General features: G+C 64.4%; 56 protein-coding genes and 1 pseudogene (2 of these 57 running past the window's edge). 19 read left to right on the forward strand and 38 right to left on the reverse strand.

Annotated features, from left to right (window positions below):
- Positions 1-421 carry the 3' portion of a PFL family protein gene (locus tag CAPP_RS06110; protein ID WP_076598581.1) on the forward strand. Its footprint begins 950 nt before the window's first position, so 421 of the gene's 1,371 nt are visible here — the last part of the coding sequence; its start codon lies off the left edge, out of view; its stop codon occupies positions 419-421.
- Positions 422-442: 21 nt separating this feature from the next.
- On the opposite strand, the gene CAPP_RS06115 is transcribed toward CAPP_RS06110, so the two are convergent.
- Positions 443-691, reverse strand: a complete 249-nt coding sequence (locus CAPP_RS06115; protein ID WP_076598647.1) for a hypothetical protein — start codon at positions 689-691, stop codon at positions 443-445.
- Between the two features lie 131 nt (positions 692-822).
- On the opposite strand from CAPP_RS06115, the gene CAPP_RS06120 reads away from it, so the two are divergent.
- Complete coding sequence (locus CAPP_RS06120) at positions 823-1,005, forward strand: hypothetical protein (protein WP_076598582.1); 183 nt, start codon at positions 823-825, stop codon at positions 1,003-1,005.
- Here the strand turns inward: CAPP_RS06120 and CAPP_RS06125 are convergent.
- The 9 genes from CAPP_RS06125 to CAPP_RS06165 all read right to left on the reverse strand — a co-directional run bounded on the left by CAPP_RS06125 (position 1,002) and on the right by CAPP_RS06165 (position 9,667).
- On the reverse strand, positions 1,002-1,541 hold the full coding sequence (locus tag CAPP_RS06125; RefSeq protein ID WP_076598583.1) for a DUF421 domain-containing protein: 540 nt from the start codon (positions 1,539-1,541) through the stop codon (positions 1,002-1,004). The two genes, CAPP_RS06120 and CAPP_RS06125, sit on opposite strands and share 4 nt — an antisense overlap.
- On the reverse strand, positions 1,541-3,169 hold the full coding sequence (locus CAPP_RS06130) for an ABC-F family ATP-binding cassette domain-containing protein (protein ID WP_076598584.1): 1,629 nt from the start codon (positions 3,167-3,169) through the stop codon (positions 1,541-1,543). The genes CAPP_RS06125 and CAPP_RS06130 overlap by 1 nt, the downstream gene beginning before the upstream one ends.
- Before the next feature lie 37 nt (positions 3,170-3,206).
- The gene (locus CAPP_RS06135) at positions 3,207-3,611 is read right to left on the reverse strand and encodes a metal-sulfur cluster assembly factor (RefSeq protein ID WP_076598585.1); all 405 of its coding nucleotides are present in this window, start codon (positions 3,609-3,611) and stop codon (positions 3,207-3,209) included.
- 7 nt (positions 3,612-3,618) lie between these two features.
- The gene (gene sufU, locus CAPP_RS06140; RefSeq protein ID WP_076598586.1) at positions 3,619-4,086 is read right to left on the reverse strand and encodes a Fe-S cluster assembly sulfur transfer protein SufU; all 468 of its coding nucleotides are present in this window, start codon (positions 4,084-4,086) and stop codon (positions 3,619-3,621) included.
- 71 nt (positions 4,087-4,157) lie between these two features.
- Positions 4,158-5,420: a cysteine desulfurase gene (locus tag CAPP_RS06145; RefSeq protein ID WP_076598587.1), complete on the reverse strand. Its 1,263-nt coding sequence runs from the start codon at positions 5,418-5,420 to the stop codon at positions 4,158-4,160.
- 85 nt (positions 5,421-5,505) lie between these two features.
- Positions 5,506-6,261, reverse strand: a complete 756-nt coding sequence (sufC, locus tag CAPP_RS06150) for a Fe-S cluster assembly ATPase SufC (RefSeq protein WP_076598588.1) — start codon at positions 6,259-6,261, stop codon at positions 5,506-5,508.
- Between the two features lie 49 nt (positions 6,262-6,310).
- Positions 6,311-7,492, reverse strand: a complete 1,182-nt coding sequence (gene sufD, locus CAPP_RS06155) for a Fe-S cluster assembly protein SufD (RefSeq protein WP_076598589.1) — start codon at positions 7,490-7,492, stop codon at positions 6,311-6,313.
- A gap of 2 nt (positions 7,493-7,494) precedes the next feature.
- A complete protein-coding gene (sufB, locus tag CAPP_RS06160) occupies positions 7,495-8,940 on the reverse strand; it encodes a Fe-S cluster assembly protein SufB (protein WP_076598590.1) in 1,446 nt (481 codons plus the stop codon).
- On the reverse strand, positions 8,933-9,667 hold the full coding sequence (locus tag CAPP_RS06165) for a helix-turn-helix transcriptional regulator (protein WP_076598591.1): 735 nt from the start codon (positions 9,665-9,667) through the stop codon (positions 8,933-8,935). The genes sufB and CAPP_RS06165 overlap by 8 nt, the downstream gene beginning before the upstream one ends.
- A 356-nt stretch (positions 9,668-10,023) precedes the next feature.
- On the opposite strand from CAPP_RS06165, the gene mptB reads away from it, so the two are divergent.
- The 5 genes from mptB to CAPP_RS06190 all read left to right on the forward strand — a co-directional run bounded on the left by mptB (position 10,024) and on the right by CAPP_RS06190 (position 15,470).
- A complete protein-coding gene (gene mptB, locus CAPP_RS06170; RefSeq protein WP_234958730.1) occupies positions 10,024-11,628 on the forward strand; it encodes a polyprenol phosphomannose-dependent alpha 1,6 mannosyltransferase MptB in 1,605 nt (534 codons plus the stop codon).
- A gap of 5 nt (positions 11,629-11,633) precedes the next feature.
- Complete coding sequence (locus tag CAPP_RS06175) at positions 11,634-12,587, forward strand: ABC transporter ATP-binding protein (RefSeq protein ID WP_076598592.1); 954 nt, start codon at positions 11,634-11,636, stop codon at positions 12,585-12,587.
- Positions 12,588-12,592: 5 nt separating this feature from the next.
- Positions 12,593-13,396: an ABC transporter permease gene (locus CAPP_RS06180; protein ID WP_076598649.1), complete on the forward strand. Its 804-nt coding sequence runs from the start codon at positions 12,593-12,595 to the stop codon at positions 13,394-13,396.
- 96 nt (positions 13,397-13,492) lie between these two features.
- The gene (locus CAPP_RS06185) at positions 13,493-14,443 is read left to right on the forward strand and encodes a COX15/CtaA family protein (RefSeq protein WP_076598650.1); all 951 of its coding nucleotides are present in this window, start codon (positions 13,493-13,495) and stop codon (positions 14,441-14,443) included.
- 61 nt (positions 14,444-14,504) lie between these two features.
- Positions 14,505-15,470 (forward strand): quinone oxidoreductase family protein, encoded by a 966-nt coding sequence (locus tag CAPP_RS06190; RefSeq protein ID WP_076598593.1) that lies wholly within the window; start codon positions 14,505-14,507, stop codon positions 15,468-15,470.
- 31 nt (positions 15,471-15,501) lie between these two features.
- On the opposite strand, the gene CAPP_RS06195 is transcribed toward CAPP_RS06190, so the two are convergent.
- Positions 15,502-16,431, reverse strand: coding sequence for a heme o synthase (locus CAPP_RS06195; protein WP_076598651.1), 930 nt, complete (start codon positions 16,429-16,431; stop codon positions 15,502-15,504).
- A gap of 422 nt (positions 16,432-16,853) precedes the next feature.
- Here CAPP_RS06195 and CAPP_RS11240 point away from each other — a divergent pair.
- The 9 genes and pseudogenes from CAPP_RS11240 to istB all read left to right on the forward strand — a co-directional run.
- Positions 16,854-17,234: pseudogene (locus CAPP_RS11240) on the forward strand (CapA family protein); the annotation flags it as partial.
- Between the two features lie 64 nt (positions 17,235-17,298).
- Positions 17,299-17,637: a hypothetical protein gene (locus tag CAPP_RS06205; protein WP_234958719.1), complete on the forward strand. Its 339-nt coding sequence runs from the start codon at positions 17,299-17,301 to the stop codon at positions 17,635-17,637.
- 140 nt (positions 17,638-17,777) lie between these two features.
- A complete protein-coding gene (tkt, locus tag CAPP_RS06210; protein ID WP_076598652.1) occupies positions 17,778-19,910 on the forward strand; it encodes a transketolase in 2,133 nt (710 codons plus the stop codon).
- 48 nt (positions 19,911-19,958) lie between these two features.
- Entirely contained in the window at positions 19,959-21,044 is a 1,086-nt protein-coding gene (tal, locus tag CAPP_RS06215; RefSeq protein ID WP_076598595.1) for a transaldolase, read from the forward strand.
- 128 nt (positions 21,045-21,172) lie between these two features.
- Positions 21,173-22,714: a glucose-6-phosphate dehydrogenase gene (gene zwf, locus CAPP_RS06220; RefSeq protein WP_076598596.1), complete on the forward strand. Its 1,542-nt coding sequence runs from the start codon at positions 21,173-21,175 to the stop codon at positions 22,712-22,714.
- Positions 22,715-22,765: 51 nt separating this feature from the next.
- Entirely contained in the window at positions 22,766-23,701 is a 936-nt protein-coding gene (locus tag CAPP_RS06225) for a glucose-6-phosphate dehydrogenase assembly protein OpcA (RefSeq protein WP_076598597.1), read from the forward strand.
- 37 nt (positions 23,702-23,738) lie between these two features.
- Positions 23,739-24,467: a 6-phosphogluconolactonase gene (gene pgl, locus CAPP_RS06230; RefSeq protein WP_076598598.1), complete on the forward strand. Its 729-nt coding sequence runs from the start codon at positions 23,739-23,741 to the stop codon at positions 24,465-24,467.
- Positions 24,468-24,800: 333 nt separating this feature from the next.
- Complete coding sequence (gene istA, locus CAPP_RS06235) at positions 24,801-26,006, forward strand: IS21 family transposase (protein ID WP_290172685.1); 1,206 nt, start codon at positions 24,801-24,803, stop codon at positions 26,004-26,006.
- Positions 26,007-26,032: 26 nt separating this feature from the next.
- Positions 26,033-26,815 carry an IS21-like element helper ATPase IstB gene (gene istB, locus CAPP_RS06240; protein ID WP_290172690.1) on the forward strand — a complete coding sequence of 261 codons (783 nt, stop codon included), beginning with the start codon at positions 26,033-26,035 and terminating at the stop codon, positions 26,813-26,815.
- A 208-nt stretch (positions 26,816-27,023) separates the two neighbouring features.
- Here the strand turns inward: istB and CAPP_RS06245 are convergent, their stop codons facing one another.
- The 19 genes from CAPP_RS06245 to CAPP_RS06335 form a co-directional block, all read right to left on the reverse strand.
- Complete coding sequence (locus tag CAPP_RS06245; RefSeq protein ID WP_076599447.1) at positions 27,024-28,094, reverse strand: HNH endonuclease signature motif containing protein; 1,071 nt, start codon at positions 28,092-28,094, stop codon at positions 27,024-27,026.
- Positions 28,095-28,278: 184 nt separating this feature from the next.
- Entirely contained in the window at positions 28,279-28,515 is a 237-nt protein-coding gene (secG, locus tag CAPP_RS06250) for a preprotein translocase subunit SecG (protein WP_076599434.1), read from the reverse strand.
- A gap of 109 nt (positions 28,516-28,624) precedes the next feature.
- Positions 28,625-29,410, reverse strand: coding sequence for a triose-phosphate isomerase (gene tpiA / locus CAPP_RS06255; protein WP_076599433.1), 786 nt, complete (start codon positions 29,408-29,410; stop codon positions 28,625-28,627).
- A 20-nt stretch (positions 29,411-29,430) separates the two neighbouring features.
- Positions 29,431-30,651 carry a phosphoglycerate kinase gene (locus CAPP_RS06260; RefSeq protein ID WP_076599432.1) on the reverse strand — a complete coding sequence of 407 codons (1,221 nt, stop codon included), beginning with the start codon at positions 30,649-30,651 and terminating at the stop codon, positions 29,431-29,433.
- A 95-nt stretch (positions 30,652-30,746) separates the two neighbouring features.
- A complete protein-coding gene (gene gap / locus CAPP_RS06265; RefSeq protein ID WP_076599431.1) occupies positions 30,747-31,757 on the reverse strand; it encodes a type I glyceraldehyde-3-phosphate dehydrogenase in 1,011 nt (336 codons plus the stop codon).
- Between the two features lie 275 nt (positions 31,758-32,032).
- The gene (whiA, locus tag CAPP_RS06270; protein ID WP_076599430.1) at positions 32,033-33,001 is read right to left on the reverse strand and encodes a DNA-binding protein WhiA; all 969 of its coding nucleotides are present in this window, start codon (positions 32,999-33,001) and stop codon (positions 32,033-32,035) included.
- Positions 33,002-33,067: 66 nt separating this feature from the next.
- Entirely contained in the window at positions 33,068-34,066 is a 999-nt protein-coding gene (locus tag CAPP_RS06275) for a gluconeogenesis factor YvcK family protein (protein ID WP_076599429.1), read from the reverse strand.
- 14 nt (positions 34,067-34,080) lie between these two features.
- Complete coding sequence (gene rapZ / locus CAPP_RS06280; protein WP_076599446.1) at positions 34,081-34,956, reverse strand: RNase adapter RapZ; 876 nt, start codon at positions 34,954-34,956, stop codon at positions 34,081-34,083.
- A 35-nt stretch (positions 34,957-34,991) separates the two neighbouring features.
- The gene (gene uvrC, locus CAPP_RS06285; RefSeq protein ID WP_076599428.1) at positions 34,992-37,079 is read right to left on the reverse strand and encodes an excinuclease ABC subunit UvrC; all 2,088 of its coding nucleotides are present in this window, start codon (positions 37,077-37,079) and stop codon (positions 34,992-34,994) included.
- A gap of 10 nt (positions 37,080-37,089) precedes the next feature.
- Complete coding sequence (locus tag CAPP_RS06290) at positions 37,090-37,662, reverse strand: PH domain-containing protein (RefSeq protein ID WP_076599427.1); 573 nt, start codon at positions 37,660-37,662, stop codon at positions 37,090-37,092.
- A 102-nt stretch (positions 37,663-37,764) separates the two neighbouring features.
- Entirely contained in the window at positions 37,765-38,283 is a 519-nt protein-coding gene (gene ribH, locus CAPP_RS06295) for a 6,7-dimethyl-8-ribityllumazine synthase (protein WP_076599426.1), read from the reverse strand.
- Positions 38,284-38,339: 56 nt separating this feature from the next.
- Positions 38,340-39,587 (reverse strand): bifunctional 3,4-dihydroxy-2-butanone-4-phosphate synthase/GTP cyclohydrolase II, encoded by a 1,248-nt coding sequence (locus CAPP_RS06300; protein WP_076599425.1) that lies wholly within the window; start codon positions 39,585-39,587, stop codon positions 38,340-38,342.
- A gap of 5 nt (positions 39,588-39,592) precedes the next feature.
- Positions 39,593-40,201, reverse strand: coding sequence for a riboflavin synthase (locus CAPP_RS06305; RefSeq protein ID WP_076599424.1), 609 nt, complete (start codon positions 40,199-40,201; stop codon positions 39,593-39,595).
- A gap of 33 nt (positions 40,202-40,234) precedes the next feature.
- Positions 40,235-41,248 carry a bifunctional diaminohydroxyphosphoribosylaminopyrimidine deaminase/5-amino-6-(5-phosphoribosylamino)uracil reductase RibD gene (ribD, locus tag CAPP_RS06310; protein WP_076599423.1) on the reverse strand — a complete coding sequence of 338 codons (1,014 nt, stop codon included), beginning with the start codon at positions 41,246-41,248 and terminating at the stop codon, positions 40,235-40,237.
- 14 nt (positions 41,249-41,262) lie between these two features.
- On the reverse strand, positions 41,263-41,925 hold the full coding sequence (gene rpe / locus CAPP_RS06315) for a ribulose-phosphate 3-epimerase (protein ID WP_076599422.1): 663 nt from the start codon (positions 41,923-41,925) through the stop codon (positions 41,263-41,265).
- A gap of 27 nt (positions 41,926-41,952) precedes the next feature.
- Positions 41,953-43,452 (reverse strand): RsmB/NOP family class I SAM-dependent RNA methyltransferase, encoded by a 1,500-nt coding sequence (locus CAPP_RS06320; RefSeq protein ID WP_076599421.1) that lies wholly within the window; start codon positions 43,450-43,452, stop codon positions 41,953-41,955.
- Entirely contained in the window at positions 43,449-44,375 is a 927-nt protein-coding gene (fmt, locus tag CAPP_RS06325; RefSeq protein ID WP_076599420.1) for a methionyl-tRNA formyltransferase, read from the reverse strand. Before fmt ends, CAPP_RS06320 begins: the two co-directional genes overlap by 4 nt.
- A 20-nt stretch (positions 44,376-44,395) precedes the next feature.
- A complete protein-coding gene (gene def / locus CAPP_RS06330; protein ID WP_076599419.1) occupies positions 44,396-44,896 on the reverse strand; it encodes a peptide deformylase in 501 nt (166 codons plus the stop codon).
- Between the two features lie 28 nt (positions 44,897-44,924).
- Positions 44,925-46,952 carry a primosomal protein N' gene (locus tag CAPP_RS06335; protein WP_076599418.1) on the reverse strand — a complete coding sequence of 676 codons (2,028 nt, stop codon included), beginning with the start codon at positions 46,950-46,952 and terminating at the stop codon, positions 44,925-44,927.
- Between the two features lie 160 nt (positions 46,953-47,112).
- On the opposite strand from CAPP_RS06335, the gene CAPP_RS06340 reads away from it, so the two are divergent.
- The 3 genes from CAPP_RS06340 to CAPP_RS06350 all read left to right on the forward strand — a co-directional run bounded on the left by CAPP_RS06340 (position 47,113) and on the right by CAPP_RS06350 (position 49,513).
- Positions 47,113-48,051 carry a polysaccharide deacetylase family protein gene (locus tag CAPP_RS06340; RefSeq protein WP_084560602.1) on the forward strand — a complete coding sequence of 313 codons (939 nt, stop codon included), beginning with the start codon at positions 47,113-47,115 and terminating at the stop codon, positions 48,049-48,051.
- Between the two features lie 106 nt (positions 48,052-48,157).
- Complete coding sequence (locus tag CAPP_RS06345; protein ID WP_076599417.1) at positions 48,158-48,544, forward strand: hypothetical protein; 387 nt, start codon at positions 48,158-48,160, stop codon at positions 48,542-48,544.
- Positions 48,545-49,513, forward strand: coding sequence for a hypothetical protein (locus tag CAPP_RS06350; protein WP_076599416.1), 969 nt, complete (start codon positions 48,545-48,547; stop codon positions 49,511-49,513).
- Here CAPP_RS06350 and metK read toward each other — a convergent pair.
- From metK to pyrF, 8 genes are all read right to left on the reverse strand, one after another.
- Entirely contained in the window at positions 49,510-50,724 is a 1,215-nt protein-coding gene (gene metK, locus CAPP_RS06355; protein WP_076599415.1) for a methionine adenosyltransferase, read from the reverse strand. The two genes, CAPP_RS06350 and metK, sit on opposite strands and share 4 nt — an antisense overlap.
- Before the next feature lie 102 nt (positions 50,725-50,826).
- Positions 50,827-52,077: a bifunctional phosphopantothenoylcysteine decarboxylase/phosphopantothenate--cysteine ligase CoaBC gene (gene coaBC, locus CAPP_RS06360; protein WP_076599414.1), complete on the reverse strand. Its 1,251-nt coding sequence runs from the start codon at positions 52,075-52,077 to the stop codon at positions 50,827-50,829.
- Between the two features lie 24 nt (positions 52,078-52,101).
- Positions 52,102-53,556 carry a hypothetical protein gene (locus CAPP_RS06365; protein WP_143313888.1) on the reverse strand — a complete coding sequence of 485 codons (1,455 nt, stop codon included), beginning with the start codon at positions 53,554-53,556 and terminating at the stop codon, positions 52,102-52,104.
- 285 nt (positions 53,557-53,841) lie between these two features.
- Entirely contained in the window at positions 53,842-54,639 is a 798-nt protein-coding gene (locus CAPP_RS06370; protein WP_076599412.1) for a DUF3558 family protein, read from the reverse strand.
- Positions 54,640-54,814: 175 nt separating this feature from the next.
- Positions 54,815-55,126, reverse strand: a complete 312-nt coding sequence (rpoZ, locus tag CAPP_RS06375) for a DNA-directed RNA polymerase subunit omega (RefSeq protein ID WP_076599411.1) — start codon at positions 55,124-55,126, stop codon at positions 54,815-54,817.
- Between the two features lie 6 nt (positions 55,127-55,132).
- The gene (gene gmk / locus CAPP_RS06380; RefSeq protein WP_076599410.1) at positions 55,133-55,723 is read right to left on the reverse strand and encodes a guanylate kinase; all 591 of its coding nucleotides are present in this window, start codon (positions 55,721-55,723) and stop codon (positions 55,133-55,135) included.
- Positions 55,724-55,726: 3 nt separating this feature from the next.
- Entirely contained in the window at positions 55,727-56,047 is a 321-nt protein-coding gene (gene mihF / locus CAPP_RS06385; protein ID WP_076599409.1) for an integration host factor, actinobacterial type, read from the reverse strand.
- Positions 56,048-56,271: 224 nt separating this feature from the next.
- A protein-coding gene (gene pyrF, locus CAPP_RS06390) for an orotidine-5'-phosphate decarboxylase (protein WP_076599408.1) crosses the window boundary here: on the reverse strand, positions 56,272-56,610 show its 3' end. Its footprint extends 534 nt past the window's final position; only the last 339 of its 873 coding nucleotides appear in the window; its start codon lies beyond the right edge, outside the window; the stop codon is at positions 56,272-56,274.

The raw sequence follows: 56,610 nt of genomic DNA on the forward strand, positions 1-56,610 counted from the left end.
CGTCAAGAAAGGCGGCATGATGGCCTGCTCCCGCGTCGGCGGTCTCTCCGGTTCTTTCATCCCTGTCTCCGAAGACCAGGGGATGATCGACGCCGTCCGTTCCGGCGCCATTTCACTGGACAAGCTCGAAGCGATGACGTCGATCTGCTCCGTCGGCTTCGACATGATTGCTATCCCCGGCGACACTTCTGCCGCGTCCATCGCGGGCATGATCGCCGACGAAGCCGCCATCGGTGTGATGAACCACAAGACCACCGCCGCCCGCCTCATTCCTGTGCCGGGCACAAAGCCCGGCGATGAGGTGAACTTCGGTGGTCTTCTCGGATACGCCCCGGTCATCCCGGTCAGCGAAGTGTCTAACGGGCCATTCATCGAGCGGGGCGGGTTCATTCCCGCGCCGGTGCACGGATTCCGCAATTAGCGCGGCGCGGGGAGAACCTAACTAGTTCTTCTTGCCGTCGCGCTTCTTGCCGACGGTGAAGTAGCTCGCCCAGCCAATCGTGTTCACCGCGCCGATGAAGGTGGTCCAGAACCACTTCGGGCCGCGCAGGTTCTTTGAGTCAGTGCGGGCGAGGTCCCACAGCGCAAAGCCCTTGGCGGCGGTGTCGACCGCGCCGAAGATGCCGGCGGCGGTCTTCTCTTCCTTGCTCAGGGACTTCCAGGCTTCCAAAACAGAGTCAATCGGATTCATGCGTCCAATCATATTCGGCTCTTTCGTGGGCTGTCGTTCCACCCCGAATACGCAGCTTTTGACCGCCGTGGATCTAGATTGCATTTTCAGCGGATTGACTGCGCATTTCCCCAGGCGGGGAGGTTGGCGGCGTGATCGAGATCCACTCGTCGACAAGCATGCTCTTAGGCGAGCTCGACGATTTCCATGTACTCGTCGCTCCAGAGGTCTTCGTCGCCCTCGGGCATGATGATCACGCGCTCGGGCTCGGCGCCTCGAGCGCTCCGAGCTCGGCCGCGTCGACCTCGAGGAGAATTCGGGCGCCAGCGGGTTAAGCTTCTGGGTTCCGCTTCACGGAATCGAAAAGTTCATTCCGTTTCGGCGGGGCGGTATCTTCCGCGGCTCCGATCACGGAGATCGTGCCGTCAGTCTCCAAGATGACCGCCGTTACATCGTTCATGCTCGCCGAACCGCTGCCGCGCACTGCTTGCAGCACCTCGCGCCTAGTCACCCGCTCGTTCTTCATCGTCTCATCGTTGAATCCACCGGAGTAGAAAAGCAGCGCTGGGTCGGACTTCACTAACTTCTCGAAGGACTCAGAGCGCAAGGCCAGTTTAGAAATAAGGTATTGTCCGCCCAGAAGCACGACAATCGCGGTGACGGCTTGAGCCAATTTCACATCGTTGCTGGTCAGGGTCGAAGCGAAAATAGATCCGATGGCGATGGTGATCACGAAATCGAAGATGTTGAACTTCGACAGTGAGCGCTTCCCGCTGATTCGCAGCATTGCGATCAGTGCGATATAGATCAGCACACCCTTCGCTGCGGTGACACCGACGGTGGACCAGTCGTTGTAAAAAATGTTCTCCATTAGGCCAGCTCCACAATCTCCATATACTCGTCGCTCCAGAGGTCTTCGTCGCCCTCGGGCATGATGATCACGCGCTCGGGCTCGAGCGCCCTCACCGCGCCCGGGTCGTGGGTGACCAGCACCACGGCGCCGGTGTACGTCTTCAACGCGTCGAGCACCTGCTCGCGGGACTGGGGGTCGAGGTTGTTGGTGGGCTCGTCGAGAAGCAGCACATTAGCGCGGGAGGACACGAGCGTGGCGAGCGCGAGGCGTGTCTTCTCACCACCGGAGAGTGTGCCTGCCGGTTGCTCGAGCTTGTCGCCGGAGAACATGAACGCGCCGAGCAGTCCGCGAAGGTCCTGCTGGCCGGCGTCGGGGCAGGCTTCGATGGTGTTCTCCCACACGGTCTTGTCGCCGTCGATGGTGTCGTGCTCCTGGGCGAAATAGCCGAGCTTGAGGCCATGCCCGGTGACCAGGCCGCCTTCACCGTCGGTGCGCTCCACGCCAGCGAGAAGCTTGAGCAGCGTTGTCTTGCCCGCGCCGTTGGTGCCCAGCACGACCACGCGCGAACCTTTGTCGATCGCGAGATCCACGCCCGCGAAGACCTCCAGCGAGCCGTACATCTTCGTCAGACCTTTGCCGAACAGCGGGGTCTTTCCGCACGGCGCGGGCTCCGGGAAGCTAATCGACGCCACCTTGTCCGCCACCCGCACCTCGTCCAGCTCGTTCATCATGCGGTCGGCGCGGGCGAGCATTTGCTTGGCAGCCGCCGCCTTGGTGGCTTTGGCGCCGAGTTTGGCAGCCTGCTTCTGCAGCGCGGACGCTTTCTTCTCCGCGTTGGCGCGCTCGCGGCGTCGGCGCGCTTCGTCTTCGGCGCGGGCGTCCTTGTACTTGGAAAAGCCCATGTTGTAGACGTCAGCTTCGGCGCGGACGGCGTCGAGGAACCAGACCTTGTTGCACACGGCGTCGAGGAGTTCGACGTCGTGGGAAATCATGATGAGCCCACCCTCATGTTTGGACAAGAAATCGCGCAGCCAGGTGATGGAGTCGGCGTCGAGGTGGTTGGTGGGCTCATCTAGCAGCAATGTCGTCGACGACTTGCCTGCGCCGTCGTTGGCAGCGAACAGGATCTGCGCGAGCTCGACACGGCGACGCTGGCCGCCGGAGAGAGTCTTGAGCTGCTGGTCGAGGATGCGCTCCGGCAGTCCGAGGTTGTCGCAGATCTGCGCGGCCTCGGCGTCGGCCTCGTAGCCGCCGAGCGCCTGGAAGCGCTCTTCGAAGCGGGAGTATTTGGCGATTGCGGCGTCGCGCTTGGCGCCGTCTTCTGCCTCCATGATTTCCTGCTGGCGCTCCATGGAGGAACGCAGCTGGTCCAGGCCACGCGCGGAGAGCACACGATCGCGCGCGGTTTGCAAAATATTGCCCTCACGGGAATCCTGCGGCAGGTACCCGATCTCGCCGGAGCGCGTCACCGAGCCGCCGTACGGCTCCGTCTCCCCCGACAGGATGCGCATCGTCGTGGTCTTGCCGGCACCGTTGCGGCCGACGAGCCCGATGCGGTCGCCGGCCTGCACGCGCAGGTGCTGGCCGGGCGCGTGCAAGAGGGTTCGGGCGCCGACGCGGACTTCGAGGTCGTTGGTGACAATCACAACGGGTCAGTGTACCGCCGCGGTCAAACCGGATTTCTTAGACCGCGAAGCCGAGGGCGCGAAGCTGCTCGCGGCCTTCCTCGGTGATCATGTGCGGGCCCCACGGCGGCATCCAGACCCAGTTCAGGGTGATGGCGTCGACGGTGCCGGATCCGACGGCGGCCTGCTCGGCCTGCTCCTCGATCACGTCGGTGAGCGGACATGCCGGGGAGGTCAGCGTCATGTTGATCACGGCGCGCTTCTTGTCGGCTTCCTCTTCGATCCAGATGTCGTAGACGAGGCCGAGATCGACGACATTGATGCCCAGCTCGGGGTCGATCACGTCGTGCAGGTACTCGGCGACGTCGGCGGCGAGCTGGATCTGTTCTTCGGTCTGCTCGGGGCGATCGCCCGGTCCGTCGAAACTGGAGCTGGAGGTGTCTGCTTCGTTCGGGGTGGTCATTTCTTGGTCACTCCTTGTTGTCGTTGTTTTCAAGCGCGGTAATAGCATCGCTCGTCGCGGCTTGGAACGCCTTCCAGCCGAGCAACGCGCACTTGACGCGCGCAGGGAATTTGGCCACGCCGGAAAAGGCGATTCCGTCGCCGATCAGCCCCGAGTCGCCTTCTTTCTCACCCTTGGAGGTGATCATCTCTTCAAACGCGTCGAGCTTCGTCATCGCCTCAGCGACGGGACGGCCAATCACTTCCTCCGTGAGCACGCTTGTCGACGCCTGCGAGATCGAGCACCCCTCGGCCTCATACGAGATGTCCTCGACGGTCTCGCCGTCTTCGGACAGGTGCACCCGGAGGGTGAGCTCGTCGCCGCACGACGGGTTGACGTGGTGCACCTCGGCCTCGTACGGGTCGCGCAGGCCCGCGTTCTGCGGGTTCTTGTAGTGGTCGAGGATGACCTCTTGGTACATCGACTCTAGGTTCATGCTCTTCTTTCTACCTTGGCTTTCTACCGTGTGACGGTTCTAGGTGTGCGCTCTACCCACATGCAACGGCGTTAGGCGCCGAAGAATTCCTGGGCGGCACGGATGCCGTCGATAAGCGCGTCGATCTCTTCCTTTGTGTTGTACAGGTAGAAGCTCGCGCGGGCGGTGGATTGTGCGTCGAGACCGCGGTGAGCGGGCCACGCGCAGTGGTGGCCAACACGGATGCAGATACCCTTGGAGTCGAGCACCTGGCCCAAATCGTGCGGGTGGATGCCGTCGACGACGAAAGAAATCGCGCCGCCGCGGTTCTCCGCGGTGGTCGGACCGGCAATCCGCAGGCCGTCGATCTCCTGCATGCGCTCGAGGGCGTAGGCGGTGAGCTCGTGTTCGTGGGCCGCGATCTTGTCCATGCCGATCTCGCCCAGGAACTCGACAGCCGCGCCGAGACCGACGACCTGGCTGGTCATCTGGGTGCCTGCCTCGAAGCGCTGGGGAGCAGCGGCGAAGGTCGTACCCTCCATCTTCACCACCTCGATCATGGAACCACCGGTGAGGAAGGGCGGGAGGGCGTCGAGAAGCGTGCCCTTGCCGTACACGACGCCGACGCCGGACGGGCCGCACATCTTGTGGCTGGAGAAGCCGGCGAAGTCGACGTCCAGCGCATGGAAATCCACAGGCTGGTGCGGCACCGACTGGCACGCGTCGAGAACGGTGAGCGCACCGACTGCTTTCGCGCGGCGGACGATCTCGGCGACATCGGCGACCGCGCCCGTCACATTCGACTGGTGTGTGAAGGCGACGACCTTGACGGTGTCGTCGAGCTCGAGCGAATCGAGGTCGATGCGGCCGTCGTCGGTCATCGAGTACCACTTCAAGGTCGCGCCGGTGCGGCGGGCGAGCTCCTGCCACGGAACGAGGTTCGCGTGGTGTTCCAGCTCCGTGACGACGATGGTGTCGCCTTCGCGGACCTGGAGGTCTCCGGCGCGGTCGTCGCCAAGCGTGTAGGCGACGAGGTTCAGCGCTTCCGTCGCATTCTTCGTGAACGCGATCTCATGCCCCTCAGCTCCCACGAAACGCGCGATGGACTCGCGCGCGGACTCGTATGCGTCGGTGGCTTCCTCGGCCAACTGGTACGCGCCGCGGTGCACGGGAGCGAAGGTGTTCAGCACGAACTCCTCCTCCGCGCGCCACACGCGCTCCGGGCGTTGCGAGGTCGCGCCGGAGTCGAGGTACACCACAGGCGTGCCGTCGCGCACGGTGCGGGAAAGGATCGGAAACTCCCCGCGGATCGCATCAAGGTTCAAGGTTCCGTCGGTGTTCACGTACTGGGTCATGAGCTCGGTTCTGTCTAGATGTCGGCTAAATGGGAGGGAAAGAAAAACGGCCAGCGTATAACTGAGGCTGGCCGTTTGAGAGGGTTTAAACGAAAGCGTCGTAGCCCTCAGCCTCGAGCTTCTCAGCCAGCTCGAAGCCGCCGGAGTGCTTGATCACGCCGTCAGCGAAGATGTGCACGTGATCCGGCCTCACGTAGTTCAGGATGCGCTGGTAGTGGGTGATCATGAGGATGCCGCCGTCGGTCTCGTCCTGGTAACGGTTGATGCCCTCGGAGACGATGCGCAGCGCGTCAACGTCGAGGCCGGAGTCGGTCTCGTCCATGACTGCGAACTTCGGCTTCATGAGCGAGAGCTGCATGACCTCGTGGCGCTTCTTTTCGCCGCCGGAGAAGCCTTCGTTGACCGCGCGCTCGCTGAACGACGGGTCGATCTTCAGGTCGTCGCGCGACTGGTTCAGCTCCTGAACCCACTCGCGCAGCTTCGGTGCCTCGCCGCGCACGGCGGTGACGGCCGAGCGCATGAAGTTGGAGGAGGACACGCCCGGGACCTCGACCGGGTACTGCATGGCTAAGAAGAGGCCCGCGCGTGCGCGCTCGTCGACTTCCAGCTCGAGGATGTTCTCGCCGTCGAGCAGCACCTCGCCCTCGGTCACCTCGTAGGACGGGTGCCCGGACAGGGTGTAGGCCAGCGTGGACTTGCCGGAGCCGTTCGGGCCCATGATGGCGTGGGTCTCGCCGGAGTTGATGGTCAGGTTGACGCCCTTGAGGATCGGGGTCGGATCCTGGCCTTCCTCGAGCGGGAGGACCGAGGCGTGGAGGTTCTTGATTTCCAGGGTTGACATAGAACTCTTTTCTCTTTCGTCTTAAAAGGGTGTTGCCTTGGCCAGGGCCTTACAGGTCGACCTGCTCGAGCTCGCCGGACACACGGTTAATCAGCTCGTCGCGCACGGATTCGACCGGGATGCGGTTGAGCACCTCGTTGAAGAATCCACGGACGATGAGGCGGCGTGCCTCGCCGTCGGGGATGCCGCGGGACTTGAGGTAGAACAGCTGCTCCTCGTCGAAGCGGCCGACGGTGGCGGCGTGGCCGGCACCCGGGATATCGCCGGTCTCGATCTCGAGGTTCGGGATGGCGTCGGCGCGTGCGCCGTCGGTCAGGACGATATTGCGGTTTGCCTCGTAGGTCTCCGTGCCGGATGCGTTGGAACGGATCAGCACGTCGCCGACCCAGCAGGTGCGTGCGTCGGGAAGCTTGGAGTCCTTGTCGCCCTGAAGTGCACCCTTGTAGAGCACGTTGGAGCGGCAGTACGGGTGGTTGTGGTCCACCAGCAGGCGGTTCTCGATGTACTGGCCGTCGTCGGCGTAGTAGACACCGGTCAGCTCGACGTCGCCGCCGGAACCGGCGTACTTCACGCGCGGGGTGTTGCGGACGACCTCGCCGCCGAAGGTGGCCACGGTGTGGCGCAGGACGGCGTCGCGACCGACGACAATGCTCTGGGCACCGACGTGAACGGCGTCATTCTCCCACTCCTCGTCGACGATGACGTTGACGTGGGCATTGTCACCGATGACGAAGTTCACGTTGTCGGCGTGGGTGCCGGAGCCCTCGTACTGCACGATGACGGTGGCGCGGGCGCTCTCCCCTGCCTCGACGTGCACGCCTGCGAAGGTGGTGTTGTCCAGGCCTGCACCGGTGGTGGTGATCACGACCGGCTCAGCCAGATCCGCGTTGGCCGGGATGGACACCACGGTCGCGTGCGGCATGGAGGTCCACGCCTGCGCGGCGATACGGTCGGTGGGGGCGGTGACGGCCTTCAGGCGTTCGTCGTCACGCGAAACTTCCTCGACGGTGACCTCGCTCGGCGCCTTGACATCGATCTTCGCCTCGGTCTGCTCGGCGAACTTGCCGTTGTGCAGCCCCCGAAGGCGACGCAGGGAGACGAAGCGCCACACCTCGTCGCGGCCCTGCGGCGCCTCGAAGTCGTTGACGTCGTAGGAGGCGAACAAGTCGCCCTTGTTGTCGTGGAAGGTCGCGTTGCCCACGCGCTCCTTTTTCACAGCGGTCTCGGTCATATTTAGCCCACCGATCCTTCCATCTGCAGTTCAATGAGGCGGTTGAGCTCGAGCGCGTACTCCATCGGGAGCTCCTTCGCGATCGGCTCGATGAAGCCGCGGACGATCATCGCCATCGCGTCTTCCTCGGAAATGCCGCGGGACATGAGGTAGAACAGCTGCTCCTCGCTCACCTTCGACACCTTCGCCTCGTGGCCCAGGGTCACGTGGTCGTTGCGGATGTCGTTGTACGGGTAGGTGTCCGTGCGCGAGATGTCGTCCACCAAGAGTGCGTCGCACTCGATGTTGGAGGTGGAGTTCTTCGCATTCGCGTTGATCTGCACAAGGCCGCGGTAGGCGGCGCGGCCGCCGTTGCGGGAGACCGACTTGGACACGATATTGGAGGAGGTGTTCGGCGCCATGTGGACGACCTTCGCACCGGTGTCCTGGGTCTGGCCCTCGCCGCAGAACTGAGCGGACAGGACTTCGCCGCGGGCGTTCGGGCCCGTCATCCAGACAGCCGGGTACTTCATGTTCACCTTGGAGCCGATGTTGCCGTCGACCCACTCCATCGTTGCGCCTTCCTCGGCGCGGGCACGCTGGGTGACCAGGTTGTACACATTGTTGGACCAGTTCTGAATCGTGGTGTAGCGGCAGCGCGCGTTCTTCTTCACGATGATCTCGACCACAGCTGCGTGCAGCGAGTCGGACTGGTAGATCGGCGCGGTGCAGCCCTCGACGTAGTGAACGTAGGCGTCCTCGTCGACGACGATCAGGGTGCGCTCGAACTGGCCCATGTTCTCGGTGTTGATGCGGAAGTAGGCCTGCAGCGGGATCTCCACGTGGACGCCCTTAGGCACGTAGATGAAGGAGCCGCCAGACCAGACAGCCGCGTTCAGCGCGGAGAACTTGTTGTCGCCGGCCGGGACGACAGAACCGAAGTATTCCTTGAACAGCTCCGGGTATTCGCGCAGACCCGTGTCGGTATCGACGAAGATAACGCCCTGCTCTTCAAGGTCCTCGCGGATCTTGTGGTAGACGACCTCGGATTCGTACTGGGCGGCAACACCGGCGACGAGGCGTTGCTTCTCAGCCTCCGGGATGCCCAGCTTGTCGTAGGTGTTCTTGATATCTTCCGGCAGGTCTTCCCAGCTCGTCGCCTGCTGCTCAGTGGAGCGGACGAAGTACTTGATCTGGTCGAAGTCGATGCCGGAGAGATCGGGACCCCAGTTCGGCAGGGGCTTCTTGTCGTAGATGTCCAGCGCCTTCAGGCGCTGCTCGAGCATCCACTCCGGCTCATTCTTGGCCGCAGAGATCTCGCGCACGACATCTTCGTTGAGACCGCGGCGGGCAACGGAACCTGCCTCGTCGGAATCGTGCCAGCCGTAGTTGTACGGCCCCATCGACTCAATGATCTCGTCGTCGTTCATCGGCTTTTCCAGGCCGGGTGCGGGAGTCGTACTAGTCATCGTCTCCGCTCCTTTCGCATTGTGTTTCCTCCAGCTTGGTGCTCCTTGCGAGACTGATATGCGCGGTGCACACCCCGTCACCGTTCGCGATCAGCGCCAACGGTGCGACGGTGGAACCTACCAGTTCCGCAATTAACTCGTGCTCTGCCTCACAGATTTCCGGGTATTCGACCGCGACGGCGTGTACCGGACAGTGGTGCTGGCACAGTTGCAGACCCGAGCCTACGTGGTTCGTTTCAGCGGCGTAGCCGTGGGCTGCGAATGCGTCCGCGACCTCGGCTGCGGCGTGCGCCACACCTTCCGCATCGCGGACTTTTCGCTTATCGACGCTCCCCGCCACTCCCAACAACCGCTCCGCCCGCTTGCGCGCGAGCTTCCTCACGGCTTCGCGACCGCCGAGCGCTTTGACTTCGGCGAAAGCTGCGAGCGCGAGCTCGTCGTAGCCGCTGCCGAAGTGGTCCCGGCCGCTGTCGGTGAGGCGGTAGTGCTGAGCGGGACGCCCACGCACCGGTTTCCCCGCCGGCGATTGCGCCGGGGCTTCGCATGCCTCCACCAGGTCTGAGTCGAGCAACTTGTCTATGTGCCGGCGTACGCCGGCAGGTGAGAGACCGACTTGCTCGGCGAGCTCGGCAGCGGTGGCGGGCCCGGACCGGAGCATGCAGTCCATGATGCGCGTGCGGGTCTGACCGTCGGTCGACCGTTGCGCGCCCATCTGTGCACGTGCCATTGCCGGAACTGGCCCCTTTCTACTGTGACTATGTCTGCCGATTTCGCGTTGCTTTCGGTATCTCTCTACCTTTAGACAACACTAGTGTGCGTTAAATTCCGTTTCTCTTCAAGGTCCGGGTGTGACCGGCGTTTCACCCCTAGCCGTGTGTGAGGGGCGCACGGCGGCGGTGCACCAGAATACGGCGGTCGGTTTAGTACACTACGGCTGTGAATTCGGCGCCCCGCGCGCACCGGTCCAGCGAATCTAACGGATCGAGTACAGCGCAACAGCAAGAAACGGCGGGTGATGCGGGCCACGGCGGCCCGACCCGCCGAGCTTTCGGGCGCCGCGGACACTCCCCAGTTCTGTCGATCGTGCGGGAGCTGCCCCGGCTCGGACGGCCCGGTTCCCGCTCGGCGGAGCTCCACACTGGGCCCCTTGGCGGGTCCGCGCCTTCGGCGCCAGCGTCGCTGTGGGAGCGCAACCGATTCGAGCTCCTCCGCGTCATCGGACTGGTGGGCACCCTCCTCATTGGCCTCGGCGGCCTCGGCGGCGGCGCATTGCCAGTGGTGGACGCTTCCGCTGCCTCATTCGGTTCGATGCCGCTCGGGGCGTTAATGGGGAGGATGATGCTGGCGTCGTCAAGCCTTGTGCTTGTGGGTGTTGCCGTGCTCGTTTTCGCCTGGCTGCTGATGGGCCCGTTCGTCGGCGTTGGCGACGGCTCCCCGCGCGTCGATGTGGCTGTGCTGCTGCGCACCTTCGGCGCGTGGATTGTGCCGCTCATTTTCACCGCGCCACTGTTCACCCAGGATATTTACTCGTACCTGGCGCAGGGCGCGATCGTGGCCGACGGGATGGACCCGTACGCCGCAGGCCCGGTTGAACTGCTCGGGCACGAGCATCCGCTGGCGCGCAGTGTGCCGTTCATCTGGGCGGAATCGCCATCGCCGTACGGCCCGGTGGCGCTCGGCATTTCCTCGGTGGTTGCGCAGCTGACCGGATCGTCGATCTTCTGGGGCGTTGTCTGCCACCGAATGCTGTCGCTGCTCGGTGTCGCTGCTGCGGCGTGGGCGATCGTGGCGCTCGCACGGCGTTGCGGCGTCAGCCCTGCTGCCGCCGTGTGGCTCGGCGTACTGAATCCGCTCGTGGTTTTGCACCTGATCGGGGGAATCCACAACGAGGCGATCATGATGGGCTTTTTGCTCGTCGGCCTCGAGCTAGGGCTGCGCGGTATCGATTGCCTCGGCGGGACTGCCGCGCGGGGGTGGGCACTGCTCGTCGTCTCTGGGGTGCTCATCAGCTGCGCCGGCATGGTCAAGGTGACGGGTTTTCTCGCCCTGGGCTTTATCGGCATGGCGCTGGCGCGGCGCTGGGGCGGAGCGCTCGGAATCGCCGGCGCTGTGGTCGTGCAAAGCGCAGTCATGGCGGCCTCCGTGGCAACCGCGACCGCGGTCACCGGAATCGGCCTCGGCTGGGTCACCGGCCAAGGCGGCGCGGCGACGATCCGCAGCTGGCTGTCCGTCACCACCGATATCGGAGTAATCTCCGCGGTCACCGGTCAACTGCTCGGTCTCGGCGACCACTCGGAAGCGGCATTAGTGATCACCCGCACCGTGGGATTGATCATCGCCGCAGGCTTCATCCTCCGCATGCTGTGGGCGACGTTCAAGGGCACGATTCACCCCGTTGGGGGGCTCGGCGTGGCCACGCTCGTGCTAGTGCTCCTCTTCCCGGTCGTGCACCCGTGGTACCCGCTGTGGGGCATCATGCCGCTGGCCGGGTGGGCCAACCGGACCTTCTTCCGCGCAGGTACTGCCGCTTACAGCGCGCTGTTCAGCTTCGTCGTGCTCCCCCGCGGGCTCGCGCTGCCCGCGGACGCGGTGGCGACGATCTACGTCAACGCACTCCTTGCGGTTCTCCTCATCGCGACCGCCGCGTGGGCGTGGTTAAGGCTCCGTGGACAAAAAGTTCTACACTAAGCCCGATGAAACCAGCACCAGATTCCGGCGGCGCGGCTGTTGAAGCGGCTCCCGACGCGGCTCTCGAGGTCCGCGACGTGGTCAAGACGTTCGGCTCCGTCACCGCCGTCGACCACTTGAGCTTCACGGCGCGCCGCGGCGAGGTGCTGGCGTTGCTCGGACCAAACGGCGCAGGCAAGACCACCACGATCGAAATGTGCGAAGGCTTCACCGCGCCCACGAGCGGATCGATCTCGGTGTTGGGAATGGACCCGCAGCAGCACGGGGAAAAGGTGCGGGAGCGCATCGGCATCATGCTGCAGGGCGGCGGCTCCTATTCCGGCATCCGCGTCAGGGAGATGCTGGAGCTCACCGCCTCGTATAACGCGGACCCGCTCGATCCGGCGTGGCTCATGGACATTCTCGGCCTGAACAAGGTCGCCGCAACGACGTACCGGCGACTTTCCGGCGGCCAGCAGCAGCGGCTCTCGCTCGCATTGGCGCTCATCGGCCGCCCCGAGCTCGTCTTTCTTGACGAGCCGACTGCAGGCATGGACGCGCAATCGCGCCGCGCGGTGTGGGATCTCATCAGCGCGCTGCGCCGCGACGGGGTCACGGTCATCCTCACCACGCACCTCATGGACGAGGCGGAACGGCTCGCGGACCACGTCGCCATCATCGACCGCGGCGCGCTCGTCGCGCACGGCACACCGCAAGAACTCATCGACGCCGGAGCCAATCCCGCCCTGCGCATCCGCACAGACGGCCCGCTCGACCTTTCGGGAATCACGCAAGAAGTAACGCTTATCGACGACTCCCCCCACACCTACCTCCTCCCCTCCTCCGGCGACCCGCAGGTCATCTCCGCCGTCGCCACTGCGGCCGCGCAGCAGAATGTCCTGATCAAGGAACTCGGTGTGCGCCACCGCACCCTCGAGGACGTCTTCCTCGATCTCACCGGCCGCGAACTGAGGGCGTGATCTCCATGACTGATACGCAACGACCTGCTTCTGAGCACTTCCCTTCCGAGCGTTTCGCGCCGGGCACGTTCGCCCCGGCTCCGCAGCGCGCGAGCGCCACCCGCATGATCGCCTCGCAGGGCAAGATCGAAGCGATCCTTCTTCTGCGCCACGGCGAGCAGATTCTGGTGAACCTGCTCATTCCCGCCGCCATCATGATCGGCGCGGCCGTTGTCCCGGTGCTGGGAGACCAGACGAGCCTCAACCAGATCGTCACCATGGTCTTTTCCATCGCCGCCGCGTCGGCCGGGTTCACAGCGCAGGCGATTTCGCTAGCTTTTGATCGCCGATACGGTGCTTTGAAGCGCACTGGCGCGTCCGGCGTTCCCGCGTGGACGATCATCGCGGGCAAGGTGCTCGGCGTGCTGGCCACCGTGCTCGTGCAGATCGTCGTCCTCGGCGGCATCGCGCTCGCTCTGGGCTGGCGCATTTCCCCTGTCGGCGCCGTCCTCGGTTTCTTGACCTTGCTCGCCGGCGTCACGACGTTCACTGCGCTGGGCTTGCTGCTCGGTGGCACACAGTCGTCCGAAATCGTTCTCGCCGGCGCAAATTTCATTTGGCTGGTCATGCTGGCTGTGCTCGGCTGGGTGGTCTACTCCGGCAACCTCGGAACCCCCGGCGTGTGGGACCTCGTCCCCACTGTCGCGCTCGCCGACGCGATGGACGGCGCCCTGTCCGCAACCATCCACCCGTGGGCGTGGCTGGCCCTGATCGGGTGGGCCATTATCGCCGTCGCGGGAACTATCCGCTGGTTCAGATTCGACGGATAATAGGACAGTCTTGTCCAGATTCACTTCCGACCACGTGAAAGGCACACTCCGACCGTGAGTACCACCGCCACGACCTCGACCCCGCCCGCTGAGCGCATGAGCTTCTGGGACCGCCTGAAGAGCACCCCCACTGTGAAGGCACAACGCATTTTCGCCCTCATCGTGCTCGTCGCACAGGCAGGCATCACCTTCACCGGTTCGCTCGTGCGCGTCACCGGCTCCGGCCTCGGCTGTGACACGTGGCCGTTGTGCCACGAAGGCTCCCTCTTCCCGGTGCCGGGCGCGAACCCGTGGGTGCACCAGGTCATCGAATTCGGCAACAGAACCCTGACCTTCGTCGTGGCAGCAGCGACGATCGTGCTGTTCATCGCCGTACTGAGGGCTAACCGCCGCAAGGAAATCATCGTGCTGTCCGTCGTCTCCGGCGTCGGCGTGCTGGTGCAGGCCATCATCGGAGGCATCTCCGTGCTTCTCGACCTGCGCTGGTGGTCCGTGGCCATCCACTTCCTGCCGTCGATGATCCTCGTCTTCGTCGCCGCCGTGCTGTACATGCGTGTCGCTGAGCCCGACGACATCGCGCCTGAGCGCCGCTACTCCCCGACCGCGCGCTGGCTCGTTGTCGCCGCAGCCGTCGCCCTGTGCGTCGTGCTTGTCACCGGCACCATGGTCACCGGGTCCGGGCCGCACTCCGGCGACGCCGCCGCCGGCATGGAAGGTCGCCTCGAGCTGCCCACACGCACCCTCGCCTATGTGCACGCCGCGTCGATGTACATTTATCTCGCCTTCACCATGTTCGCCGTATACATCCTGCGCCGCGACAACGCCCCGAAAGACGCCTACAAGAGCTCCCTGGTGCTCATCGCCATGATCGTGGTGCAGTGGGCAATTGGTGTCGGCCAGTTCTATCTCGGCGTGCCGCGCTGGACCGTGCCCATGCACATCGTCATGTCCGGCGTCGTCGTCGCATTCACCGCATTCCTCTTCGCCCACGGCAACCGGCGTCTTCCGCTGCTGGAGGCGGGGCAGTACAACACGAGCTCGTCGTAGAGCTTGCGCGCCGAAGAAAAACCCGGCGCAGCTCGCCTGACCACGCGTAACCTGGATACGTATGAAAGCTATCCAGATCACCGAAACCGGCGGCCCGGACGTACTCGCGCTCGCCGACGTCCCCGCTCCCTCGCCCAACCCCGGCCAAGTTCTGGTGAAGGTGGCCTACGCGGGTGTCAATTACATCGACACCTATTACCGCGAGGGCATCTATCATTCTGAGCTGCCCTTCGTCCCGGGGCTGGAAGGCTGCGGCGAAGTCGTCGAGGACCCCGCCGGAGAGATCGCACCGGGCACCGTTGTCGCATGGGATTCCGCGCCCGGCTCGTACGCGGAATACGTCTGCGTGGAGCGCGGCCGCCTCGTCGCCGTGCCCGACTCCATCGAGCCCCGCGTCGCCGCGACAATGCTGCTTCAGGGCATCACCGCCCATTACCTGCTCTACGGAGTGCGCGACACGCAGCAGGGCGATTCACTCCTGATCACCGCAGGCGCCGGCGGCGTGGGCCTCCTGTTGACCCAGCTCGCGGCCGCGCAGGGGGCGACCGTCTTCTCCGTCGTCTCCACCGACGAGAAAGAGAAGCTCGCCTACGATGCCGGCGCCACTGAGGTGTTCCGCTACAGCGACGACCTCGCCGAGATGGTGCGCCGCCGCAACGGCGGCCGCGGAGTGGACGTGGTCTACGACGGCGTCGGCAAGGACACCTTCAACGAATCCCTCGAAGCCGTCCGCCCGCGGGGCCTGGTTTGCCTCTTCGGCGCCGCGTCCGGCCCCGTCGACCCGATCGATCCGCAAATTCTGAACACACACGGCTCCATCTTTCTAACGCGCCCGTCTATCGGCGCTTACACCGCCACCGACGACGAATTCCGCATGCGCGCCCAAGCCGTCGTCCGCGCAGTCGACGACGGCACGCTAAACCTTCGTGTGCAAGAGCCCTACGCTCTCGCCGACGCAGCGCAGGCGCACAAGGATCTGCAGGGGCGCAGGACGACGGGCTCGATCGTCCTCAGGGTCTCCGTCTAAGGCCGACTAAGCGGGACTGAGCGCGGGCTCGCTAACCGACGAGCCCGCCGCCCACGAGCTCACCCAGGGTCTGCAGCCCGAAGACCGCGTCAACGGACAACCCCAGGAACAGCGCTGCGAGGTAGTTGTTCGACAAAATGAACAGCTTCAGCGGTTTCACGTCGCCGCCGGCTTTCACACCGTTGTGCAGACGGGTTGCCATGATGAGGAACGCGGCGCCGGACAGCAACGCGACAGCGAAGTACACCCACGACGCAGCCGGCACGAGCAGCAGCGACGTGATCACGGTCAGCCAGGAGTAGAAGACGATCTGCCGGGTGGTGGCTTCCGGGGTGGCCACGACGGGCAGCATCGGGACCTCGGCGCGCTCGTAGTCGTCGCGGTATTTCATGGCCAGCGCCCAGGTGTGTGGCGGAGTCCAGAAGAAGATGATCATGAACAGCACGATCGCCTGCCACCACTGGTCCGGGCTTCCGTCAGTGACGTGGCCGCGGATCACAGCCCAGCCGACGAGCACGGGCATGCAGCCGGCCGCACCGCCCCAAATGACGTTCTGCCAGGTGCGGCGCTTGAGCCACTTGGTGTAAACGAAGATGTAGAACCAGTTCGTCAGCAGGATGAAAAACGCGGCGAGCCAGGAGCCGCACACCAGTCCGAGCCACAGGACGGACGCCACGAGCAGCACAATCGCGAAGATGCGGGCGCGTTCCTTGGTCACCGTGTGGCGCACGAGCGGGCGGGCGCGCGTGCGGCCCATCTTCTGGTCGATGTCGTAGTCGACGACCATATTGAAGGTATTCGCGGCGGCGGCACCCATCCAGCCGCCGAACAGCGTGGCCAAAATGAGCCACACATGCACTTCACCGCGGTCGGCCTGCAGCATCGCGGGGATGGCGGCGACCAGCAAAAGCTCGATGACCCGCGGCTTAGTCAGCGCGAAGTACGCCTTGACGGTCTCCAACACAACTCCTCATTCAGCGCGGTTTTTGGGCTGGGGACTAGTCGCAGCAAGGCGCGCAAAAGTTCCCGCGCTTATCGACGTCCCCCGCTTTCCTTCGTCCTTCGCATCCTAGTCCCGACAAACACCGGCATGAAATCCCGCGCCTTTTGTCCGTAACTGTTGTTCAATAACTGCTTATTAGTCGCCTGAACCGCCGCTTGGGCATCTCCGTCGCCGCCGTCCTTTCTTCCGGTGCCCTGCTTGCCGGACTAACATCCCGCACGATCGGCGGCGGCGGAGACAGCGACTCCGCCGTCACCTCCAGTTCGAACGGTTCGGGTGCCGCAGCCGAGACGACACCAGAAAAGAAAAGCGGCGACGGAGGCACGAACGACGCGAAGGAGGAGCAGAAGCTCGAGGAAGTCTCGGTGACCTTCCGCTCCGTGGGCGACATCCTCATCCACAACGAGGACTACTTCGACGCGGCGGCAGAGGCAGCCCAGGACGGCGGGCAGGACAGCGGCCAGGGCTACGACTTCGCCCCGATGTTCGCGCCGGTGAAGAAATACATGGAGAACGCGGACATCACCACCGCCAACATGGAGGTGCCCGTCGCCGGCCCCAAATTCGAGTTGTCGGGGTACCCGGCGTTCAACTCGCCGCCGGAGATCGTGGACGCACTCAAAGGTGCGGGCGTGGAAATCGTCAACAACGCCACCAACCACTCGATGGACAGGGGGACTGAGGGAGTTGAGGCGTCGACAAGCAATATGCGCGACCGCGGAATGCTGTACATGGGCAGCTTCGCCTCCCCGGAAGACCGTGTGACGCCGCGCGTCATCGAGCGCCACGGGCTGAAGGTGGGCTTCCTCGGGCGGGCATCCGCACGTGCTCGAGCCGTTCCAGCGCTACCCGGAAGACGAGCCGGGGCTCGGCGTCTGGTTCTCGCACGGCAATTTCCAGCACGGCCAGTACGACGAGCAGACGAAGCACGGCGGCATCGGCGAATACACCATCACCCGCCACGCCGACGGCGAGCTGTCGCTCGGGAAAATCCGCTTCATGCCCACCTACACCGTCGGCAAGCCGCAGACCCCCGAATACAAGGTCATCCCACTTGCCGACGCCGGCGCCCTCGGCTGGGTGGACGTCGACCGCGCACGCGCCGACATCACGTCGTTAATGAACACCTACACCGACGTCGAGGTCGTCGACTACCTCGACTGACCCGTCTCGGTCCCCGCCAGACGATTACCACTAGTGTGTAAAGAGTTAGTTAGCTCCGACACACTGGTAAGCGAGGACACCCTGTGACTACCTCTTCCGAGAACAACCCCGCCGCGTCGCTCCCCGACGAACTGCAGGCCATGACCGTGGCCCGCTACCCGGAGGACTGGACCGCAGAAGACACCCGCGCCGTGGACGCTGTCCGCGTCCTGGCTGCCGACGCAGTGGAGAACTGCGGTTCGGGCCACCCTGGCACCGCAATGTCGCTGGCCCCGCTGGCGTACACGCTCTATCAGCGCGTCATGCGCCACGACCCGGCTGACCCGCACTGGATCGGCCGCGACCGTTTCGTGCTGTCGAACGGCCATTCGTCGCTCACGCAGTACATCCAGCTCTACCTCGGCGGCTTCGGCCTCGAAATCGAAGACCTCAAGGCGCTGCGCACCTGGGGCTCAAAGACACCGGGCCACCCGGAGTACAACCACACCGCCGGCGTGGAGATCACCACGGGGCCGCTCGGCCAGGGCCTCGCCTCGGCCGTGGGCATGGCCATGGCCGCCCGCCGCGAGCGCGGCCTCTTCGACCCGGGCGCAGCTCCCGGCGAGTCGCCCTTCGACCACTTCATCTACGTCATCGCCGGCGACGGCGACCTGCAGGAGGGCGTGACCAGCGAGGCCAGCTCCCTTGCCGGCACTCAGCAGCTGGGCAACCTCATCGCCTTCTGGGACGACAACCGCATCTCCATCGAGGACGACACGCAGATCGCCTTGAACGAGGACGTGCTCGCCCGCTACGAGGCATACGGCTGGCAGACGCTCACCGTCGAGTCCGGCGAGGACGTCACCGCGATTCTCGAGGCCGTCGAGCAGGCGAAGGCGGAGACGGCGAAGCCGACGATGATCCGTGTCAAGACGGTCATCGGCTACCCCGCCCCGAACATGATGAACACGGGCGCGGTCCACGGCGCCGCCCTCGGCGCCGACGAGGTCGCCGCGGTCAAGGAAGTGCTCGGCTTCGACGCTTCCACAGCGTTCCCCGTCGAGGACACCATCATCGAGCACACACGCAAGCTCGTCGACCGCGGCGCCGACGCCCACAAGCAATGGCAAGAGCTTTTCGACGCCTGGGCTACCGCAAACCCCGACAACAAGGACCTCCTGGACCGCCTTTCCGCCCGCGAACTGCCGGCTGGCTGGGCCGACGAGCTGCCGACGTGGGAGCCGGACGAGAAGGGCATCGCCACCCGCAAAGCCTCCGAGGCATCCATCCAGGCTCTAGCGAAGACTCTGCCGGAACTGTGGGGCGGCTCGGCCGACCTGGCCGGCTCCAACAACACCCTGATCAAGGGCGAGGCATCGTTCGGCCCGGAGGCGATCTCCACCGACATGTTCACCGCGCACCCCTACGGCCGCAATCTGCACTTCGGCATCCGCGAGCACGGCATGGGCGCGATCATGAACGGCATCGCCCTGCACGGAAATACCCGCGTCTACGGCGGCACCTTCCTCATCTTCTCGGAGTACCTCTACCCCGCCATCCGCGTCGCAGCGCTGTCGGGCATCGACGGATACTACGTCTTCACCCACGACTCCATCGGCCTCGGCGAGGACGGTCCGACCCACCAGCCCGTCGAGACGCTCACGGCTCTGCGCGCCATCCCGGACCTCGCCGTGATCCGCCCGGCCGATGCCAACGAGACCGCCGCCGCTTGGAAGGCCGCCCTCGAAGCCGACCCGCAGCCGAAGGCACTCGCCCTGTCCCGCCAGAACCTCCCTGTGCTCGAAGGCACCAAGGAAAAGGCTCTCGACGGTGTCGCACGCGGCGCGTACATCCTCGTCGAAGCCTCCACCGGCACACCCGACGTCATCCTCATGGGCTCCGGCTCCGAGGTCCAGCTCGCAGTCGCGGCGGCGAAGGAACTCGAGGCGGACGGCATCGCCACCCGCGTGGTGTCTATGCCGTCGATGGACTGGTTCCTCCAGCAGGAGCGCTCCTACATCGACGAAATCATCCCGCGCGACGTCCTCGCACGCGTCTCCGTCGAAGCAGGCGTGGCCATGCCGTGGTTCCGCTTCACCGGCGACCAGGGCCGCAACGTCTCCCTCGAGCACTTCGGCGCGTCCGCGCCGGGCGCAGAGCTCTTCGAGCGCTTCGGCTTCACCACCGACGCGGTCGTCGCCGCCGCCCGAGAGTCCCTCGATTCCGTGCGCACCCGCACCGCCGATTCCGCCGCCGACCCAGAGCGTGGCCCGGTGCGCGGGGACGGGGTGTAGGGGCCTGCAGGGAAACGTCGATAAGCGAAAAGCGATAAAGGAGAAACCATGACTGCCATTGACCGCCTCGCCGAAGTTGGCACCTCCACCTGGCTCGACGACCTGTCGCGCGAACGCATCGTGTCCGGCAACCTCGCCGAGATCAAAGCCGCCAAATCCCTGGCCGGCGTGACCACGAACCCGGCGATCTTCGCCAAGGCGATGTCGTCCGGCACCGCCTACGACGAGCAGATCGCGGAGCTCAAAGCCGGCCAGATCGGCGTCGACGAGGCCGTCTACGCCATGAGCGTGAAAGACGTCCAGGACGCCTGCGACCTGTTCCGGGACGTCTTCGACTCCACCGGCGGCCAGGACGGGCGCGTGTCCATCGAGGTCGACCCGCGCCACGCCGACGACGAAGCAGCCACCGTCGCCCACGCGAAGGAGCTGTGGGCGCTCGTCGACCGCCCGAACGTGATGATCAAGATCCCCGCCACCGACGCGTCCCTGCCCGCCATCACGCAGGCGCTCGCCGAGGGCATCTCCGTCAACGTGACGCTCATCTTCTCCGTCGAGCGCTACCAGCAGGTCATCGACGCCTACAAGGCCGGTATCGAGCGGGCCGCCGCGAACGGGCACGATGTGTCGACGATCCACTCCGTCGCCTCCTTCTTCGTCTCCCGCATGGACACCGAGGTGGACAACCGTCTCGGCGCCATCGGCACCGACGAAGCCCGCGCGCTGAAGGGCAAGGCCGGCATTGCCAACGCCCGTCTGGCGTACCAGCTCTTCCTCGACTCCTTCGGCGACAACGCAGGCCTGCCGGAGGGCGCGAACAAGCAGCGCCCGCTGTGGGCCTCGACCGGCGTGAAGAACCCGGACTACCCCGCCGACATGTACGTCGTCGAGCTCGCCGGCCCGGACACCGTCAACACCATGCCCGAGCCGACCATCGACGCCGTGCTCAACGCCGACAACGTCCGCGGCGACACCCTCACCGGCACCGCCGACGAGGCGCGCGCGGTCTTCGAGCAGCTCGCCGCCGCAGGCATCGAGCTTGACGACGTCGTCGCCGTCCTCGAACGCGAAGGCGTCGATAAGTTCGTCGACGCGTGGCAGGAACTGCTCGACTCCATGCTCGAGAACCTGAAATAGCCAAATCCTTCGTCGCGGCCGCCCATTTAAGGTTTAATCTTCTTAATTGGATCAGCGGCCGCGGCGCCCTATGCGCGGCGCGTGACCGTCCCAGACCGTTTAGCCCACCAGACGAAAGGCCGACGCCTGTGTCGAACCCGGCACCCGAAGAATGGAAGAACCCCCTCCGCTCCCACGCTGACCGGCGGCTGCCGCGGATTGCCGGGCCGTCTGGCATGGTCATCTTCGGCGTGACCGGAGACCTGGCCAAGCGGAAATTGCTGCCGGCCATCTACGACCTCGCGTACCGCGGGCTTTTGCCCGCCGGCTTCACACTCGTCGGCTTCGGCCGCCGCCCCTGGTCGAAGGAAGAGTTTGAAAACTACGTCCGCGAACAGGTCGAGGTTGGAGCCCGCACCGACTTCGACGAGCACGTCTGGGCTCGGCTCGCCGAGGGCATGCACTTCGTCCAGGGCGCGTTCGACGACGACGAAGCCTTCGAGAGCATGGCCGAGCTGCTGCGCCACATGGACGCCACCCGCGGCACCGCCGGCAACTGGGCTTTCTACCTGTCCGTGCCGCCGGAATACTTTTCTAATGTGATCGACCAGCTCGACCGCACCGGCATGGCTCAGGCCGAGAACGGGCAGTGGCGGCGCGTGATCATCGAGAAGCCGTTCGGCCACAACCTCGCCACCGCCCGCGAGCTCAACGAGACCATCAACTCCGTCTTCCCCGAGCGCGCCGTCTTCCGCATCGACCACTACCTGGGTAAAGAAACCGTCCAGAACATCCTGGCCATGCGGTTCGCCAACCAGATGTTCGAGCCGCTCTGGAACGCCCAGTTCGTCGACCACGTCCAAATCACCATGGCCGAGGACATCGGGCTCGGCGGCCGCGCCGGCTACTACGACGGCATCGGCGCCGCACGCGACGTCATCCAGAATCACCTGCTGCAGCTACTCGCCCTGGTGGCCATGGATGAGCCGGTCTCTTTCTCCCCCCGCCAGCTGCGCTACGAAAAGCTCAAGATCCTGCGCGCCACCAAGCCCATCGGGCCGTTCGAAGAGACCACTGCCCGCGGCCAGTACACCGCCGGCTGGCAGGGCTCGGAGCAGGTCGTCGGCCTGCGCGAAGAGGACGGCTTCGACCCCGAGTCCAGCACCGAGACCTACGCCGCGTGCACCCTCGGCGTGAACTCCCGCCGCTGGGCCGGCGTCCCGTTCTATCTGCGCACCGGCAAGCGCCTGGGCCGCCGCGTCACCGAGATCGCGCTCGTGTTCAAAAAGGCGCCACACGAGGCATTCGGTCCCGGATTGACCAGCCAGCTGGGCGCCAACACGCTCGTCATCCGCGTCCAGCCCGACGAAGGCATCCTGCTCCGCTTCGGCTCCAAGGTCCCCGGCTCCACGATGGAAGTCCGCGACGTCAACATGGACTTCTCCTACACCGAAGCATTCACGGAGGAATCTCCGGAAGCCTACGAGCGCCTCATCCTCGACGCGCTTCTCGACGAAACCGGCCTCTTCCCCACCGCCGCCGAAGTCGAGCGCAGCTGGGAGATCCTCGACCCCATCCTCGATTACTGGGCCGCCACCGGCCGCCCCGACGAATACGCCGCCGGCACCTGGGGCCCCACCTCCGCCGACGAAATGATGGCCGCCCACGGACGCACCTGGCGGCGCCCCTAGCGCCCGCAGGACAACGCAGGAACCGCAGGAACCGCAGGAAAAGAGTCTCAGATGATCATCACCATGTCAGACACCTCCACCCGGGAGATCTCCAAACTGCTGCTGGACACCCAGGAGAACTACTCGCTGGCCACCGGACGCGTGCTCACCCTCATTGTGGTCGCCGACATCCACGACGACGTGGAGTCCATCCTCGACCACGTCCGCACCGCCTCCCACGAGCACCCCTCGCGCGTGCTCATGATCATCACAGGCAACCCCGACGGCGACAGCGTCCTCGACGCCCAAGCGATCCTCGCGGACGACGCAGGAGCGTCCGAGATCATCGTGATGGATTTGCACGGGGAGTTGGTGAACAATATCGCGTCCGTCGTCACGCCTCTTTTGCTTCCGGACACCCCGATCGTCGCCTGGTGGCCGTCGACCGCCCCCGCGCGCCCCGCCGAGCATCCGCTCGGGCAGCTCGCGCACCGCCGCATCACCAACGCCCGCGAAAACGTCGACGGCAACCGGCTGGCGCGCCTCGCCAACGGCTACTGCCCCGGCGACTCCGACATGCTGTGGTCCCGCATCACGCACTGGCGCGGCGTCGTCGCCTCCGCGCTCGACCGCTACCCGCACGAACCCGTGACATCCGTCGAGATCGACGGACCTGCTGACGACCCGAGCGTCGACATCGCCGCCGCCTGGCTGTCCTCGTGCCTCAACGCGCCCGTCAACCGCATCTGCAGCGATACGACCGCAGGCGAACCCTCCCGTCTCTTCCCCGTCCGCCGCCTCACCCTCGAACGCAACTCCGGGCCCGTGTCCGTGAGCGTCAAGGACGACAAGACCATCCGCGTTCGTGTGCCGGGGCTGCCCGATTCGTTCGTCGCCATGAGCACGCGCAGCGACGCCGATTGCCTTTCCGAGGAACTCCGCCACCTCGACCCCGACTGGGCGTACTCGCAGGCGCTGCGGTCCCTGTCGGACGTCACTTTTGTCTAGAGTCGTAAGACAAGCAGTTTTTGAAGGAGCGATAGCAATGATCACCGTCGAGAACGTCCCCAATCTCGATGTGCTTATCGACGAAGCCTCCACCCGCTTCGTCGATACCGTCACCGAGATTCTCGCCTCCGACACCGGCGGCGTCCACGGGGACGGAGTCGCGCGAGTAGTCTTCACCGGCGGCGGCGCAGGCATCAAGCTTCTCTCCCGCCTCGTGCGCGCAAAGAACCTCGACTGGTCCCGCATCCACGTCTTCTTCGGCGACGAGCGCAACGTCCCCGTCTACGACCCGGACTCCAATGAGGGCCAGGCACGCTACGCGCTGCTGAACCACGTCAACATCCCCGAAGCAAATATCCACGGCTACCGTCCCGGCAACCTGCCGCTCGACGATACTGCGGCGAACTACTCCAACGCCATCCAGCAGCACGCCCCGCGCGGTTTTGACCTGCACCTCCTCGGCATGGGCCCCGACGGGCACATCAACTCCCTGTTCCCCTCTTCCGCGGCACTAAGCGAGGAAGAGAAACTCGTCGTCGGCGTCACCGACTCCCCGAAGCCGCCCGCTGAGCGCATCACCTTGACGCTGCCCGCAGTCGCCCGCGCCAAGGAAGTCTGGCTGCTCGTTTCCGGCTCCGAAAAGGCCGAGGCAATCAGCCACCTCGTCGACGGCGAGCCTTCCGATGAATGGCCCGTCACCCGCGTGCCCGCTCTCGCTGAGACCACGCTCTTCGTCACCGAGGACGCCTTCTCCCCGGCTCAGTAGCGCCCCGCAGCGCGCGGACACCACCTGGGTTCCCAACTCCCCGTGGACCGGCGACGTCGACTATGACTCTGTTGGCGGAGACACCGGCGAAGCCGCGAAACAAATTGGGCCCGCGGTGCCCTCCCAATTATTCCGTGCCCAGCGACGCCGGAATCCGCGTCACCCGTGGACCGTCAACGACGACGCCGCCATGCGGTAACAGATCGAAGCGGGTGTCGACGGAATCAGCACCGACTACCCGACACCTCTGAAGACGATCCTCGTGTCAGCGCTCTTTGAAAAGTAGCCCAAAACGCTCCCCGAAAAGTAGCCCATCCGAAAAAGATTGGATGGGTGATTTCTTTGGAGCAATGGGCACAGATCCGATACCTGCGTGGGCAGGGTTTATCGATACGCAAGATTGCCAACGAGGTTGGCTGCGCGAAGAAGACTGTCGAGCGGGCACTCGCTTCGGATTCGCCTCCGAAATACCCGACGCGTCGGGTTAAGACCACAAGTTTTGATGCCTTCGAACCACAAGTACGCGCGTTGCTGGCTGAAACTCCACGTCTTAACGCAAAAGTCATCGGACAGCGCGTTGGGTGGACCGGGTCAGAATCGTGGCTGCGCAAAAACATTGCCCGGATCCGACCCGAGTATCTTCCCGCAGACCCCGTGGATACGCTCACCCATCTTCCCGGGCGTGAAATCCAGTGCGACCTGACTTTTGCCGCTGGCGGGCTGCCCGATGCAAACGGTGTGCCCCGGCCATTCCCGGTGCTGGTGATGGCGGCATCGCATTCCCGATTCGCCGCGGCTTGTCTGCTACCAACCCGTCGCACCGACGACCTGATAGCCGGGATGTGGCAGCTCATCGAGCGCGACTTCAAAGCCGTGCCCGACCGGCTGGTATGGGACCGGGAAGCCGGCATCGGTAAGGCCCGCCTGTGTGAGCCAGTCGCTGCGTTCGCCGGTGCAATCGGCACCAAGATCGTCCAGGCCCCGCCGAGAGATCCGGAATCGAAAGGCATCGTTGAACGCACCAACGGCTATATGAAGCGCTCCTTTTTCCCAGGCCGGCGCTTCAGCAACCCGCAGGATGTGCAAGACCAGCTCGATGAATGGTTTAGCACCGTGGCCAACACCCGCACCCATGCCACGTTGAAAACCCGCCCGATCGATCTGTTTCGCATCGACCAACAGTCCATGCGTCCACTTCCGCCGTATGCCCCAACGATCGGGATCCGTCCTGCGGTACGCCTGCCACGCAACTACTACATCACCGTCGACACCAACCAATACAGCGTCGACCCCGCCTTCATCGACAGGCTTGTGACCGTGCGCACCTGTCTAGAAGAAATCACTGTCACAGGACCATCCGGCGAAATCGCTGCCTGCCACCGGCGTTACTGGGGCAAACACCACGTCATCACCGACCCTGCCCACCGACACGCCGCACGACGCATGCGACAGCTAATCACCGGACCCCAACGACACAACCACACACCAGACAACGACGTAGAGGTAGCCGACTTAGCCATCTACGACTCAATCGCCTAGCGCCCCAAAGAAGATTGGATTCGACTATGCCCCACACGCACGCCCACGACACCCAAGCAACGATTGCGCACCTGTCACAGACGCTGAAAGCCCCACGTATCAACACCGTTTACGCCACCATTGCTGAACAAGCACGCGCAGAATCGTATACCTACGAGGAATACCTCGCCGCGGTACTTTCAGTAGAAGCCACCGCACGCGCTGAATCCGGAGCGCGCCAACGCGTTAAACGAGCCGGTTTTCCAGCAGTCAAAACCATCGCCGATTTCGACTTCGGCGCCCAACCCGGCATCGACCGCGCCGACATCGCCCGACTAGAAACCGGTGCCTGGGTCGCAACCGCTGAAAACGTCGTCCTTCTAGGCCCACCAGGCACCGGAAAAACACACCTAGCTACAGCCCTAGGCATAACCGCTGCTCAGCAAGGCTACCGAGTACTGTTCGACACCGCCGCAGGGTGGATCAACACACTCACCGAGGCACATAACACCGGACGACTCGAATCCGTACTCAAACGCCTAAGCGGATACCACCTGCTCATCATCGACGAACTCGGATACATCCCCGTTGAGGCAGATGCCGCAAACCTGTTCTTCCAACTCGTCTCACGCCGATACGAACACGGATCCATCATCGTCACATCCAACCTGGCTTTTTCCCAATGGGCCCAATGCTTCGGAGACGTCACCGTCGCAACTGCCATGGTCGACCGCATCGTCCACCACGCAAAAATCTTCCAACACCGAGGAGTAAGCCACCGCATCAAAGGCCGCGAACTCACAACACCACAAACAAATCAGGCACAATAACTACGACCACACTGGGCTACTTTTCAAAGAGCGCCAGTGGGCTACATTTCGAAGAGCACTCACACCTCGACGAGCAGTCTGTTGATTACTCCCGCTAAGTTCGGGCACCGAAGCGGCCGTTGTACAGCGTGATTTCTGCAAATTTGCGCGCCGAAGTGGCCGTTAGGCATGTTTAGCCCTCGGCCTGGTGGTGTGGTCAGGTTCCGAACTAGCTTCCGAACAACAGGTGCATGGCACCGTATTGGTGGGTGGTGTTCGGGACTGGTGTTCCGCGCGGGGAGACCCATGTCGGGGTGCCGTTGCGCATGTGTATTCGACCCCGGTGGTTGCGGTGGGGGTCGTCGTCGTTGGTGCGGTTGTGGTACCTGCACAACACCGACAGGTTGTCCATGTTGGTCGGCCCGCCACGCGCCCACGGTGTGATGTGGTGGACCTCGCAATTATCAGCCGCGTGCCGGCAATCCGGCACCGGACAGGTCGTGAGCGTCGCCCGGGCCAGGTCGCGTTGCTTGGCGTTGGCGAACCGTTTCGCGTGGTACAGGTTCACCGGACCCGCCTGCGGGTGGAACAACGCCACCTCCAAATCCCTCGAGTAATAGTGAGTCAGATACTCCGCACCAGTCATCGTGGTGCCGTCCGACAACCCCAGGATCGTCTCATCGCCGTTACCGGAAACGATCCTGATGTGCTCTGCCAACGGGACCTGGATCAACGGACGCGGCACAGCCTCCGCAACACCGGCACCGCCGCGCAGCAACTCCGCGAACGCTTCGTACATCTGCGGGCCCTCGGGCCGATCAGGGTCGAGCTTTCTCCGCAGGGCGTGTTCCAGGTCGGCGATGACACGTTCTTCACCGGTGGCGATGACCGTCCGTTTGCCTTTCCGCGTCCGGCCAAACCGGACCGTGGACTCTGGGGCGGGTTTATCCGGGTCGGGGATGATGTCTTTGGCGCGGCGCTGCAGCGTCTTGTAGTCGCCGCGCACCGACAACAACGCCAGGCGGAGTTTCCATGTCTCCCGGTCGGAAGACACAGCGCGCACTTGCTGCTCAATGAACAGGATCTGATCCAGAGACTTCCCCGTCTGCCTAGCAACGGTGACAGCGTTGACTTGCTGGCGTGAAAAGCGGGTCGCACCGAAGTAGACCTCGTGGGCCTTTTCCCACTCGACATACGAGGTGGGCTTGACGCCGGCAGCACGAGCAGCCTGACGGTCGAAACCAGCCAGGATATCCATCGGGCTACCAAGTGATCCAAGAAACGCGTCAAAATCTCTCATGCCCCACACGCTAAACAGAACAACAACCCCGAAAAAGAAGCCCCTAAAAATCTGTGGATAACCCGCCCACAAACAGACTTATCCACAGGGGAGCAGCAGGGAGGGTTGCGGGAGGCGTCGATAAGCATACAAAAACGCCCACCGCGCGGAGCAGGTGAGCGTTTCGGGGCCGTGGGGCGGAAGGCTACAGGCCGTACGCCTGAATCAGATTGAGGCCGATAATGCAGACGATCCAGATGATCGCCACGGCCACGGTGTAGCGGTCGAGGTTCTTCTCCACGACGGTGGAACCGGAGAGGTTCGCCTGGACGCCGCCGCCGAAGAGGCTGGAAAGGCCGCCACCTTTGCCCTTGTGCAGCAGAACGAAGACCGTCATCAGCAAGGATGCGATAACCAGGATGATCTGCAGTGCGAGGGTCATGTGACGATGCCTCCATATCGAGTACGGGCGGTTAACCGTTCACATGTTACATGAACGGGGAAGCTTCCCCAGCATCGGCGTGCCGGGGAAGCTTCGAGGATGGCGGTGTTTAGGCGCGGGCGGCGTCGCCTGCGGCGGCGGCGAGCTTGGCGAAGTCGTTGCCGTCGAGGGAGGCTCCGCCGACGAGTCCGCCGTCGACATCGGGCTGGCCGATGATGTCGGCAATAGTGTCGGCCTTCACAGAGCCGCCGTAGAGGATGCGGATGGAGGAGGCGACGGTGTCGTCGGCAAGCTCGGCGATGAGGCCGCGGATTGCGGAGCAGATCTCCTGCGCGTCCTCGGCGGAGGCGCTCTTGCCGGTGCCGATGGCCCACACAGGCTCGTAGGCGATCACGGTCCTGGACAGTTCCTCGGTGGACAGGCCGGCGAGCGACTCGCGCGTTTGCTTGACGACGAAGTCCACCTGCTCCCCCGCTTCGCGCACATCCAAGGGCTCACCGACGCAGACGATCGGACTGATGCCGTTGTCGAGCGCGGCCTTGGCCTTGGCGGCGACGAGCTCGTTGGACTCGTTGTGGTAGTCGCGGCGCTCGGAGTGGCCGACGACAACCCAGGTGCAGTCGAGCTTGGCCAGCATCGCGGCGGAAATCTCACCGGTGTAGGCGCCAGACTCGTGGGCGGAAACGTCCTGGGCACCGTAGGTGATCTTCAGTTTGTCGCCTTGAACCAGGGTCTGCAGGGAGCGGAGATCGGTGAAGGGGACGGTGAGGGCGACGTCGACGTCCTCGTAGTAGTCGTCCGGCAGCGCGAATGCGAGGCGCTGCGCCTGGGAGATGGCCTCGAGGTGGTCGTGATTCATCTTCCAGTTGCCGGCAATGAGTGGTGTGCGTGCCATTGTTTGAGGCTCCTTTCGCTTTAGTTCTGTTCCAGGACTGTGACGCCTGGGAGTTCCTTGCCTTCGACGAGCTCGAGGGACGCGCCGCCGCCGGTGGAGATGTGGGAGAAGCCGTCCTCGTCGAGGCCGAGGGTGCGCACGGACGCGGCGGAATCGCCGCCGCCGACGACGGTGAAGGAGCCGTTGTTCGCGGTGGCGTCGATCATGGCCTGTGCGACGGTGCAGGTGCCGTCAGCGAAGTTGGACTTCTCGAACACACCCATCGGGCCGTTCCAGAACACGGTCTTGGAGTCGGCGATGATCTCGGCGTACTTCTTGGCGGTCTCCGGGCCGATGTCGAGAGACATCCAGCCTTCGGGGACGCCGTCGAGGTCGACGACCTTGCGCTCGGCGTCGTTGTCGAACTCCGAAGCTGCGACAAGGTCGACGGGCAGGACAATCTTGTCGCCGTACTTCTCGATCAACTCCTTGCAGGTGTCCACCATCTCCTCCTGCAGCAGGGAGTCCTGGGTGTTGTGTCCCTGGGCGGTGAGGAACGTGTAGCACATGCCGCCGCCGATGATGACCTTGTCGGCCTTCTCAGCCAGGGCCTCGATGACGCCGAGCTTGTCGGAGACCTTGGAGCCGCCGAGGACGACAACGTACGGGGAGGTCGGGTTGTCCTTGACGGAGGCGAGCTTTTCCACCTCGTCCTGGACCAAGTAGCCGGCGTAAGCGGGCAAGCGCTTGGCCACGTCGTAGACGGAAGCTTGCGCACGGTGGACCACGCCGAAGCCGTCGGAGACGAATGCGCCGTTATCGGCGGCGAGGGCGACGAGCTCGTCGGCGAAGGTGCCGCGTTCGGATTCGTCCTTGGAGGTCTCGCGGGCATCGAAACGCACGTTCTCGACGAGCAGGACATCGCCCTCGGACAGGCCGTTGGCGCGCTCGTGTGCGTCTTCGCCGGTGACATCGGAAGCCAGGGCAACGTACTGGCCGAGCTTCTCGGATAGGGCCTCTGCCACGGGCTTCAAGGAATACTTCGGGTTCACTTCACCTTTGGGGCGGCCGAGGTGGGCGGTGAGGATGACCTTGGCGCCGCCGTCGATAAGCGCCTTGATTGTGCGCAGCGAGGCGTCGATGCGGCCCGCGTCCGTGATGTTGCCGTCGTCGTCGAGCGGGACGTTGAAATCGGAGCGGACGAGCACGTGGCGTCCGTCGACGCCCTCCTTGAGCAGTTCGTCGATGGAACGTACAGCCATGATTTTTTACTCCTTGGAATCAGGGTGAAACGAGCAAAGCCCGGACAGGGTGCAAGATTGCACTCTACCCGGGCATCGCGTGTGTCAGTGGTGGTTTAGAGGTTGTCCGCGACGTGCTTGGTCATGCGGATGTACTGGGACGTGTACGAGTATTCGTTGTCGTACCAGGAGATGATCTTCACCAGGTTGCCGTCGATGACGCGGGTCATACCAGCGTCGAAGATCGCGCCGTGGGAGTTGCCGATGATGTCGGAGGACACAATCGGATCCTCGGTGTACTCGAGTGCGCGGCCGAACTCGGAGTCCTGGACAGCGTTCTTCACTGCCTCGTTGACCTCTTCGACGGTGACGTCCTTGCCCACGGTGACGGTGAGGTCCGTCGCGGAACCGGTGATGGTGGGCACGCGCATTGCGAAGCCGTCGAGCTTGCCCTCGAGCTCCGGCAGGACGAGGGCAACGGCCTTAGCGGCACCGGTCGTCGTCGGAACGATGTTCTGGGCGGCGGCGCGGGCGCGGCGCAGGTCCTTGTGCGGAGCGTCCTGGATGCGCTGGTCGCCGGTGTAAGCGTGGATCGTGGTCATCAGGCCGCGCTCAATGCCGAACGCGTCGTTGAGGACCTTTGCCACCGGAGCCAGGGAGTTGGTGGTGCAGGATGCCGCGGAGATGATGTTCGCGTCGTTGGTGTAGTCGGTGTGGTTGACTCCCCACACGTAGGTGCCGTCAACGTTCTTGCCCGGGGCGGAGATGATGACCTTCTTGGCGCCGGCGTCGATGTGGGCCTTCGCCTTCTCGCCGTCGGTGAAGATGCCGGTGCACTCGAGCACGATGTCCACGTCGGCGTCACCCCACGCGAGGTTGGCCGGGTCCTTCTCCGCCGTGACCTCGATGCGCTTGCCGTCGACGGTGATGGAGTCGTCGTCGTAGGACACCTCGCGGCCGAGCTGGCCGTAAGCGGTGTCGTACTTGGTCAGGTGCGCCAGGGTCGCGTTGTCGGTGAGATCGTTGATCTTCACGACCTCAAGGTCGTTTGCGTACTGGTCGAGAATGATGCGGAACGCGGAGCGGCCGATGCGGCCGAAGCCATTGATGCCAATGCGAGTGGTCATGTGTGAGTGCTCCTTCGGAGTATGGGTTCCTTGGATTAGACCGTTTTCCGGGTCATTGTCAACCCGTGGTCTTCGCCTCCCAGTGTAGACAAAACCGGACGTCACTGCAGTAAGTTTCCGCGAACGCCCGGTTCCGGCACTATCATCCCGCGTGTACTGCGACGATGCGTCGACTGTTTGCATTCACGCCGATGAACCGTCGCAGAGGCTCCCCCTCCGCCGCAAATGTTTCAGACACATTCGGAACCACCCGGAAGAATACGGGCCACCCCCGGTCACTCCTCGTCGACCGCGGCGTGCGTATCGGGAATACCGAGTTCTTCGGCGCGCTTGTCGGCGAGCGAGAGCAGACGGCGGATGCGGCCGGCGACCGCGTCCTTGGTCATCTGGGGGTCGGAGACTCGGCCGAGTTCCTCGAGGGAGGCATGGCGGTGCTTGACGCGGAGGTATCCAGCGTCGGCGAGGTGCTCGGGCACGTCGTCGCCGAGGATACTCATGGCGCGTTCGACTCGTGCGGCAGCGGCTGCCGCGGCTTGGGCGGAGCGGCGCTGGTTGGCGTCGTCGAAGTTGGCGTGGTGGCTGGCGCTGGTGCGCTCGTTGCGGATCTTGCGCTTTTCGTCCCATTCGAGGCGGGTGCGTGGTGCGCCGATGCGGGAGAGCAGAATGCCGATGGCGTCACCGTCGCGGATGAAGACGCGCTCGACACCGCGGGTCTCCTTGGTCTTGGCGGGCACGGAAAGACGGCGTGCAAGACCGACGAGGGCGAGCGCGGTTTCTTGGCGAGGGCAGAGCACTTCGAGGTTCGATGTGCGGCCGGGTTCGGTGAGAGCGCCGCGGGCGAGGAACGCCCCGCGCCACGCACCTTCGACTTCGGCGGTGGTGCCGGAAATAATGGTGCGCGGCAGACCCACGACCGGGTGGCCGGAGGCGGTGACGAGTTTGAAGCGACGGATGACGTCGCGGGCACCGTCGGTCACGGTCACCTCGTAGCGGGTGTCGCGCGAATTGCTGCCCGGGGCGATGGAATCCACGTCGACTGTGACTTCGCAGACATCCCGGATCGTGGCTGCGAGGTGCTCGGCGACGGCGAGTTCAGTGAAATCAGCTCGGATTTCAAGGCCGCGAAGCCCATGGGTGAATTCCCCCGCCACGCGGAGCATCGCGGTCGCTTCGGCGATGCGGGCGTCCGCCCCAGACGGGGTGACCGCCAACAATTCGTCTTTGACTTTCGCTGTCAACGCCACGTGAGAGTTCTCCCTTTCCCTGGTGCCAGCAACGCTTCGTGGATGAGCCGGTAGCTTTGCGCCAGTCTAGTTTCCCTCGAGAGCGTCTGTGATGGCAGCTGCTAGTTTCTCCGGATCGTGCCTGTTCATGGGTTCGCCGTTGCCGTCGATCTCGCGGAGATCGGCGAAGACCATGCGTGCGCCTGCTTGCTCGGCGGTGCGGGTCAGGTAGGTGCGCTCCCCCTCGGTATAGTCGGTTCCGTCGTCGACGAGGAACATGTCCACGTTCAGTCCGGGAGCGTGCTGGTTGAAAACGTGGATGTGGCGCTCGGTGGTGAATCCCGGGGTCTCCCCCGCCTCGGGCGAGAGATTCAAGATGACTACGACGGGAGCTTTCGTCTCGTTGAGGGCCGCGACAATATCCGGGATGAGCAGGTGCGGCAGGACCGAGGAGAACCAGGAACCGGGGCCGATGGTGACGATATCGGCGTTCAGGATGGCCTCGACGGCCGCAGGGTTCGCGGCTGGCTTCGCCGGGTGCAGGCGCACGCGGCGAACGGATCCGGGGGTGGTTGCGACGGCGACCTGGCCGCGGACGGAGCGGAGGACGCGAGGATCGTCGTCAAGCCCGGCGACTTCGGCTTCGATGTCGAGTGGTTCGAGCGCCACAGGAAGAACGCGCCCTTTGGCGTTGCACCACTGTGCGACCGTGTCGAGCGCCTGCTGGATGTCACCGCTCATTTCGGTGAGCCCGGCAATGATGAGGTTGCCGACGGCATGGCCGGCCATGGCTCCGTTGCCGCCGAAGCGGTGCTGGAGGGCCTCGCGGCGCAGGCTGCCGTCGTCGTTTTCGGGGGTGAGCGCAGCCATGGCCATGCGGAGGTCGCCGGGCGGGATGACGGCGAGCTCGCGGCGCAGGCGGCCAGAGGATCCACCGTCGTCGGCGACGGTGACTACGGCGTGAACGCGGCTCGTTTCAGGCGATTTGCCGTCGCCGTCTTGAGCGCCGGTCATTCGTTTCGCGGCGAGCAGGGTCTGGTGGAGGCCGTGACCGCCGCCGAGACTGGTGATGCGCAACTGGGACATTTTCACGCTTCTTTCTAGTGGCGCTGCAGGTCGCGGTGCATGACGGAGACGTCGAGTCCGCCGTGTTGCGAGAGCCTGCGGCCGACCTCTTCGGCGACAGCGACAGAGCGGTGGTGGCCACCAGTGCAGCCGATGCCGACGGTGACGAAGTCTTTTCCTTCGTGCTTGTAGCCGGCCATCATAGAGCTGAGCAGGTTGACGACGCTGTCGACGTACTCGGAGGCGCCGGGTTGGCTCAGCACGTAGTCGCTGACGGGTTTGTCCACACCGCGGAAGTGGCGGAGCTCTTCGATCCAGTACGGGTTCGGCAGGAAGCGGACGTCGAAGATGAGGTCGGCGTCGCGCGGGGAACCGTGCTTGAAGCCGAAAGACTGGACCGTCACGTGCTGTTTCGCGGATGCGAGGTCGCCGATGGAGGCCTCGATCGCGCGGCGCAGGTCGTGGATGGACAAGTTGGAGGAGTCGATGATGACATCGGCGGTGTCGCGGACGCGGGAGAGTTCGGCGCGTTCGCGTTCGATGCCGACGCTCAAGGGGTTGTCCTCTTGCAGCGGGTGGGTGCGCCGGACGCTATCGAAGCGCTTGATGAGCACGTCGTCGCGCGCTTCGAGGTAGAGCACGAACGGGTTGAAGCCGCGTTCGCGCGCAACGCTGATCATCTCCATCAGGGAGCCCTTGAAGATGCGGGCGCGCACGTCGGTGACGACGGCCAGCTTGTCCACGGGCGAGTCTTTCCGCGCCGCGAGGTCCATCAGCTCGAGGATGAGTTGCGGCGGGAGGTTCTGGGAGACGAAGTAGCCCTTGTCCTCGAAGACTTTCGCGGCGGAGGACAACCCGCCGCCGGACAGCCCCGTGATGATGACGGGTCGCAACTCAGTTGGGGTGGTCATGCGCCCCATCGTAGACAATTGCGCGCTTATCGACGTCAGCTCTTCCGCAGATGCTCGTACACCGTTTCCGCGAGCTTGGGGCCGATGCCCTTGACCTCTGCGATGTCCTCGACGCTGGCTTCCTTGAGTTTTTTCACGCTGCCGAAGTGCTTGACCAAATCGCTGCGGCGAGCGGGACCGAGCCCGGGAATGCCGTCGAGCGCGGAGGCGCGCATTCGTTTGGAGCGCTGCTGGCGGTGGTAGGTGATGGCGAAGCGGTGGGCCTCGTCGCGGATCTGCTGCAGCAGGTACATGCCTTCGGAATTGCGGGGCAGGATGAGGGGTTCGTCGTCGTAGGGCACCCAGATCTCTTCGAGGCGTTTGGCCAAGCCGACGAGAGTGACGTCGATAATGCCGAGCTCGTCGAACACTTTTTGCGCGGCGGTGACCTGCGGTTTGCCGCCGTCGACAATGAAGAGCTGCGGCGGGTACGCGAACCTCTTATTGTCGGTGGATTCCACATCGGCGGACGCGTCCAGTTCTTCCTCGTCGGAAAAGCTGGTCTCGTCGAGATCTGGGTCTTCGGGGTTGGCGAGCTTGTCCTGGTTGTGACGTTTAAATCGCCGGCGCGTGACTTCCGCGATGGAGCCGACATCGTCGCTGCGGCCGTCACCGGCGGCTTCCTTGATGCGGTAGCGGCGGTAGTCGGATTTCTTGGGCAGCCCGTCTTCGAAGACGACGAGCGAGGCGACGACATCGGTGCCCTGGATGTGGGAGATGTCGGTGCACTCGATGCGCAGAGGCGCGTCGTCCATGCCGAGAGCGTCCTGGATGTCCTGGAGCGCCTGGGAGCGCGCGGTGAGGTCGCCGACACGCTTCAGCTTGTGCTGGCGCAGCGATTCCTTGGCGTTGCGCTGGACGGTCTCCATGAGCGATTTCTTGTCGCCGCGCTGCGGGACGCGGAATTCGACGGGGCCGCCGCGGAGCTGCTCCAACAACGCGCGTGTCTCCTCCGGCTCGTCGGGCATGACCTGGACGAGGATCTCGCGCGGCACGGGCATGGGCGGCCGGATCTTCTCGTGGGATTCCTGGTCAACACCGCGGCGGCGGACTTTCTTGGCGGCCAGCCGCTCGTCCTCCGCTTTTTCCTGCTCCATGCGCTCGACGGCGTCGGAATAATGCTGCACCAGGAAATTCTGCATGAGAGCGGGCAAGGCGGGGTCGGCTTCGCCGTCGTCAAGCCGTGTGAGCGAGCCCGGCTCGTCTCCCGTTTTCTCGACGACCCAGCCGCGTTGCGAGCGGATGCGGCCCTCGCGCACGGCGAAGATCTGCACGGCGGCCTCGAGTTCGTCGGTGTCGAAGGCAATGATGTCGGCGTCCGTGTCGATGTTGAGAACGACGGTCTGGCGCTCCATGACTTTGTTGACGGCGCCGAGGTCGTCGCGCAGACGCGCGGCCTTCTCGAATTCGAGGTTCTCGCTTGCCTCCATCATCTGGCTGGTGAGGCCTTTGACGACGCCGTCGGTGCGTCCGGACATGAAGCCCATGAACCCGGAGACGATCTCGTCGTACTCGGGTTCGTCGACGCGCTGGACGCACGGCGCGGAGCACTTGTCGATATATCCGAGCAGGCACGGGCGCCCCAACTGCTCGTGGCGCTTGAAGACGCCGTTCGAGCAGGTGCGAACGGGGAACACGCGCGTGAGCAAGTCGAGCGTCTCGCGCACGGCCCACGCGTGGGAAAACGGGCCGAAATAGCGCACACCCTTGCGCCGCGGGCCGCGGTAGAAGAACGCGCGGGGGTATTTCTCCCCCACGCTCACCGCAAGCATCGGGTACGTTTTGTCGTCGCGGTACATGACGTTGAACCACGGGTCGTACCGCTTGATCCACGTGTACTCAAGCTGCAGAGCCTCGACCTCGCTGGCGACGACGGTCCACTCGACCTTGGAGGCGGTGAACACCATCTGTCGGGTGCGCGGGTGGAGCTGCTCCGGCGGCTGGAAGTAGTTGTTGAGGCGCGCTCGGAGATTCTTCGCTTTGCCGACGTAGACGACGCGTCCTGCGCCGTCACGGAATTTGTACACGCCCGGCTCGGTGGGAATTGTTCCGGGAGCGGGACGGTAGGTAGCTGGGTTGACCACAGCGCCTGCCCTAAGCTTCCGGCATGTAGCGGGCTTCGAGGCGGCGGAATGCCTTCACCGACTCGATCGCGCGCTCTTTGTCGCCCGACTGGATAGCCCAGAGCGGAACATACTCGAATTCCGGCAGCTCGAGGCGGGCCATGCGGGAGCCGCGCGGGAAGGTCAGACCGTACACGACGACCCATGGGTAGAAGCGTGTGCCGATGATGTTCCGGACCTCCACCCCGTCCTCGTTCGCGCGCACGCGCGGGCGGGTCAGCCCCAGCCACACCACGACCGAGAGAATCAACCCGATGGCGGGAAAGGCGAGCTTGTCCAGCATCGTGATCGCCGCACCGGTGAACTCCACATCCAGCATCACTCCGGTGAAGATGTGCGCGGCCATGATCACGATGACCAAGACCAACGCCACTCGCCGGAGATACTTCGAGACGATCTCGATCTCCCACGGCTTCGACGAGGTCACAGCATGCGGGTCGAGGGCGTTGAAGTACGCGATGTCCCGCTCACTCGCCGCACGGGCCGTGCCCGCGTCATTCACGTTGCTCGCATTGCTCACGTCGATTCTCTCCCGTTCTATCATCCCGGACGTGCGTGTCCTCAGAAAATGGTGCGCGGCGGGGTGCTGTCGCGCTGCCCCGCCGCCTAAGTGGCGATGTCATCTTTGACTCGCCGCGAGCTGGTTCTACCAGGCGTCGTGCGCGTCGCCGCGGGTGAGCTTCATCAGCGGGAAACGCTCGATTTCTTCCATGACCTTAGCTGCGCCGACAGCGGCCGCGAATGCCTCAGCACCCTTGTCCTCGTGGGCGTCGGGGCCGCCGGTGCGGTCCATGGCCTGTGCGTAGGTGTCCACGGTGAGAACACCGTTGCCGACCGGGACGGACATGTCGAGGGCGACGCGGGTGAGGCCGTCGGTGACAGAGCGGCAGACATAGTCGAAGTGCGGGGTCTCGCCGCGGATGACGCAACCGAGAGCGACGACGGCATCGAAGCGCTTTGCGGCGGCCTGCGCCATGAGCGGAAGCTCCATTGCGCCGGAGACCATGAAAACGTGGACCTCCGCACCGGCCGCTTCTGCCAGCTCGACGGCACGGTCGATCAGGTGGTCCACGACCTCGGCGTTCCACTCGGTGCCGACGACCGCGACACGCATGCCTTTCGCGTCGATCTTGTCCGGGGAGGTGTCGGGGGCTCCGAAAATCATGGTTGCTCCTTAATCAGTTTACGAACATCTTCGGCGAAGCGTCGCACAACCCCATTTTAGATGCCGTGCGCCTTATCCCACCGCTGGACCGCCGGGAGGTCGTGTCCCATTCGGTCTCGCTTCGTGCGCAGATACTTGATGTTGTTGTGTGAAGGCGCGATTTCCACGCGCGTGCGGCCCAGAACGACTGGGCCGTAACCACTCAACGCCTCCACCTTAGCCGGGTTATTCGACAACACTTCCATCGAGGCGAGGCCGAGGTCGGCGAGGATATGCCCCGCGACAGAGTATTCGCGGGCGTCGGCCGGAAGTCCTTGCTCGATATTGGCGTCGACTGTGTCCAGGCCCTCCTCCTGCAGGCGGTACGCCTGCAGTTTCGCGGCCAGCCCGATGCCGCGGCCTTCGTGGCCGCGAAGGTAGACGACCACGCCGCGGCCGGCTTCCTGGATAATCCTCATTGATTCGTGCAGCTGCGGTCCGCAGTCGCAGCGTTGCGAACCGAACACGTCGCCGGTCAGGCACTCGGAATGCACGCGGACGAGAACATCTGAACCGCCAGAGATGTCCCCGGTGACAAGGGCGATGTGCTCGGAGCCGTCGACAAGCGATCGGTAGCCGTACGCCGTGAACGGCCCGTATTCGGTGGGAAGCGTCGTGGAGACCACGCGCTCGACGATGTTCTCCGTGCGGCGGCGGTAGGCAATGAGCTGTGCGATCGAGATCATTTTCAAGCCGTGCTCGTCCGCGAAGCGGCGGAGCTCGTCGCCGCGCGCCATGTCTGCAGGGTCGTCTTCGGAAACGATTTCGCACAGCGCGCCGGCCGGGCGGCAACCGGCGAGGCGGGCGAGGTCGACCGATGCTTCCGTGTGGCCGTCGCGTACGAGTACGCCACCGGGGCGCGCCCGCAGCGGAACAACATGACCAGGACGGGTGAAATCGGCTGCCCTACTAGAGGGATCCGCCAGGCGGCGAATCGTCTCGGCGCGGGACCGCGCGGAAATGCCTGTTGTGCCCGTCGCCGCGTCCACCGTCACGGTGTAAGCGGTGCTGCGCGCGTCCTCGTTCACCGCGACCATCGGCGGAAGGTCCAACCGTGCGGCGGCATCCTCCTCGAGAGCGACGCAAACATAACCGGAGGTGTAGCGCACCATGAACGCCACCAATTCGGGGGTGGCGTGCTCAGCGGCGAAGATCAAGTCACCTTCATTCTCGCGGTCTTCGTCATCCACCACCACGACTGCTTCACCGCGGCCAATGGCGGCAACAGCGTCGTCGATTGAATCAAGTCGCAGGGTGTCCGTCATGAGGACTAATGGTAGACCTCAACCATTTTCTCGATGTACTTGGCTACCACGTCGACCTCGAAATTGACCGGTTCGCCGACAGCGAGGTCGCCGAATGTGGTGTCGCGCAGCGTCGTCGGGATGAGCGAGACCTCGAGGTAGTCCTCCCCCACCGCCGAGACGGTCAGCGACGTGCCGTTGATGGCGATCGAGCCTTTCTCAACGACATACCGCGCAAGCTGCGCCGGAAGGGAGAACCGCAGCACGTCCCAGTGCTCCGACGGTACCCGGGAGACGAGTTCGCCGACACCGTCGACATGCCCTTGCACGATGTGGCCTCCGAACCGGGCGCCCGCAGCCAGGGCGCGCTCGAGGTTGACGCGGCTGCCCTGCTCGTAGCTGCCCAGGCGGGACCGGTTGAGCGTTTCCTGCATGACGTCGGCGGTGAAGCCGGTAGCGCCGTCGGCGCAGTCAACGATCTCGACCACGGTGAGGCACACGCCATCGACGGCGATCGAGTCACCCGGTGCGGCGTCCGCTGTGACGGTCGGGCAGGAAACGGTGATGCGGACGGCGTCGTCAAGCTGCTCCAGCTTGTCCACGGTGCCGATTTCTTCGACGAGGCCTGTGAACATCGGTTGTTCTCCTTGAAGTGTATCTGCGGGTGGTCAGGGCCAGGGGCGGCGTAATTCGATGACGGCGTCCTCGCCGAGAGAGAACGCGTCGTTGAGCTCGTAGCGCGGCGCGTCGGCAAGCGTGTCGGCGAGCGGGCCGTCGAGCAGGCTGTGGCCGCCGCCGAGCAGCATCGGCGCCACATAGGCGTGGACGCGGTCGACGACGTCGAGGGCGAAAACGCTGCGCATGAGCGTCGGTCCGCCTTCGACGAGGACATCCCGCGCACCGGTGTCGTAGAGCGCGTCGAACGCCTCCTGCGGGGTGGCGTACTGCTCGAAGCCGAGACGCGTCAGGTTTCCTTCCGGGACGTCCCGCGTGCCCACGACAACCCTGCGGGGCTGCCGCGCCAGCAGGGATCCATCGCGGTCGCGGGCGGTGAGCGACGGGTTATCGGCGATCGCCGTCCCGGTGCCGATGACGATGGCATCGCGCATGGCGCGGTCGAAGTGGGTGTACTGGCGCGTTTCAGCGGAGGTGATCCACTGGCTGGTGCCGTCGACTGCGGCGCTGAAGCCGTCGAGGGTGCCGGCGAATTTCGCGGTGACGGACACGCGGCCGTAGCGGATGGAGTTGAGCCAGGGATCGAGTCCGTCAACCGGGTAGTCCACCTGGGTGACCGCTACGTCGTGGCCCCGCAGGTAGGCGGCCCCGCCGTCGGCGATGGGGTTCGGGTCGTGGCGGATGTAGTAGACGTGCGCGATGCCGGCCTCCACGATCGCCTCGGAACACGGCCCCGTCCGGCCGGTGTGGTTGCACGGCTCCAAGGTGACGGCAAGCGACGCGCCGCGAACGCGGTCAGGCGCAGTCGCCGCAGCGGCATCGAGGGCGACGCGTTCGGCGTGCCGTCCGCCGGCGCGCTCGGTGGCACCGGTGGCGATGATGCCGGTGTCGTCGAAAAGCGCGCACCCGACCGGTGGATTCGGGCTGGTGATTCCGCGCGCAGATTGCCCCGCATTGACAGCGGCAACGAGCGCTGACTGGACGGTGGAAGAGAGATCTGGGTACATCGGCGAGAGCTTCTTCAACGCTCGGCGGCGGCGCGGGCCAGGTCGCGGAGGGTGTCCACCGCTTCGGCCGGATCCTCGGCACCGAAAACTGCGGAACCGGCGACAAACGCATTGACCCCAGCTTCGGCAGCCAGCTCAATGGTGGCTTGAGAGATGCCGCCGTCGATGCCGATCAGCGTCGATAAACCCGCTTCTTCAATGCGTTCGCGCGCGGCCGCGACTTTGCTCAGCACCTCCGGCATGAATTTCTGGCCACCGAAGCCGGGCTCGACGCTCATGATCATGACTTGCTCGAAGTGCTCGAGGTCGTCGAGGTACGGCTCAATCGGGGTGCCCGGTTTGATGGCGAAACCGGCCTGGGCGCCGAGATCGTGAAGTGTCCGCGCGGCCGCGACGTGGTCGTCAGTCGCCTCGATGTGGAAGACGAGACGGTCGCCGCCGGCCTTGATATAGGTCTCGAACCGGCGCTCCGGCTCCTCGATCATCATGTGGATGTCCAGGAACTGGTCGGTCACGCCGTCTACGGCCTTAGTCACATCGGGCCCGAAGGAGAGGTTGGGCACGAAGTGGCCGTCCATGATGTCGACGTGGAGCAGGTCGGCGGACGGCACCTTCCGCACGTCCGCCCCCAGGTTGGCGTAGTCGGCGGCGAGGATCGACGGGGCGATGTAAATCATGGCCCCAAGTCTATCCCTTCAGCGAAATCAGTCCCCGTCGCTGTGTTTGCGCAGCGCGGCGACGAACATCGCGTCGGTCCCGTGACGGTGCGGCCACATCTGCGCGCTGAGGTATTCGCCGAGATCGCCCATGTCGGGCAGCACGCCGCGGATGTCGAGCTCGTCGACACCGCCGTGGGCGAGCTGCTTATCGACGATCTCCCGCGTCTCCCTCAGATCCGGCGAGCACGTGGAATACACGACGACACCGCCCGGCTTGGCCAGGTTCACGGCGGAGGCGAGCAATTCCGACTGTAGCTCGTTGAGCTCTGCGATATCGTCCTCGCTCTTGCGCCAACGTGCCTCCGGGCGGCGGCGCAGAGCACCGAGGCCGGAACACGGCGCGTCGACAAGCACGCGGTCGAATCCCGGCTCGAGTCCTGGATCGCGGCCGTCGGCGACGTGTACGGTGACGGGCATGCCGTCGGTGGACTTCCGGATCAAATCCGCTCGCGTGGCGCTGACCTCAACGGCGTCGACGTGCGCTCCGTCGATCGACGCGAGGGAGCCCATGAGCGCGGCCTTGCCGCCGGGGCCAGCGCACAGGTCGAGCCAGCGGCCGTGGTCGTTGTCGACATCAAGCTCAGCGACCGCGCGGGCAATCAGCTGCGAGCCCTCGTCCTGCACAGCCGCCATTTTGTCGCGCACCGGCTCGAGCGAGCCCGGGTCGCCGCCTTCATCGAGGTACACGGCGTACGGGCTGTAGCGCCCTTCCTCCCCGCCCGTGAGAAGGGCGAGCTCCTCCGCCGACAGCTCTCCGGGGCGCGCGACCAGGTGCACAATCGGCCGCTTCGAATCCGCCTCGAGGGCAGCTTGGAGCTCGTCCTCGCCGACGACGCGGGCGAAGGACTCGGCGATCCATTGCGGGTGCGCGGTGCGGAAGGCGGCGGCCGCGATCTTCCCGTCGGGAGTGAGCTTGTCCATCCAGTCTTGGGTGCTGGTGCGCGAAATTGTGCGCAGGATTCCGTTGACGAAGCCTTTCGCCTTGCCAGCGCCCGCAGCTTCGGCGAGGCGGACCGAGGTATCCACCGCGGCGTGATCGTCAACTCGGGTAAACAGCAACTGGTAGGCCCCCACGCGCAAGGCTGTGAGCACAGCTGGGTCGAGCTCGCCCACCGGGCGGGACGAGCAGTCGGCGATCACCGCGTCGAGGACCCCGAGGTTGCGCAGCGTGCCATAGGCGATCTCCGTCGCGAATGCCGCATCGCGGCCCGCGATCTTCTGCTCGCGCAGAATCTGCGGGAGGACGAGGTTGCCGAACGCATCTTCTGCTTCCACCCGCAGCACTGCGTCAAAGGCGGCCTGGCGGGCCGGATCCCCAATATTTCGGGCATCGCGGACACTGCGCTCCTGCCGCGAATCGCGCGGGCGGCGCTGGCGCCGCTGGCCACCGTCGCGCGTGCGTGTGCGCTGCGGCTCTCCGTGGACCGCTTTCTGGGCGGCCTGCTCTTTCGCGCGTTTCGTGCGGGACCGGAAACCTCCGCTCACTCGAACCTCACTCCTTCGGCATTCTGTAGACCCCGCGCCCAGTCGGCGGCGGCCATCATCTTCTTTCCCGGCGGCTGGATGGAACCAAGCGCGACTGGACGTGTGCCGGTGCCGACGTGGACTGCGTCCTTGCTCACCTCGAGCTGGCCTGGGGCGAGCTCGCCGACGTCGGCGACATCAGCCACGGGACCGATTTTGACGCGGTCGCCGTCGAGCGTGGTCCATGCGCCGGGGCCCGGCGTGTAGGCGCGGATCGCGCGGTCAACCTCTTCCGACGGAGCAGACCAATCGATGCGCGCGTCGTCCTTGCTGATCTTCGGCGCATACGTTGCGTCGCCCTCCTGCGGGGTGAAGGACGCGTGGCCGGTAGCCAGGTCGTCCATCGTGCGCACGAGCAAGTCGCCGCCGGAGTACGCGAGACGCGTGAGCAGGTCGTCGGCAGTGTCATCCGCGCGGATCTGCTCGGGTTCCTGCAAGAGGATGTCGCCGGTGTCCAGACCGGCGTCGATACGGAATGTCGTGGCACCGCTGTATTCGTCGCCGTGCAAAATACCCGCCTGCACGGGTGCGGCGCCCCGCCAGCGCGGCAGCAGGGAGAAGTGCAGGTTGATCCAGCCGTGGGTGGGAATGGACAGGAAATCTTCCGGAATCAGGTTGCCGTACGCCACGACCGGGATCGCGTCGGGAGCGAGCGCTTCCAGCTTCTCCTTGATCTTCTCGTTACCCTTGAGCTTCTCTGGAGTGAGCACCTCAATGCCGTGCTCCTGCGCCAGCGCCTTGACCGGCGAAGGGTGCAGTGTGCGCCCACGCCCCTTCTTGGCGTCCGGGCGGGTCAGCACCGCCACCACCTCGTGCTCCGAAGCAATGAGCTTTTCCAGCGCCACCACCGCCGGTTCCGGGGTGCCCGCGAAAACCAAACGCATTGTGTGTCCTTCCTCTCTCGTTACTGCGCCGTGTACCAGTCCATGCCACGGATCATCCGCATCGCTTCTTTGCGCACCTCGGGTTCGAGGCGGCGCAGGAACAACACGCCGTCCAAGTGGTCCGTCTCGTGCTGGATGCACCGAGCGAGAAGACTGTTGGCGCGCAGTGTGACCGGGCGGCCAAATTCATCGAAGCCTCGGGCGACGACGATCTCGTGCCGGGCCACATCGGCCTGCAGGTCCGGAATGGACAGGCAGCCTTCCGGCCCGATCTGCACGAGGTCGTTGACAGGCTCCCACTCCGGGTTGACCAACGCGCCGCGCATTCCGTCGCAGTCGTAGACAAAGACCCTCTTCGTCAGACCGATCTGGTTGGCGGCCAGACCTACTCCCCCGGCGTCGTCCATGGTCTCGAGCATGTCGCGGACAAGGGTGCGCAACGATTCGTCGAAAAGCTCGACGGGCGTTGCTTGCGTATTCAGTACCGGATCACCGAAGATCCTGATGGGGCGGACGGTCATGGCTGCCCAGTCTACGTGTAGGCGCCCTTTAGCCGATATGCATGGGGTTGACCTGGATGCGCAGCGGTAAGTCCTGCTTGCGCGTGGCGCGGTTGACCGCCGCGGCGCGCAGAGCTTTGCCCAGTGCCGTGCGGGAGGAAAGAGGTGTGCGGATGAGCACGCGCTGGGCCTGTCCCGCGGTGCGCCGGTCCCATTCCCCGGGCAAATCAACCCCGGCGGGAAGGTCAACGGGGCCGAGGATGTCCACCTCTGTTGGAAGGTCGATGTGCTCCAAGAAATCGGTAAGCGATTCGCGCGGACTGTCCACAGCAGCCATGTGCACCGCTGGCGGGAACCGCACCTCGCGGCGCTGGGCGAGCTCCGCCGCCGCATGGCCAGCAGCATCCCAGCGGATCAGGTACTGCACCACGGGCAAAGCCGGATCAGCGACCACGGCCACTTCCCCGCCCTTGCTGTGCGGCGCGACGAGCGTGGCAGCCGCCATCCACTTCGCCATGGTCTCTTCCGCCGCGCGCAGATCCGGGCGTCCGAGCAGCGCCCACGTGTCGAGGAGGATCGCCGCGCCGTACGCGCCACCGCCCGCCACATGTGGCTCTGCTCCCGGGGTGGCCACCACGATCGCGGGTTCATCATCCACCTCAGTGTGGATCCGATCGCCCCAGGACGCGATGACTTTCTGCGGCGCAAATGCACGGCCGAGTTCTTCTGCCGTGCGTTGGGTGCCCACCACCACTGCGCGAAGACGGTGGGAACCGCAGTTCGCGCACACGAACGAGCTGTCCATGCGCCCGCACCAGCGGCACGTCGGTACCGCCGCTTCCTTGCCCGACGGCAAGCCGAGCGGGCCGTTGCAGACGCGGCAGCGCGCCGGAGTGCGGCAGTTTCCGCACGCCAACGACTGGACGTATCCGGCGCGCGGGACTTGGAAAAGCACCGGCTTATCCGCCGCGAGCGCGCGCCGGGCCGCCTCGAATGCGGTGGACGGAAGGCGAGCGGCACCGGCGCGGGGATCCCGCTCCAGTTCGAAATCGCTGTCTCCGGCAGCATGAATGTGCGGCGAGCGTGTCCGCAACGTCGTCCGCGGGGCAACGAGGTCGTGCATCCAGCCAGACTCGACGAGCAGCTGCGTTTCCGCGGTGCGTGCGTGCCCGCCGATGATGAGCGAACACTTTTCGACGGCCGACCTCGTGGTCAGCACCTCCCGCGCATGCGTGTACGGGGCACGCGGATCGACGAGTGAATCATCGCCGTCGAACATGACCACTGCCAGACGGAGGTTCTCCACCGGCGCGAAGGCAGCCGAACGAGTCCCCACGACAAGGCGCCCCTGGCCGTGGAGAATCGAAAGGAAACGGCTGTACCGTGCCTGCGGGCCCAGAGACGCAGTCAACGTGGTGATCTGCCGCGGGCCGACGACCTTGCGTAATGCGGCGTCCATCCGGTCTACATCTGTCTGGTCGGGCACGACGATGAGAACTCCTCCGCCGTCAGCTGCGACCTTGGTTGCCAGGGCTGACAGCGACTCGGTCCAGTCGTCGCCGGGTGCCATTTGCCACGCCGCGCGCGCCACCGTCCCCGCGACGACGGCATCGACGAAAGACTCGCCGTGCGCGTAAGCACTCCAGCCGGATAGGTCAGGTTCCTCGACCTTGCCGAGGTCCTCCCACAGCGTGGAGGTGTCCGTGGCTTCAGCTTTGACGTGGCGCGCAGGAATGGCGGAGCGGATGATGTCGGAGCGCGTTCCCGCGTACCTGTTGGCCAAAGCGTCGACGAGTTCACGCATTCGTTCCGGGTAGACGACCTCGGGCGAGACCACGCGCTCAATGAATCGCAGTTTTCCGTCGTGGTCCGATTGGGCCAGGCGCTCGAGCACCAGGGCGTCCACCAACCGGCCCCCGAAACGTATGCGCACCTTCACCCCCGGCTGCGCATCATCCGACTGGCTCTCCGTCACCAGGTAATCGAAGCCGCGGTCCAAGTGAGGGAGCCCCAACAACGGCAGAACACGCGCGATCGGGTTGACCGCAGCTGGCGTGCTGTTGGGGCTATGAGACATGCACCAAAGTGTAACGGCCGCATCGACCACGCCCCCGTTACCTAACCGTTACCTGGGTTTTTACCGGGAATTCAGCGTGTAAATCCTTGCAGAAAAGAGGCCCAGGGAGCATAATCGACTCGTTTTCAGTCATTCGTCGTTGGAAAGTGCCCTTTTAGCTGTGAAACGCTCCCTCATTGCTTCTTCGTTGGCTCTGATCACCTCTGCCCTTCTGGCTAGCGCCGCAGTAGCCGGGCCGCTGTCGGCTAATCTGGGCCCGTCGCTGGAACCAGATCCTGTCGCGCTAAGTTCGGAGGCATCCCAGAACATCACCTCCGGCGTGCAAAACGGCATGCACCAGGCCTACAACGCGCTACCTCCCGAGATGAAGAAGGCAGTGCCGGACGAGCTGCGCCCCGTCCAGCACACTCCCCACCCGCGCACGCAGCCGCTGCACCAGGGTGCCCCCATGTGCTTCGACCACAACGGCCGCAAGAAATCCGCGCCGGAAGCGCCTCCCGCCTGTACAAACACCGTCGCCATCACCTACGACGACGGCCCGTCGCCGGAAACCACCCCACGTCTGCTCGACATCCTGAAGAGCAAGGACGCTAAGGCCACTTTCTTCGCCATCGGCAGCAATGCCGACGCATTCCCCGACATTCTCCAGCGCGAGCGCGACGAGGATCACCTGGTGGCCAACCACTCGTACAACCACCCGCAGCTGAACGCGATCTCTGACGACCGCATCGGCCGCGAGCTTGACGAGACCAGCCGCGCGATAGAGTCGGCGCTGGGCTCCAAGCCGCATTGGATGCGCCCGCCCTACGGCGCGACGAACGACCGCGTTGCCGCCGTCTCCGGCGAGCGCGACATGGCGCTGGCTCTCTGGGACGTGGATACCGCCGACTGGCAGAACCGCAACGCGGACATCACCTGCCGCAACGCCGTAGATAACGCCCAAGCCGGCTCAATCATCCTCATGCACGACATCCACCCCAGCACTGTGGACGCCGCCGCCTGCATCATCGATGGTCTCCGCGCAAAGGGCCTGCGCCCAGTGACACTGGACGAGATGGTTCAGCCGACTCCGGGTCACACCTACACCCGGGCCCAGTAGGCACACGCTCACCTCGATCACCCATTACTCCCCTCCCCCTGGCCGTGTGCCCAAGCACACGGCCTTTCGCGTTGAATCTCAATTTTGGTTGCCTTATGTTCAGGGCATGAGTGAACCGGAGACGGTATTCGTCGATAAGCAAGATGCGCAGAATGCTGAGCGTAAAGGCTGGCAAAAAGTCACGCCGTACGTGATGTTCGCGGTGTATTTGCTTGGACCGCTCGTGTTGATTCCGGCTGTCGGCGAAGAAAACGCCGGCGTCCCCACCGCTGGACTTGTCCTCGGCACCGCTGCCCTCTTCGGCTTCATCGACGGCTGGATCTTCCGCCCCACATGGTCCCTGCCGATCCTGGCTGGTGTCGCCTTCCTTGCCGCGAAGCTGCTGTATTTCAACGACGGGACCGTCATTTACTTCATCGGCGTGATCATCATCGCCGCGGCCTTCGACTACCTCGCGGGCCTGCTGGCGGGAACCGCTGGGGATGATGACTAAGTGCTAGAGACCTGGGTACTCGACCATCCCGATTACGGGTGCATCGAGGTGCGCTCCGGCTTCGACAAAGACTTTCTCGCCGACGACCCCGATTGGCCGGGCGAGCTTCCGGAGAAGTTCAAAGGTGACCCGGACGCCGGAAAGCGCGCACCCGCCGACGCGAAGCCGTGGACGCGACTCGGCGAGTTCACAAAGAATCCCCCGCTGCGCCTGCAGGTCATTGTCGACGGAAAAGTGCAGCACCAGTACGAAAGCCTCGAGCAAGGCACCGCCCGGATTCCGTTGCGCGGCCCAGGCAAAAAAGACAAGCTCGAGGTCCTGGTCAATCTCGGCACCGAGCGCTCCAAACCGCACCTGCGCTTGGTGGCCAACACGTTCAAGGACATCCTGCAGGTCGAATTCCGCGCGGGCTCGACGATCGTCGAATTCGATCCGCCCGCTGGTTCGCGCGGCGAGCGGCGCCGCGAGATGATGCAGTCCAGTCCCCTGCGCCGCACCGCGATTCCCATTGTCGAGGGCATCGGCAAATCAGGCTGGGCGATTGCCGTGCTTCTCCTCAGTCCCCTCGTCGGTCGATTTTTGGACTGGCTGTCGCAGTTCCTACCGGACTGGGAGCTGCCTGATTTCACCCTGCCGCATGTCGACCTGCCCGTGCCGAATCTCCCTCAAGTCACGCTGCCGACTCCGAATATCGCCCTCCCCAACCTGCCGTCGCTTCCACCGCTTCCTGAGTGGGTGGATCTCTTGATGGAGTATTCGAAAATCTGGGTGCCCATCGTCGTCGGCATCGTCGTGGGCGTCATTGCGCTGCGCAATTACCGCAAGTCGGAAGCTGAAAAAGAGCAGTGGCGTGAAAAACGCGCCTCCGCCGACACAGCGGAAGCGCGTCCGTACAGCAGGCATGGGCGACCTGGACGAACCGATGGGGATTCCGCCAAGGAGACGAACCCCTACCGGCCGAAGGATTAGAGCCCGGCAGCCGACTTCAGGTCGTCGACCTTGTCCAGCGCCTCCCACGGGAAGTCCACGTCAGTGCGGCCGAAGTGGCCGTAGGCGGCCGAGTCCGAGTAGATCGGGCGGAGCAGATCCAACTCGCGGATGATCGCCGTCGGGCGCAGGTCGAAGACCTTCTCCACCGCCTGCTGGATCGTCTCGTCGGTCTGGCCCTCAGCGGCAGTGCCGAAGGTCTCCACGTACAGGCCCACCGGCGTCGCGCGGCCAATGGCGTAGGCGACCTGGACCTCGACACGCTTGGCCAGGCCGGCGGCGACGATATTCTTCGCCACCCAGCGCATCGCGTACGCGGCGGAGCGGTCGACCTTTGACGGGTCCTTGCCGGAGAAGGCACCGCCGCCGTGGCGGGCCATGCCGCCGTAGGTGTCCACGATGATCTTGCGGCCGGTCAGGCCGGCATCGCCCATCGGGCCGCCGAGAACAAAGGAGCCGGACGGGTTGACCAGTAGCTTAGTGTCCGGTGTGTAGTACTGTTTCAGGCCCGCATCCTCAAGCACCCACTCCAGCACGTGCTCGCGCAGGGCCGCCTCGAGCTCCACACCGGTGAAGTCCGGGTCGTGCTGGGTGGAGATGACCACGGTGTCGAGATACACCGGGGTGTCACCGTCGTAAGCAAAGGTCACCTGGGTCTTGCCGTCCGGGCGGAGGCCACGGACGGTGCCGTCCTTACGCACCTGTGTCAAGCGGCGCGAAAGGCGGTGAGCGGTGGAGATCGGAAGCGGCATGAATTCCGGGGTCTCGTCGGTGGCGTAACCGAACATGAGGCCCTGGTCGCCTGCACCGGACTGGTCCTCTTCCCCGGTGGAGGTGTTCGAGCGCACCTCGAGCGAGTCGGTGACACCGTCGGAAATCTCGGCGGACTGGTCGCCGATGGAGATATTCACTCCGCAGGTGCGGCCGTCGAAGCCGACCTCGGAGGAGATGAACCCGATCTCGACGAGCTTGTCTCGCACGAGCTTTGCGATATTCGAGTACGCCTTCGTGGTCACCTCGCCGACAACGTGAACCTGTCCGGTGGTCACCATCGTTTCCACGGCCACACGCGACAGCGGATCCTGGGCGAGCATGTCGTCCAGGATGGTGTCGGAGATGGCATCGCAGATTTTGTCCGGGTGCCCTTCGGTGACGGATTCACTGGTGAAGAGGCGGTAGAAGGGGTCAGTCATCGTGAAGTCGGTCCTTTGGTTTAGACGGCTGTCTCATTGTGTGACACGCGTCGTATGCGACGCACACACCACAATAGACCAAGCTGTCTAAGAATGACAACCTCACTGTCTGTTTGAAGTCAGCGCCTCAATGCCGTCCCAGATCCGCGCAGCTACGACATGCTTCGGACCATCAGCGATCTCTTCGACTTCGCCGTCGGCACGGATCAACCAGCCGCTGTTGCGCAGTTCGCCGAACACGGAGCCGCCGGCCACGGAATTGACCATGAGCAAGTCTGCTCCCTTACGCTCCAACTTCGCCTTGCCGTATTCGAGCGGTTTGTCCGTCTCCGCGGCGAAGCCCACGATCGTCGCGGATGTTTCGCCCGCATTGCGCTTATCGACGAGGCCTTTGAGAATGTCCGGGTTTTCCACCATGCGCAGAGTGGACAGTGCGTCGTCGGACTCTCCCTTCTTCAGTTTCGAGTCTGCTTCATTTTCCGGCCGGTAGTCGGACACAGCCGCCGCCATGATGACGAAGTCCGCGTTCTCGGCTGCACGGTCCACCGCCTTCTTCATGTCGCGGGTGGAGCGCACCTTCACGATCTCCGCTCCCGGCGGGGTGTCCAGCGCGTCGGTGTCGCCGGCAACGACGGTGACGTCCGCGCCTCGGTGCGCGGCGATGTCCGCCAGGGCGAATCCTTGGCGGCCGGAGGAACGGTTGCCGATGTAGCGCACCGGGTCGATATTCTCCTGCGTGCCGCCAGCGCTGATGACGACCTTCTTGCCTTGCAACGACAGCCCGAACGGACCGGTTTCAAGCACAGTGCGCGCCATTTCTGCGATCTGCGCGGCTTCGAGCATCCTGCCCGGCCCGGTGTCTGTACCAGTCAATCGTCCGTGCGCCGGCTCGAGCACTACGATGCCGCGGCGGCGCAGGGTCTCCACATTGTCCTGCGTGGCGGGATTCTCCCACATCTCCGTGTGCATGGCTGGCGCCAGCACCACCGGGCAGGTGGCCACGAGCGCTGTCGCGGTCAGCAGGTCGTCTGCTCGCCCAGCAGCGATACGCGCGATGGTGTCCGCGGTCGCCGGCGCGATGACGATGAGGTCTGCATCTTTGCCCACGCGGACGTGCTGCACTTCGTCCACGCGTGAGAACACCCCGGTGTCGACCGGGTTGCCGGACAGCGCCTCGAATGTCGCTGCCCCGACGAAGTTCAGCGCCGCCGGGGTGGGAACGACGCGGACATTGTCCCCGCCTTCGGTGAACTCCCGGATAAGGTGGCAGGCCTTGTATGCGGCGATCCCTCCCGCGACTCCGACGACAACGTTGCGGGGCGTTTTGGTGTTCTCACTGGGCTCTGGGCTCATGGCCCCCGAGCTTACCCACCACCGCTAGGTCCGGGGCTGCCGCACCCACGCGCCAATCACTCCGGGCACGACCTCCGGCGCCTCGCCGAGCAGAGCCTTCAGGTTTCCTTCCCTTTCCACCGCGGATGTCACCGCCTGCACCTTGCCCCGTTTTCCGTTACCCGTGCCTGCTTTACGCTGACCTGCGCCGTACATCCCCGGCCCACCGGCGACCGCGCCACGTGCACCAGTCTGACCGTTGCCCGCAGCTCCCCCGCCGACGAACGCGTTGGTCCCCTGACCCACAGCACCGGTTCCCATTCCAGAACCTGCGCCCGCACCGAAGCCTCCGAGACGACCACCGCCCAGAGCACCAGAAACGCCGGAGCCACTGCGCGCACCACCAAGCCCGCCAGCACCGGCCCCTGCCGCCCCACGGCCCGCCCCGCCAAGCGGCGACATTGCCGGACCGCCGAAACCACCGGAACCTCCGGAACCAACAGCACCGCCAGCACCCGCACTGGCAGCACCGCCCACACCGGCGAGAACAGGTCCTCCACCGACACCGGAAACGGCACCAACCGGTCCCAGCAGCCCCGCGCCTGTGCCCAGAGAACCCGCACCGGTGCCTGCGGGTGAACCAGCACCGCCAGCCAATCCCGTCAACGGCGGTGGCATCGTCGGCGCTGCCGCTGACGCCGCTTGCGTTGGCGTCGCTCCGGCCGCGATCGACTGGAGCATATCCGGGTTCGGCCGTCCGAACTGTTCCACGACCTGCGTCGGTGTGGATGCGTATGCCAGATCGCGGTACCCGGCATTCGACAGCGCCTGCTGCACGATCTTCGGCAATGGTGTGTCCTCGAATGTCGGCGTTCCCGATGCCAATGAACCGGACTGGTTCGTCCCGTTGCCGTTCGGCGCTCCGAGTTCGGGCAGCAATTGTGTGAACAGAGGCGTTACCGGGACCAACTCGGTAGTGAGCTTCGGCGAAAAGGCTGCCAGGAATGATTCCTCAAATGCCTTCGCCACTCCCGGGCTTGGTGTTGCGCGCAGCACTGCAAGTGCCGCCGCCACTTGAAGTGCATTCGCCTCGGTCACCGTGACCAGACTCGCGGTGTGTGCGGACAGTGCGCTCGCGTTAGCCATGTATTCGTCGCCCGCGGTCTCGATCTGACCTAGCTTCTCAATGGCCTTTGCGATGGATTCTGTCTCCGCCGACCCCTGCAGGTCCGCGACCGCCCCCGGAATGTAGGACAGCGCGTCCCCGATCGTCGCTGCCGTATCCGCCCAGTCCGCCGACATGCCCGACATGGATGCCACGTCCGTGCCGATTAGTTCCAGGTTCAACGTGTCCAGGCTGAACGGCTTGCCCGCGATCGGATTCGTCGCAGTGAAGTTGTTCACCACAGGCTGCTCCGTGCTCACGTTGTCGATGACCGCGTTGAAGCTCCTCCCCATTACCGACTGCCCCACGCTGCCCAGCACATCCGCGAAGCTCATGTCCGCCATCTCATAACCCACCAACTGCGCCGACAAAAGGTCAACCGCATTCGCGAAATGCTGTGCCAATCCTTTCGTCGCCTCCGGCTCGCTGTCACTCCGAATGGTGCCGTGCATTGAACCTGATTCATCTAGCCCAGACACTTGAGAGAAAGTGCTCGCTCCCAGCACTTTCATCATCGTGTGAGAAACCGAAAGCGTGTCCTGTGCTTTAGCCAACTGATCAATAGCAGACGAAACGTCGTCAGTTACCAGTTTCACTAAGATCTACCCCCCATATTCTGGCTATTTAAGTTGATAAAGATTTTCCAAGTGTTGAATTGCGCCTAAGCAAAGATCCGTGAACGAGTGCGTTGTTCCCCTCGCAAAAGTCGCCATTGAGATTTGTCCGCGCTCCGTATCCACCGAAGCGAAGCACAGATCCGTGTCCTCAGGTTTCGGGCTGTAGGTGTAGGCCCCCGGAACGATGTCCGAAACATCTGCCACCGCTATAGCGCCCTGCTGAGATACCTCTGCCAAGTTCGCCGAGCCCCCGGTAACTAGAACGGTCCCATCGGAGTCGGAACCCGCAGGATAAAGAGCACATCCATTTATCTCTTCGACGCGCCGATTTAGCACGGCTCCATCCGTCTCAAACCCAATCGCGGCAAACTCCTCAGCGGAGATCTCCTCGCAGGGGTTGAAGATGTTTCCCTTGACGTCTTCGTAGACGAAGTCGCCGAGAACGACGTCGCCGCTTTCAAAGTGGAAGGCGGGTGGGGCGTCCTGACGGGTGCTCGTGGATTCGGAGGAATCAGTAGGATCTGTCGTGTCACGCTGTGGCGCATTAGCCGGGGCATGGGTTTCGGCGACGGCGGAATTGAGAGCGGGTGCGGGATTCACCAGAAGGGATCCTCCCGACGAGCAGCCGGCCAGCACCGCTACCAACACAGCCCCCGATGCGGCAAAGAATGCGCGGGCGGACTCGGTAGTCCCCCAACTATCCGTCGTGCGCCGTGACATTCCCATTTCCTCCGTCCCCCCAGTGCGGTGGATGTCGCCTGTGTTCGTAGTGGTGCTGGCCGACAGGAACAAGGATGACATGAGTCGGGCAAAAATAAAGCGGAACAATGTCTACTTGAGTAGACATTCAATTCTTGACCGCCCAAAACCAACGTAAAGCAAACTTGGAGGGTGTGCCGGGAACAAGAAAGCGCGGGCCACGGCGCAAAAAGTGGTGCCGTGGCCCGCGTTTAGGGGGTGAAAGGGGGGTAAAGCCTTACTGGCCTTCCTCGTGCTCCAGGAGACCGTGCTCGATCTCGCGGAGGGCGATGGACAGCGGCTTCTCGCCCGGCTGCGGGGTGACAAGGGGGCCGATGAACTCGAACACGCCCTCGTCCTGCTCCTGGTAGTAGCTGTTGATCTGGCGGGCACGCTTGGCCGCGAAGATCACCAGGGCGTACTTGGAGGAGACCTTGGTCAGCAGCTCGTCAATAGGCGGGGCCGTGATGCCTTCGGGTGTGTCGTACACCTGCTCGTTGACGTCGGCGGTCTCCGCCGAATTAGCAAGATCGTTGGTCACGTTGCTCACTCACACCTATTCGTTGTTTGGACGCTGGACGCACAAGAGGATATCACTAATCCCCTGCACAGCCTCATCCAGATCGTTGTTGACAATGACATCGTCGAACTCGTCCTGAGCGGCGAGCTCGGCACGGGCCGTTTGGAGACGACGCGCGATCACGTCCTCGGTCTCCGTCGCGCGGCCGGTGAGGCGCTCAACGAGCACCTCCCACGACGGCGGGGCGAGGAATACCGTGACGGCCTCCGGCATGATCTCCTTGATATTGCGGGCACCAGCCAGGTCGACCTCGACCAAGACCGGGCGACCAGCATCAAGGGCTTCCCGCACGGGTGCGGCGGGAGTTCCGGAACGCTGCAGGCCACCGTGAATGTCAGCCCACTCGAGCATTTCGCCCGCGTCGATCCGATCCTGGAAAGACTTTGGGGACACAAAGAAATAATCCTTGCCGTCCACTTCGCCCGGACGCGGGTCGCGCGTGGTCATGGAGACGGAAAAGTACAGGTCCTCCACTTCCTTGCGGAGACGCTGGACCACCGTCGACTTACCAACGGCGGAAGGGCCAGCCAGAACAACCAGCCGGCCCTTCCCATTCACGTTTGTCACCGATTATTCCCCGAAGCCGAAGCGCTCGAGCAGAGCGCGACGCTGACGGTCGCCGAGGCCGCGCAGACGACGGGTCTGAGCGATCTCGAGCTCCTCCATGATTTCGCGCGCCTTGACCTTGCCCACCTTCGGCAGAGCCTCGAGGAGAGCGGAGACCTTGGTCTTGCCGATGATTTCGTCGGACTCAGCCTTGGCGAGGACGTCCTTCAGGTTGGTGTCGCCGCGCTTCAAGGATGCCTTGAGCTCAGCACGCTGCTTGCGTGCTTCCGCAGCCTTAGCGAGAGCTTCCTGGCGCTGTTCCGGGGTCAGTTCGGGAAGGGCCACTGGGTTCCTCCAATGTGTTAGGGGTTAAGTTCTGATCCAGCTTATGAACCGATTCGACACTGTCGCAAAAGAATTACATTGATGCAACTCGTCGACGTGGGATAACTGTACCACTGCCGGGTTCTAGACACGATGATTGACGCGTTGTTTTGCCACGTCATCGCATCGACGCCTATAACCTACCAGCAGTTTTGCTCCCATAGAATTTGAGTGTCAGTTTAACGCTAAACTACCAGCGATTTCGCAGCTTCGCGCAGCTCAGCGATACCGGGTCCGGCCGACAGCACAGAGCGGGACACATTCGGGAAGACAAGGTGCGCCTGTTCACCGGCGATCCGTGCGACATCCTCCATGGTCGCGCCCTGCGCGCCGACGCCCGGCATGAGCACCGGAGCGTTGAGTTTGTCCAGCTTGGGAGGCTTCTTCACCGTTGCTCCCACGACAACGCCGACATGCCCGACATGTCCTTCGTGCCCGGCCGCGGAGCCGGACTCCCCGTTGCGAGCACGCTTATCGACGTTGAACTCAGCGCATTCGTCCACCATGTGCTGCGCCACAGTGGC

The sequence above is a fragment of the Corynebacterium appendicis CIP 107643 genome, from assembly GCF_030408415.1.
Taxonomy (GTDB): Bacteria; Actinomycetota; Actinomycetes; order Mycobacteriales; family Mycobacteriaceae; genus Corynebacterium; species Corynebacterium appendicis.

What these genes read in the sequence shown, in the direction of transcription:
- CAPP_RS06115 (WP_076598647.1), bottom strand. Translation starts at nt 691, where the DNA reads ATGAATCCGATTGACTCTGTTTTGGAAGCCTGGAAGTCCCTGAGCAAG.
- CAPP_RS06125 (WP_076598583.1), bottom strand. Translation starts at nt 1,541, where the DNA reads ATGGAGAACATTTTTTACAACGACTGGTCCACCGTCGGTGTCACCGCA.
- CAPP_RS06135 (WP_076598585.1), bottom strand. Translation starts at nt 3,611, where the DNA reads ATGACCACCCCGAACGAAGCAGACACCTCCAGCTCCAGTTTCGACGGA.
- sufU (WP_076598586.1), bottom strand. Translation starts at nt 4,086, where the DNA reads ATGAACCTAGAGTCGATGTACCAAGAGGTCATCCTCGACCACTACAAG.
- CAPP_RS06145 (WP_076598587.1), bottom strand. Translation starts at nt 5,420, where the DNA reads ATGACCCAGTACGTGAACACCGACGGAACCTTGAACCTTGATGCGATC.
- sufC (WP_076598588.1), bottom strand. Translation starts at nt 6,261, where the DNA reads ATGTCAACCCTGGAAATCAAGAACCTCCACGCCTCGGTCCTCCCGCTC.
- sufD (WP_076598589.1), bottom strand. Translation starts at nt 7,492, where the DNA reads ATGACCGAGACCGCTGTGAAAAAGGAGCGCGTGGGCAACGCGACCTTC.
- sufB (WP_076598590.1), bottom strand. Translation starts at nt 8,940, where the DNA reads ATGACTAGTACGACTCCCGCACCCGGCCTGGAAAAGCCGATGAACGAC.
- CAPP_RS06165 (WP_076598591.1), bottom strand. Translation starts at nt 9,667, where the DNA reads ATGGCACGTGCACAGATGGGCGCGCAACGGTCGACCGACGGTCAGACC.
- CAPP_RS06175 (WP_076598592.1), top strand. Translation starts at nt 11,634, where the DNA reads ATGAAACCAGCACCAGATTCCGGCGGCGCGGCTGTTGAAGCGGCTCCC.
- CAPP_RS06180 (WP_076598649.1), top strand. Translation starts at nt 12,593, where the DNA reads ATGACTGATACGCAACGACCTGCTTCTGAGCACTTCCCTTCCGAGCGT.
- CAPP_RS06185 (WP_076598650.1), top strand. Translation starts at nt 13,493, where the DNA reads ATGAGCTTCTGGGACCGCCTGAAGAGCACCCCCACTGTGAAGGCACAA.
- CAPP_RS06190 (WP_076598593.1), top strand. Translation starts at nt 14,505, where the DNA reads ATGAAAGCTATCCAGATCACCGAAACCGGCGGCCCGGACGTACTCGCG.
- tkt (WP_076598652.1), top strand. Translation starts at nt 17,778, where the DNA reads ATGACCGTGGCCCGCTACCCGGAGGACTGGACCGCAGAAGACACCCGC.
- tal (WP_076598595.1), top strand. Translation starts at nt 19,959, where the DNA reads ATGACTGCCATTGACCGCCTCGCCGAAGTTGGCACCTCCACCTGGCTC.
- CAPP_RS06225 (WP_076598597.1), top strand. Translation starts at nt 22,766, where the DNA reads ATGATCATCACCATGTCAGACACCTCCACCCGGGAGATCTCCAAACTG.
- pgl (WP_076598598.1), top strand. Translation starts at nt 23,739, where the DNA reads ATGATCACCGTCGAGAACGTCCCCAATCTCGATGTGCTTATCGACGAA.
- istB (WP_290172690.1), top strand. Translation starts at nt 26,033, where the DNA reads ATGCCCCACACGCACGCCCACGACACCCAAGCAACGATTGCGCACCTG.
- CAPP_RS06245 (WP_076599447.1), bottom strand. Translation starts at nt 28,094, where the DNA reads ATGAGAGATTTTGACGCGTTTCTTGGATCACTTGGTAGCCCGATGGAT.
- secG (WP_076599434.1), bottom strand. Translation starts at nt 28,515, where the DNA reads ATGACCCTCGCACTGCAGATCATCCTGGTTATCGCATCCTTGCTGATG.
- tpiA (WP_076599433.1), bottom strand. Translation starts at nt 29,410, where the DNA reads ATGGCACGCACACCACTCATTGCCGGCAACTGGAAGATGAATCACGAC.
- CAPP_RS06260 (WP_076599432.1), bottom strand. Translation starts at nt 30,651, where the DNA reads ATGGCTGTACGTTCCATCGACGAACTGCTCAAGGAGGGCGTCGACGGA.
- gap (WP_076599431.1), bottom strand. Translation starts at nt 31,757, where the DNA reads ATGACCACTCGCATTGGCATCAATGGCTTCGGCCGCATCGGCCGCTCC.
- CAPP_RS06275 (WP_076599429.1), bottom strand. Translation starts at nt 34,066, where the DNA reads ATGTCCCAGTTGCGCATCACCAGTCTCGGCGGCGGTCACGGCCTCCAC.
- rapZ (WP_076599446.1), bottom strand. Translation starts at nt 34,956, where the DNA reads ATGACCACCCCAACTGAGTTGCGACCCGTCATCATCACGGGGCTGTCC.
- CAPP_RS06290 (WP_076599427.1), bottom strand. Translation starts at nt 37,662, where the DNA reads ATGATAGAACGGGAGAGAATCGACGTGAGCAATGCGAGCAACGTGAAT.
- ribH (WP_076599426.1), bottom strand. Translation starts at nt 38,283, where the DNA reads ATGATTTTCGGAGCCCCCGACACCTCCCCGGACAAGATCGACGCGAAA.
- CAPP_RS06300 (WP_076599425.1), bottom strand. Translation starts at nt 39,587, where the DNA reads ATGACGGACACCCTGCGACTTGATTCAATCGACGACGCTGTTGCCGCC.
- CAPP_RS06305 (WP_076599424.1), bottom strand. Translation starts at nt 40,201, where the DNA reads ATGTTCACAGGCCTCGTCGAAGAAATCGGCACCGTGGACAAGCTGGAG.
- ribD (WP_076599423.1), bottom strand. Translation starts at nt 41,248, where the DNA reads ATGTACCCAGATCTCTCTTCCACCGTCCAGTCAGCGCTCGTTGCCGCT.
- rpe (WP_076599422.1), bottom strand. Translation starts at nt 41,925, where the DNA reads ATGATTTACATCGCCCCGTCGATCCTCGCCGCCGACTACGCCAACCTG.
- fmt (WP_076599420.1), bottom strand. Translation starts at nt 44,375, where the DNA reads ATGCGTTTGGTTTTCGCGGGCACCCCGGAACCGGCGGTGGTGGCGCTG.
- def (WP_076599419.1), bottom strand. Translation starts at nt 44,896, where the DNA reads ATGACCGTCCGCCCCATCAGGATCTTCGGTGATCCGGTACTGAATACG.
- CAPP_RS06335 (WP_076599418.1), bottom strand. Translation starts at nt 46,952, where the DNA reads ATGTCTCATAGCCCCAACAGCACGCCAGCTGCGGTCAACCCGATCGCG.
- CAPP_RS06345 (WP_076599417.1), top strand. Translation starts at nt 48,158, where the DNA reads ATGAGTGAACCGGAGACGGTATTCGTCGATAAGCAAGATGCGCAGAAT.
- metK (WP_076599415.1), bottom strand. Translation starts at nt 50,724, where the DNA reads ATGACTGACCCCTTCTACCGCCTCTTCACCAGTGAATCCGTCACCGAA.
- coaBC (WP_076599414.1), bottom strand. Translation starts at nt 52,077, where the DNA reads ATGAGCCCAGAGCCCAGTGAGAACACCAAAACGCCCCGCAACGTTGTC.
- CAPP_RS06365 (WP_143313888.1), bottom strand. Translation starts at nt 53,556, where the DNA reads ATGAGCTTCGCGGATGTGCTGGGCAGCGTGGGGCAGTCGGTAATGGGG.
- CAPP_RS06370 (WP_076599412.1), bottom strand. Translation starts at nt 54,639, where the DNA reads ATGTCATCCTTGTTCCTGTCGGCCAGCACCACTACGAACACAGGCGAC.